The following is a 57671-nucleotide window of genomic DNA, read 5'->3' as shown; positions in this document are numbered from 1 at the left end:
CACCCCAGTGATTTGTCAGTAGACACGTTAAAAATCCGGGTATATGCCAGCGGAAAAATGCAAGCTGATAGACTGCGGGAACAGGGGACGCCGGCCTGTATCCATCCGGATGGCTCTTCTGTCAGGTGAGTGTCAATTTTTCATCGCAAGTTACATTTAACCTCTTTGACATTAATCAAAACTACTATATCGTGCGAAAAATCTGACACATGTATTTGTAATGTAATTACCGCAGTGAAAGATAAACATAATATTAACAACTATCCGGTTTATTCGGGAGAGATAGGATGACTGTCGAGTCAAAAAATATTCCGCTTGCTGACAATATTAATCAGGTTAATGACTGGTTGATTGGGCATTCTGGTTTTTTTATTCAATATGGTGTGAATATTGTTTCTGCCATCATCATTTTGTTTTTGGGCAACATGGTAACGAAAGTAATTTCGAATAACGTTGCTAAAATTTTGCAAAAAAACAAAATTGATGATGCCGTCAGCGCCTTTATTTGCAGCATTATTCGTTACGCTTTGTTTAGCATGGTGCTGGTCGCGGTACTAAGCCGAGTCGGTATTCAGACTGCCTCCATTATTGCTGTTATTTCGGCCGCAGGCCTGGCGGTTGGTCTGGCACTGAAAGGATCGCTGTCTAATTTTGCTTCCGGTGTACTTATTGTTGTTTTCCGTCCTTTTAAATCCGGAGATTTCATTGAAGCGGGTGGTGTTGCTGGCTCGGTTCAATCGATTCAGCTGTTTCAGACAGTACTGAAAACATCGGACAACAAAATGGTAGTGGTGCCAAACACTTCTATCATGCGCGGGCCGATTACCAATGTGTCTAAATACGACACCCGCCGCATCAACTTCGTGTTCCGTGTATCGTACAAAGCGGATCTGCAGAAGGTGAAACAGATTCTGAAAGAAACAGTGGAAAGCGATCCTCGTGTTTTGAAAGATCCTGAGGTGGTGATCGGGGTAACAGAGTTGGCAAATTCGTCAGTGAACCTGGTGGTACGTCCTTGGGTACAGCGCTCTGATTATTGGCCGGTTACCTGGGATTTGAATATGGCGGTTAAGGAAGCACTGGAAGCGAACGGTATCGAGATTCCATATCCACAAATGGATGTTCACTTAAACACTGAGCCTCAACCCCTGACTAAAAACGCCTAATACTGACGTCAGGCTTTAAAAGTTTAAGGTTTACGATCATCGGGCGGCAACGGCAGTTGTCGCCTTTTTTATATCTGCCTTTTTTCAAAATATTAAAAAGCCAGTGTTTTATTTAATCTTTGTTTTATGTCACCGTTGGCACTTTCAAAAGAAACATTCATGTGCGTACCTGAGAGAGAATCACGGCATTAAACGCATAACTCTGGCCGCAGTATTGGCTGAGTCATCTACCCTGAATAACCCTCTCGCTTACCTGAATGACACCACATTTCGATTGAGCATTTCGGGCGCCGGACTGTAGAGCCGGGGCGCAGTATGTTGCGGCAGGTGGATCAGGTTCAGGTGGTTCCTGCGTGCCCATTGTACGGTCAGCGCCGTAGGGGCTGAGAGGGTGACCAGCGTCCCGATACGGGCGCGAACGGCCTTGTGGATCAGCTCCAGGCTGCACCGGCTGGTCATCACAGCAAACCCTTCACGGGGATTAATCCGCTCCGTTGCCATGGCGCCAATGAGTTTATCCAGTGCATTGTGACGGCCGATATCTTCCCGGCACAGCACAATATCACCGCTCCGATCGGCATACAGGGCCGCATGCAAAGCGCCACTTTTACGCGCAACAATTTGGGCTTCGCTGATACGATCCCGCAAACCGGCAAACAACGTTGCATCCGGCGGAGTGACCGGCTGCAAGGGTTCAAGATCCGGCAGGGCTTGCTCCAACGCTTCTACGCCGCAAATACCACACCCGCTGGTACCGGCTAACTGACGACGGTGGCTCTTAAGTGCCCAGAAGGCTCGATTGGAAATCTCAACGGCGGCGTGGTGTGACTCGCAGGCGGCCGATAACTGAATATCGTAAATCTCACTGAAAGAATTAACGATACCGGTGCTTAAACTGAAGCCTTTGACAAAATCTTCGATATTTCCCGGCGTCACCATCATGACGGCCTGATTGATACCGTTGTAGCTGATAGACAGTGCTGATTCACTCGCCAGCGCAAAATGGCCAACGCTGCTTTCATCCCCCAGCGTTTGATAGCTGAACGTATCTGGCGAGGGCGGGGCAGAATTGACGTCCGGAATATCGATGAGGTTTATCGCAGAATCAGTCATGATGATGTTTTCCTTAAGTCCTGGTCGTAACGGGAAACGCCTGAGTGTTACAGCGTGCTGTCAGCGGCAAAAATGGCCTGTGCTTCTGCAAAGCATTTTTCGGCCAACGCTGAGCGAGGCTCAGAACGCCGCATCAGCAAGCCGATGGGCGATTGCACAATGGCACCGTCAATGGGCACGATTCGCAGGTAATCATTCAGATCCTCCAGCCCGCTGTTCAGCGGCATAATGGCGCAGCACATACCCGCGCTAACGGCTTGAATAAGCTGGAATGTAGAATCACCCTCGACAACGATATTGGGGGTTAGCCCTTTACTGCTGAACCGGATATCAATGGAATGGCGGTAATGCATCCCTTTGGTCAGCAAGCCGAGAGGGATTTGGTCAAGACCGTCCCAGGTGAGCTCGGACTCAGGAAACGCAAAATGTCGGACGTCATGCAGCAACCCCATGCTGGTGGCTGAGAGTTTGATGACGTCAAAGTGCGTGGTATCGACCTGATCCAGATAGCAAAGCCCTAAGTCCAGCTGGTTGCGATTCAGTCCATCTATCACTTGTTCTGAAGTCATCGATAACAGTTGAAAACGCAACTCGGGATAGCGTTGGGACAGCGGTTTCAGGAGTTGCATCGGATTCTGGCTTGCCAGCGGAACCATACCCAGGCGAAGGCTACCGACCAACTGACCGCGGCAGTTAGCCGCTTCTGCCTGAAGGCCGTCATGTGCTGTCAGTACGGTACGAGCCCAGGCCAGGATTCTTTCACCGGCCTCGGTAAAACCTTCAAAACGCTGACCGCGTTCGACCAGAACCAGGTTGAGCTCATCTTCCAGATTTCTGATGCGCATCGACAGGGTCGGCTGCGTAATATGGCACAATGCGGCGGCTTGCCCGAAGTGTCGGGTCTTATCGAGCGCGATGAGATACTTAAGCTGTTTAATATCCATGAAACTTCCTATTTTCAGCGTCTTGTTGTGCTTAGGCTCAGGCGCTTTATTTCTTCAATCTTGTGAGAGCTGACTTAAATCACTTCGGATCTTTATTCGTTTTATTATTTCTGTACATGTACATATGACACCTGTGTTCAGGTTCAGGTTCAGGTTCAGGTTCAGGTTCAGCTGAGTACATAGTCCACCGGTTGAAGCGAAGGTGGCAGCTCTGTGGCACCCAGGGCATCAAGAATATCGCGTTCTATCGTGCGCACCATGGCATCCAGCGGCAGATCGTTTTCTTCACGGCCGAACGGATCTTCAAGCTCATCCCCGATAGCGTCCAGACCAAAAAAGGTATAGCTGACGATGGTGGTAAAAATCGGGGCTATCCAGCCAAGTGGCTCTGCCATGGCAAACGGCAGCAAGATACAAAAGATATAGTTGGTGCGATGAAACAACAGCGTATACGGAAACGGCAACGGGGTTGTTTTGATTCGTTCACAGCTTGCCTGGGCTTCCGATAACTTCTGCAGTCGCTCTTCAAGCGTGACATAGCGCCAGTCACTGATAATCTGATCCGTGGCCAGTTTTGAACAGCGCTCGCTGATCACCCGTAAAATGCCGTCACACAGGTTGTGGCCGTATCGTTGCCGGGGTTGCGACAGCCAGTTTCGTGCTGCTTCAAATTCATCATCCCCGCGAAGCTTGGCGCTGAGTGCATGGGTGTAGCCGCACAGCTCTTTGAGTAATGTTTCACGTAATGCCTTGTCTGGAATCACGGCGCTGGCCCGCGAAAAGGAGCGAACTTCGGTGATCACATGACCCCACGCCTGACGTCCTTCCCACCAGCGCCCGTAACAGGCATTGTTGCGAAAACTCATAAAAATAGAGAGTGAGATACCCAATAAGGTGAACGGTGTTGCGTTCACATGGGTAAAAAATGCCGGTAGCAAGCCTTCAACCAGCACAATCAATGCGGCTAATACCGTCACCATAAAACTGCGCAGGGCAATACGTTTCGCAATCGAGCCTTTCAGAGAGAACAGGATATTGAATAAGTTGGGTTTGGAATGAACAATCATATCTGTTTCGTTCTCGGCTGTACTCTTGCTTCAGGCAGTTATTTATTCTTTTAGGTCGTGTCTAAATAATCTAAATAAAAAGTGTTCTGGATAAATTCTGTTTATCACTGTGCACACAGAAAGAAAGTACCAAGTAGGATTATCGAGTATGCTTTTTTGCAGTTTTGCAGTTTTGCAGTTTTGCAGTTTTGCAGTTTTGCAGTTTTGCAGTTTTGCAGCTGGTCGATGTTTTCTTGACCGCGCTGAAATACTTTCTTACACGTCGTTTGTAGAGTCGGTGAAAAACTCGTTGTGTTTTTGATCTAAATCAAGAATAGGGATGGCTATACCCTCGGTCAAATCAGTTGTTTTTATGGTGTGATAGATATCATCTATTAATGTTTAAGTCCGTTGATTTACAGGTCTGACAGGCTGTTTTGCGGGATTTCTCCGCGGCCATCAGTCGCTTGTTCTAGTAAGGCATCAATAATTTTAGATAAGTGATAAGTTATATCGATGATGAAAAGGGGAAACGCGCCTGACGCCATTTTGAGACCTGTTCAAAGCGGGAGCGAAGATGGGGTAAGTCGTTAGCCCGCCCAAGGGGCTGTCTTAGATATATGATTGAAAATAATAAGGTTATTAATCGGTGTGGGTATGGATTTTAAAGGGACTAAAACGCCGTGATAGATGATATCTATGATGGGGTAAATGTTTTCAATTGGACGGTTATTCACAAACTCAATAATCTTTGATGCAGATCAATGTAATTGCATGTCTGCATTTTTGTCGCAATTGCTTGTACCGAACTATCAATGAGCGATTCACAGCTCGTTTGAGAAAAACCCGTTTTCTGATAACCCGTTTTTATTCAAACGCCCGGTGTCTGTACCAGGTTCAGAATACTTGCTGTCTCGTTCATTGTTCTTCCCCACTGAGGAGCAACTTCATGAGTCAAAAAGAACATATCAGGGATTATAACGCACCGGCTGGTGGCTGGGGAGCCCTGAAAAGTGTCACGAAAAGCTGGCTGGGCAGTGAGAACGCATTCCGTAACCTCAGAACCATGTTAAAAACGAACCAGAATGGCGGGTTTGATTGTCCGGGCTGTGCCTGGGGTGAATCGCCTGAAAATGGCATGGTTAACTTCTGTGAAAACGGTGCCAAGGCGGTGAACTGGGAGGCCACCGGCCGTCTGGTGGACCCGGACTTTTTTGCGAAATACAGTGTGTCCGAGCTTGCCAACCAGACCGACTACTGGCTGGAATATCAAGGACGGCTTACTCACCCAATGCGCTACAACGCAGAAACTGATCGCTATGTAGAAACGTCATGGGAAGAGGCTTATGCACTGATCGCTCAGCACTTGAATAATCTTGACTCTCCGGATCAAGCCGAGTTCTATACATCGGGTCGAGCCAGCAATGAAGCCGCCTTTATTTATCAGCTATTCGTCCGTGCGTTCGGCACCAATAACTTCCCTGATTGTTCAAATATGTGCCACGAAGCCAGTGGCCTTGGCATGTCGGAGACTATTGGGGTAGGTAAAGGCACGGTGGTGTTTAAAGACCTCGAAGAGGCCGATGCCATTTTCGTGATTGGCCAGAACCCGGGTACTAACCATCCGCGAATGCTGGATCCGCTGCGTGAAGCGGTAAAACGCGGTGCTCAGGTGATCTGTCTGAACCCGCTGAAAGAGCGTGGCCTGGAGCGATTCCAGCACCCACAACATCCGATTGAAATGCTGCGCAATGGCTCAGAGCCAACCAATACGGCGTATTTCCGTCCGGCGCTTGGCGGCGACATGGCTGTTTTCCGTGGTATGGCGAAATTCCTGCTTAACTGGGATCGGGAAGCGCGGGAAAACGGGGAACCTGCGGTTTTTGATCACGCCTTTATTAACAAGCACACCACAGGGCTGGATGCATACCTGAACGCTGTGGATGCAACCAGTTGGGGCCACATTGTTGAGCAATCAGGCTTAACGATCGAAGAGATTGAGGTACTGGCTCGGATGTACCGCCGGGCGGACAAAGTGGTGATGTGCTGGGCGATGGGACTGACTCAGCACCGTCACTCTGTACCGACTATTCAGGAAGTGGTGAATTTGCAACTGCTGCGCGGTAACGTCGGTAAACCGGGCGCGGGTTTGTCGCCAGTTCGAGGCCACAGTAATGTGCAGGGTGACCGTACCATGGGCATTAATGAGCATCCGCCAAAAGCGTTGCTGGATGCGTTGGAAAAACGTTTCAAATTCAGCGTGCCACGTGAGCATGGCCACAATTCGGTTCAGGCGATTCAGGCTATGGAAGAGCAACGATCCAAGGTCTTTATCGGACTGGGCGGGAACTTTGCACAGGCCACGCCGGATACGACAAGAACGCACCGTGCGCTGCGCAGTTGTGAACTGACGGTCCATATTGCAACCAAGCTGAACCGCTCTCACCTGGTGACCGGGCGCGATGCGCTGATTTTGCCTTGTCTGGGACGGACTGAAATCGACATGCAGGCGGAAGGGCCGCAGGGCGTGACAGTCGAAGATACCTTCAGCATGGTTCATATCTCTTATGGTCAGCTAAAACCGCGTTCGCCGATGCTGCGTTCTGAAACGGCAATTTTAGCCGGTATCGCCAAGGCGACGTTGGGTAACCATCCGATTGACTGGGATTGGGCCATTGCCGATTACAGCCGGATCCGTGATTTGATCGCGGAGACTATCCCCGGTTTTGATAACTTTAATGAAAAATTAAAGCATCCGGGCGGTTTTCACTTGGGTAACGCGGCGGCTAACCGGATCTGGAACACGCCGAGCGGTAAGGCGCAGTTCAGTGCAGCGGCACTGCCAACACAGCTGGTCAACGAAGGTGTACTGAAAAAAGGCGACAAGCCGGATTTGATCCTGCAAACCATGCGCTCGCATGATCAGTACAACACCACACTGTACGGGCTGGATGACCGTTACCGTGGCGTGTTTGGTCTGCGTGAGGTGGTGTTTGTCAATGAAGAGGATATTCGCCGCTTAGGTTTTGAGCCGGGCGAAAAAGTAGATTTGGTTTCGCTGTGGGACGACGGGCGTGAGCGTCGAGTGTCTGATTTTGTGCTGGTGGCTTACGATATCCCGGCAGGGCAGGCGGCGGCCTACTATCCGGAAACGAATCCACTGGTACCACTGGAAAGTTACGGGGATCGTACCTTTACACCTACTTCGAAGTTTATCGCAATCAAGATTGAGAAAGCGAAACCCAGCCAGACCATCTTAACCACGGCTACTTTTGAAACGGCTACCCCGACAAAAGCAGAACCCGGCACAGCAGCGTAAACCCGTTTCTTACTGGAGCCGGTTTGCTTACTACAGCATGCTTTAGCGTAAAAAATGCGCTGGTAAAGCACTTTGTGGTAAAGCAATTTGTGATAAAGCCTCCGTTATCGACTCAGATAACGGAGGCTTTTTGTTTATTAACGGTTACGTTTTAGCTTGGAATCAAACCGTCCGGACTGAGGTTACCGCGTGCTGTTAACTGCGCATGTTTGATCAAGAGCTTTAACCGAGCGTGATTTTTCAAAAGCGATTAACCACTAGCTATTAACTACAAGCGATTTATTCGTCGCGACTAACTAATAACAACCCCAATACTGAGCAATACCATCACCATAGCGGTCAGCATACCAATCAGTGGGCCAATAAAGCGTAGCCAGGAAGAGTAAGCCACCCGCCCGATTGCCAGGCCGCCCATCACGACGCCGGAGGTTGGCGTCACCAGATTCGGTAATCCGGAGGCAGACTGATAAGCCGTTACTACCAGTTCACGCCCGACCCCGACAAAATCGGCCAGTGGGGCCAGTACCGGCATCGACAGTACCGCCAGACCGGAGGATGATGGCACCACTAGACAAAGCACCGCTTCCACCCAGTAAATCGCATTGATGAACGCAATATCATTCAGCCCGCCCAACAGACTTTCGGCATAGTGCAAAATGGTATGGGTGATATTCCCGTTATCCATGACGACCACCAGCCCCCGGGCAATTGCGATGATCAATGCCACACCAAGCAGATCCCTTGCGCCGTTGACGAAATTGTCCGTGATTTCTACTTCTGACATCCGGCCGACAAAGCCGACTACGATACTCGCGCCGATAAACAGCGCCGACAGTTCGGCCATCCACCAACCGGCAACTGAGACACCCCACATCATGACGGCGAACGTCAGGCCGAAAATTGCCAGAATCGCTTTGCGGGTTGTCGTCAGCTCTGGTGTTTGTTGCTGCTTACTGTGCAGGAAGTAACTGAGGTTGTCTTCGCGCTGGTGGGCGACAATAGACTGTTCAGGATCTTGTTTGACTTTTTCGGCATAGCGCATGACATAAATCACACAGACCAGCCAGCCAAGCACGAGGATAAGCGCACGCAGGGCAAAGCCATCCATAAAATTGATTTCAGCGGCATTAGAGGCGATCACCGTCGCAAATGGGTTGATTGTTGAGCCCAGGCAGCCAATACCGGCCCCCACCATGATAATCGCGACCCCAACAATACTGTCGTACCCGGCTGCAATCATGACCGGGATCAGAAGGGCATAAAAAGGAATGGTTTCTTCTGCCATGCCATATACGGTGCCGCCGAGCGCAAACAGCCCCATCAGAATCGGAATCATCCATTTTTCCCGCCCGGCCAGTCGTTTCATGGTGCCTGAGATACCGGCATCAATGGCGCCGGTTTTGGTAACCACCGCCAGAAAGCCGCCGATCACCAGCACAAACAGGGCGACGTCGACGGCCCGTGCCGCATAGCTGCTCGGGTCATAGAAACCCTGAATCGGGGCCATCAGTACTTCGACCATGCCTTGCGGATTCGCATCGACGATCTGGTACGTACCAACCTGCGGCACCATGCGCCCGAGCGTTTCGTTTTTCTCCATCTGATACTGTCCGGCCGGAATGACCCAGGTCAGCACCGCCATCAGGACGGTCAGTATCATCAGAATGGTGTAGGCAGAGGGAAATTTGAGTTTTGTCATAAGGGTGTCCTCTTATCTTTCAATGGGGCCGTAGCCCCATCACGCGGGCGTTGTTCGCCTCTTGTTGTGCAATCTTATCCGTCGCATGTTGTTGATGCGTTTACGCGACGAAATCCATGATTTCCTGTGCAGACAGGTTATCCAGTCCCATTTTTTTCAGCGTTCTGCCTGTCTCGAAATAGTTGGTTTCGTTATAGGCGTTGTCGATGTGCAGGCATGAGGTCACCATGGGGGTATCGATCCCTACCAACTGTCCCAGCTCATAACACGGCACCAGCAAATAAGCCGCATCTTCCGTGATATAGCGGTTGCTGGCGGAATTCGGCGCGCTGTTGAGTTTACCGTGGGTCTCTGACGTGCGGTTCACTTCGTACACACTTTCACACGCCATGTTGTACAGGGCGTTCATGGCATCCAGTTCCGGTTGCAGCGTCAGACCAAGTGCTTTGCCCACGGCCTGCCGTTCAGCTTCCATCACTGCCGCTGCTTTTGCCGTCGAGACGGAGCAGCAGTCCTTATAGTAATTGAACTGGCCGTCAAAGTTCTCCAGCAATCCCATGTTGAGGGTGGTCAACAGGGGGTGTCCGCCAAAGTTAATGTTTTCTAACCCGGCTTCTATCACGTTCCCCAAGGGTTTCAAAGGCAGAGGCATAACAGGTTGCAGCTTGGTTATCGCCGCTTCGGTTTGTGTGGCAGGAAAAGCCGCCACAGGCAGAAATTCTTTCATTCCGAGAATCGCGATGTCAGCAGGGCCGACAATTCGGGTTGCCCACGGAATTGAAATGGCATCGACAAATGTGATGTTGAGGCTGTCATAACCTTGATCCTGTTTAATGCGGTTCAGAACCAGTGAGCCATAGTTGCCCGGCATCAGCATGATAATCTGGCCATCCCTGAGGTGTGGCAGCATCTCAGTGAACAGGGGCTCCTGGGCAAAGGAAGGGACGGGTAAAATCAGCAAATCGCTGAAGGCGATGGTTTCGGCCAGATCGCGGCTGATGGTGTGGATCGGCTGAAAGCCAGCATAGGTCAGTGGCACATCGTTGTAGCGGGACAGCGCACGGATGCCGCCCTGCTGTTCGATGTCCCGTAGCGGCTGATCAAAGCCCGGCGCACCATACAGGCACACATTCGCACCCTGCAGAGAGAAGTGATACGCCGCAGTCAGACCGGCATTACCTGAGCCGATGACGGAGACACGAGGGTTCATAGGTTCATCCTTTTTGTTATCTGGTTTATCCGTGTTCCAGACTAGGGAAGAACCGTATTCAGCCGCCAATGAGCAAGGTGGCGACCACTATGCGAAAAAGTAATACTCTTCGTGTGATATATTCTTAACTGTTTGATTTATTGATAATTTCTTTGAGTGAAGCTGCTATCACCCATAGGCGCGTTAGTGTGAAGTGAAGCGGCCATGGTCTGTTTAAGACCTAGCCGGGGTAGTATTCATCCAGATCGCGCATTGGACCAATTTTCAGGCGAATGTCCATTTGATCAGCCTGCAGCATGAACTGCTCAACAAATTGCTCCGCATGGCGATGGATAGGCTTGAGCGCCGGGTAAAGAATATCGAACTCAAACGGCAGGCTGAAAGCCAGCGGCCGCATCACGACTTGCGGATGCTCATCTTCCATGTAGGCCGTAAAGGGGTCAGTGATGGCAATTCCTACGCCTTCCCGAACCAGTGCCGCCGCCGTGCTGGCCAGCGAGACTTCGATTTGTTCTCTGGTCGCCAAATCGTACCGGCGGAGCAGGGCGTCGATCCGACGCTGGGTAACATCTTTTTCATGGCGGATAAGAATGTGCCCGGCCAGGTCGGTAATGTCGACCACCGCAAGCGAGGCCAGCGGTGAATCGGCAGGTAGCAGGCAAACGCATTCACTTTCCACTCTCTGCGCTTTTACACCAGCAAGAGATTCATCCACAAATGCAAAGCCGATATCGGTCGTCTGGCTTTGTATCCGGCGAATGACTTCCTCTGAGCGGTAAGTTTTAAAGCCAACTTTTAATTGCGGTGCATTGGTCAGGAGTTTCGCCAAGATACGGGGCAGAAACGCGTTTGACAGCAGCGGCATGGCAGCAATATTCAGGCTGCCGAAATGGTGGGAGCGGATGGAATTTGCGGCATGGTCCAGCCCGGATACGGCGTCGAAAACTTTGGCTACTTCCAGGTAAAACGCTTCCCCTTCATCACTGAGTTCAAGCCGGTTACCTTTGCGGATAAACAGCTTGAACCCCAGCCTTTCTTCCAGGGCGGCTAACAATCTGCTGACGGCGGGCTGACTAAGATTAAGACGCGTTGCTGCGGCGGTTACGGTCTGGCATTCCACGACGGCTTTAAACGCATTGAGCTGAGCTAACTTCATACTTTGCCACAAAAGCGGCCGAGCTTTGGCCGCAACACAATAAAGGGTCAGTTATAAGCAGTAACACCGTAAGGGGCAATGGTTTTTAGTGATTGCCTCCCCAATTTGCCTGTGTCATCAACCTCTGAATCGGACAGACTGGGCTGACCCGCACGTATACGCTTGATTTGTGGTGTACTCATGAGCTTCGGTGACTCCTCTTTACCCACTTATCATTACCGCCTTAAGTATTGACATCACTATCGTCATTAGGCTAATTTGCCGCCAATTGTTTTTAAACAGCTCTCTATCATGTTGTACATTCTTTTTAAGAACTTCCTTAGAAGACGTCGCTCCGCGCAGATACACGATGAAGTGTTGCTCGGAGCTTGATAAACCTGAATCTTCATCAGATGTCATGTGCGTATTGGGCGCAGGTGTTATAGCACCTGTCGGTTGCCTGTACGACAACATCTGATTTCAGTAAGAGAAACAGGTAGAGAGAGTCGGCCGGTGATGCTTCATCACCGGCTTTTTTGTATCTGAAATTCGTCAGTGAGCGATTCAGGTACAAGGTTTAATCGAAAGAGTAACCTCGGGGCCGGTGCATTCCATGCATCCGGCCCCTTTTTTATGGTTTAAAAACATGAGCTTATTAACTATTAAAAATCTGACTTATCAGGTGGCAGACAAACTGTTGTATCAGCAGGCAAATTTCTCGCTTCATCCTGGTGAGCACCTTGGTGTAACCGGGAACAATGGGGTAGGAAAAAGTACCTTGCTGAAATTGCTGCAGGCGGAGTATTTACCGGATCAGGGCGACATTAGTTGGCAACCCGGCGTGATCGTCGGGTATCTCGATCAGCATGCGCAGGTTGATCTGACCCTGTCGATTCACGCTTATCTGGCTTCGGCATTTGTAACGTTATTTGAGGCTGAAAAGGCGCTGATGGCCTTATATGCCGATATGGCGACGGATGCTTCGGCATCTTTGCTGAACCGCGCGGCGCAGTTGCAGTCTTTGCTGGAGAAAGAGCATTTCTACAGTCTGGATCACCGCATTGAGCAAGTGGCAAATGGGCTCGGGATCGACTGCTTCGGTCTGAGTACGCTTATGGGAAATTTGAGCGGTGGCCAGCGCCATAAGGTGATGCTGGCGAAACTCTTGCTGCAACAGCCGGATGTGTTGCTGCTGGATGAACCAACCAATTACCTCGATACCGATCACGTCACCTGGCTGGGTGAGTTTCTGAGTCAGTATCGGGGAGCTTTCATGGTGGTGTCGCACGATACGGCGTTTCTCGACAAGATTGCAAATGGCATCTGCGACATCGACTTCAGGCAAATCCGCAAATACAAGGGACATTATGCCAAGGCGATGGCGCAGAAAGCACATGAGCTGAGCAATCAGGCCAAACAGTTTGATGCGCAGCAACGCGAGATCCAAAAACTGGAGCAGTATATTGCCAAAAATGGTGCCGGGGTGAATGCCAAAATGGCTAACGGACGTAAGAAGCAACTGGCGAAAATTGAGCGTCTGGACAGGCCGGAGCACAAACTGACGCCGGTGCTGAACTTTGCCTCTGCGCCGCTCAATGCCCAGCAAGCTATTGTGGCTCGCAACCTGCACATTGGATATCAGCATCCGTTGTTACCCGCTATTAATCTGCATGTTCAGCGTGGTGAGAAGATTGCGATCACCGGCTTCAATGGCCTGGGAAAATCGACATTATTGAAAACCCTGATTGGGGAAGTGACACCGCTGGCGGGACAGGTAGAAACCGCCAAAGGGATCCAGTGGGGCTATTTTGCCCAGGATTTGAATTGGCGTTATCCCGATAGCACACCGCTGCAGGTTGTACGGGCGGCATGTTCGGCACTGAATGATAAAACGGCGCGTCAGAAACTGGCGCAGTTCGGGATTTCTGGCCGCAAAGCACAGCAAGCGTTGGCAACGCTGAGCGGCGGGGAGCAGACCAAAGTCAAACTGTGTTGCCTGGCTGTGACCAACACCAATGTGCTGATTCTTGATGAGCCGACTACACATTTGGATGTGGATGTGAAATCGGCGCTGAAAGAGGCACTGATCCGTTATCAAGGCACTGTGGTTATTGTCTCCCACGAGTCTGAGTTTGTCAGCGGCTGGCCGGACAGGGTGCTGGATATTTCGCGGCTGGGGCATAAGCACCAGATCAGTGAGCATCAGGAGACCACTCATGGTTAATCGTCACCACAACCCAAAAATAATGCCTTTTGTATTGTTTATGGTGGCGTTTCTGGTGGGGGCCGACGAGTTGCTGCTGGGGCCGATTCTGGCACCTGTCGGGGACGACCTCGGCGTGGCACCGGAGCGGATCACCTTGTTCATTACGGCTTACAGCCTGGCCATTGTTTTTGCGGCACCGTTCTTTGGTCGATTGTCAGACAAGATTGGCCGCATACAGGTAATCCTGCCGGCTTGTGCTTTGTTTGGCCTGTCGTCGGTGGCGACCGGATTGACGGATCACTTTGGTCTGGCGCTGGCGACACGGGTGATGACCGGATTAGCCAGTGCAGGCATGCTGCCGATTGCGTTCGCATTGGCCGGGGATCAGCCGGGATCAAAATCAATGAAACAGATCGTGCTGGTACAGGCGGGGCTGACGCTGGGAATGATCACTAGTCCGGGGATCGGCGCATTGCTGACAGCGTTTCATTCCTGGCGATTTGCGTTCATTGCGCTGGGCTGTGCGGCGTGGTTGGTCACGCTGTTACTGTTGTTGGTCAGTCGGAAAGCAACACCGCCCGCATCGGCGTTATCTGCAACGGCTTCTGAGCCTGATTTGTTAGTGCCGGATTCGCCAGTATCTGATCCGTTAATACCCGAGCCGTTAATACACGATCTGTTAGTACCCGATCTGTTAGTGCCTAGGCAAGCCAGCTTCCGCCCTCTGTTGATTCCAGGAGCACTGGGTGCATTGCTGGCCATGGGGTTTGGCCTTGGCGGCGGCATCGGGATCTTTAATCTGGCAGGGCAACACTTGCGGGATACAGAAGGGCTGACTGTCGGATGGACAGGCATGATGTACGCGGGACTTGGGGTCGTCAGTGTGCTGGGGAACATGGGCACATCTCATGCGATGAAGCGGTTAGGGAGCGGTCGTGCTGTGATGCGGAGTGCGCTGATGGTGTGCATGTTCAGCAGTGTTTGCCTGTTTAGTCCGCTCGGGGAACTCAGTAGTGAGCAACAGACGAGTTGGTGGGCTATTACCTTGTTGCTGGTGGCGTGGTCACTGGCTGGAGGCGTTGGCTCTCCGGCCCTGCAAAATCATATTTCGCAGCTTTCAGAATGCCACCGAGGTGCACTGATGGCATTGGGCATGAGTATGATGCACCTTGGCGTTGCCGTGTGGTCGGGCACTGCCGGTTTTGCTTACACGCAAGGGGCCGGATGGGTCGCCGCTTTGTCTGCGGTGCTGTTTTCTGTCGCCATTATTGTATTGAAACCGGCAGAGCGGCCAATGGAGACCTCGGCCACCGAATAAACGACAGCAGAGCGAACCCATAACCCGATAACGTCCAAGGCGGCTTTCTGCAAAGACAGCCGCCTTTTTATTAGGTGCAGGTTTGCCATATGTGCTGAATCGGATTCTTCGCTTAGCTGAAGAGTGTGATCTTTTGTCCTCTGAATTGTAACCATCACAAGAAATGGCAGGCCATTTCTTGTAGCGACTCGAAGGCTGTATAAAAAACAAATTGCGTATGCTTGTCGAAGTTGATGTATGTCTATGGAGTCATATTCTTATTTCACTGTGTGAAATAAATAAGGAAAAAAGATGAACTGGACTGCTTCTGCTATCGCGCTCACCGTTGGGGCTGCGTTGTGCTCTTCCCATGCTTTTGCTTTGACTCAACAGCAAATCAATCAGTTAGGTGACACCGTTGATCTTTCGTATCACGTTCTGGATAACACGCAAGATGAATGGCGTACATTCCGCGGTAAAATCACGCTGAATAATACCGGACAAACCGAACTGCCGGCCTCTGGCTGGTCTATCTGGTTTAGTCATATCCGCCAAATCCCGACTGTGTACAGTGACCAGTTCACTATCAGTCATATTAACGGCGATATCTTCAAACTGTCGCCTACATCAGCATTTAAAGGATTGGCAGTCGGACAATCACTGGATATCGTTTTTGATGGCTCAGACTGGGCAGTAGCAAAAACGGATGTCATGCCAAACTGGTATTTTGCCTCTGAGCATCAGGGGGGACAGGTGACGGCACTGATTAAAAGCACCAGTAACTCGGTAGCCGGTTCGGTACCGGTGAAACCGGATGAAGAATTACCGTTTGTGGCGGATTTTACCAGTGCCAAGCAATGGAAACGTTACGACTCCGCGAGTCTGACTGACCACTATGATCCTTTTACCCCAGCACAACGTTTCGAACGCAACGCAGAACTCACGGCGCTGGTTAACCCGGTAGGCATTGTGCCCGCACCGAACGAGCTGGTGTTGGGAGAAGGACAGGTCAGCCTGGATGACAGCTGGAGCGTTGTTTATGACGCGGGTTATGAAGTGGAAGCGGAATACCTTGCCAAACAATTGGGTCTCAACGCAGTGCCCTGGTCACCACAAACAGCCAAGACCATTAAAGTCGGCTGGGGGCAGGTGTTGCAAGACCATAAACTTCGCTGGCGTGAAGCATATCAGTTGAATGTCAATGCGGCACAAAATCACATTCAGATCCATGCTGTCGATGCCGCCGGTGCCTTTTATGCCGCTCAATCACTGTTGCAGTTGGTTGATAACCGGATCGTTCCGGCCGTGAAAATCAGCGATGCCCCGCGTTTTGATTACCGAGGCTTCTCGATTGATACCTCGCGTAACTTCCGCAGTAAAGACAATATCCTGAGCCTGCTGGATCAAATGGCTCGGTTTAAGCTGAACACGCTTCATTTACGATTGGCCGATGACGAAGGCTGGCGAATTGAGATTGCGGCACTGCCGGAGTTAACGGACATTGGCGCAAAACGCTGTCACGACCCGGATGAGCGTACCTGCCTGATGCCATTCCTTGGCGCAGGGCCGGAAGGCACCCCAGAATCAGACGGTTTCTACACCGCAGCGGACTATCGTGAGATTCTCGCCTACGCCAAAGCGCGCAATATTACCGTGATTCCGGAAATTGATATGCCGGGCCACGCCCACGCCGCAATCAAAGCGATGGAAGCTCGTTATCATCGCCTGATGGCAGAAAATAAACACGCTGAAGCGGCTGAGTTCCTGCTGAGTGATCCGCAGGATACCACGCAGTATTTGTCTGTTCAGATGTTCACCGATAACGCCATCAACGTGTGTCTGGAATCCAGCTTTAACTTTGCCGATGTGGTCGTTAAAGAACTGGTTGCGTTGCATGACGGTATCCAGCCGTTAAAAACGTTCCATTTTGGTGGCGATGAGATTGCCGGAGCATGGAAAAATTCCCCGGCCTGTGCAGATTTCTTTGCCAGCAATGACAAAGGAATCACCAACGCTGATCAGTTAAGCCAGTATTTTGTTGAGCGTATCTCTGCGATTACCGCCGGATACGGCCTCAACTTAGGTGGGTGGGAAGATGGCCTGATGCATGGCGAAGTGTATCCACGCAGCGCGATGGTAAATGCGGAAGTGACCGGAAATGCCTGGCAGAATATCTGGGAATGGGGTGTGGCCGATCGCGCTTACAAGCTGGCGAATAACGGCTTTAACGTAATACTCAACCACGCCACTCACCTGTACTTTGACCATCCATATGAGCCGGATCCGGCGGAACGTGGTTATTACTGGGCACCACGTTTTATCGACACTCGTAAGACATTCGGTTATATGCCTGATGACGTGTATGGCAATGCTGATTTCACCCGCGCTGGTGTCGCGATCAGTAAAGCAGAAGTGCTGGCATCGGCCTCGGATGATGCGAAAAAGCTGGTTCATCCGGAAAATGTCGTAGGAATCCAAAGCTCACTGTGGGCTGAAACCGTGCGCACAGAATCTCAGTATGAAGGTATGGTCTTCCCGCGCCTAATTGCGATGGCCGAGCGTGCCTGGCACGAAGCCGGTTGGGAAGCGGATGATCGTGCAGGCAAGGCGACAGATGTAACTTATCGTGACCAGGACTATAACCGCTTTGCGAACCTGCTGGGCCAACGTCTGTTCCCGATGCTTGAGCAAGACGGTATTGCTTTTAACCTGCCGGTGCCGGGAGCGAAGTTAGAGCAGGGCGTGCTATTGGCCAACTCCCCATTCCCGGGGCTGGCGATCCAGTACTCCACGGATCAGGGAGCAAGCTGGCAAGCCTACAGCAGCCAGAATCCACCGTCAGTCACTGGCCGTGTATGGCTTCGCACTGTATCTGGTGAACGCAGCAGCCGCATTGCGAAACTGCACTGAGGTTCGTTTGATTAGTTGAAACGAAATAGCCCGGACATATGTTCGGGCTTTTTACTATGGAAATACTGACTGCTTATCACTCATAGTTAAAAATCAACAGATACTCCTGCAGATAAATAAGAATATGGATGTCCAAAGAATGAGGCCGTTTGTTGGTTATAAGTTCCAGGATAAATACCGAGAGTATAATTAGAGGCCGCGTGCCAACTAGCAAAGATTGATGTGTTGTTTGTTAAACTATACATCAGTCTTGCATCAACGGTGGCGTTAAATTTCTCCTTGTAGCCTTGCTCATAATTTGATTCAGTTACGTAATATCCGCTTAAGGCAGTAATCCCTTTCAATTTTTCATTAAATGACAAAAGATAGATAAGCTTTACATCAAAAATATGCTCATACCACTTATCATTTTGCGGGGACTTTCTTTTCAAAGTACTTATATGATCTCGAATAGCAGATCCATTTACTTCCATATCAAGAAAATTTTCATCTTTGATATGGAACAGTCGAGAGTCAACCTCTGGTGTAATTTCAGACAATCGGTATCCAATAGAAAAATGTAATGGCTTGTGTGGTGTAAGCTTTGTTAAATAGTGAAATGAAGTGCCTATCTCTTTGTTTTCTATTTCGAGTAAAGGCAATGGTTTCAGAGTTGTCGGATCGTATAACACAATATCCTCACCAAAAATTACATTTCCAATTTGGTACTTATGAAATTTTTTATTTGGGAACTTACTGTGATAAAATCCAAATTCAAAGCCGTTAGAGTTATCTTCATCCATAAGTTGTAGTTTTATGGCAAGTCCATATTGATCAACTTCTAAGCTTTTAGGCTCAACCGTTCTATCAACTGATAACGTTCGGTAGAATATGCTACCCCGAGAAATTATTGTATAATCACTTAATTTATAATTAGTATTATAATTAAAACCTAAATTCACAGAAAGCTCATTATCAAATTTAGTTGTGCTTGATACTTTTTCTGAATAATTAAAAGCATCAAATTTCTCAGTTGAATATGAAGTGTTTACCCAAAACTCATTGATTTTTGATGCATCAATAGGTAAATCAAGTATAGAGGGGTAGGCACCCCTCGATACTAGAAGCAAAATGAAAATAGCAAACCGCATAACTGGCTATTTCCTATAGTGTAGAGTTTTGGTTAGTGTTGCTGATGCACCACCAACAACATCTTTAACAGTTATTCTTAATGAATAAGTTCCTTCGGCGATATTTTGCATGTCAATGTTCGTATCAAAGCTCTTACCAGTAGTGTCTAACACATTAATACTTCCTAGTGTGACAGTGATTCTAACTGGATTATTGGTTGTGCCTATGTTCCCGAGAACACGAAGTGTATTGCCTTTAACGTCGCTGTTTGATGGAGACAATAGATCAATAGATATTGGCACATTTAGTTTTGAGTGGATCTCTCTTTTCTCCCCTCTGTTAGACTCAGCAAGAATTGTATAGAAGTGGGAACCAGGCAGCAGATTGTTTAATGGCCAAGTATATGCGTTCTTGTCTTTACAATTATTAGGGTAAACTTTGCAGTAGTTTTGTGAACGATACCATGTTGAGTTAGGTGCAGTGAGTCGAATTGGAGCCATGTCGTCCATTTGCAACTCTAGGTAACTGATCCCTGTATCATCAGAAGCCGATACTTGGATTTCATAATCTCCGATATCCGGCGTAGTTGTGCTACTAGATCCAGTATGGATATGTTGGCTGATTTTTGGGCTAACAATCTGAGCTGGGTTGTTACTTGAAAAGCTGGATTCAACATCAATATAAGATGATTGTTGCAGCATGGCCCGAACTATTACTGAATGGATTCCATCGGCCATTCGTGTTGTGTCTATCCGACAAGATGGCTCTGTCCCAGTGCATTTATGTGATAAGTCAACATACCATGTGATGTTTGATATTAATGTGGATGGATCACTAATCGTTGCATTCAGTAATCCCACAACAGGGGATGACTGGTCGTAAACTACAGTTGGATGATAGTCAGCATTTGCAACTACAACTCCTGGTTTAAGCAGCGCGTCGCCATCAGGTAGCATTGCAAACACTCGGTAGTAGGTGCGTTCACTGACATTTCGTTTCCATGACAATGGTAACCCGCTTTCTGGTGAGTAAGCTAAAAGTTCAGCTGTTTCCCAGCAGTCACAGCTTTCCCTATACTTTTCAACTTTAAATCCTATTTCGTTCTGCCATTTGTCTAGCCAGGTTAATTCCAGCAAAGATGTCTTAGTGTTATAAATTGCTTTAAGTGATGCAGTTTCTGTTGCGGTGTCATCAGTAATGTTTAGTCTAACCTTAGAAACATTTGAATCGAGGAAACTGTCATTAACTTTATAACTAAAGGCATCATCAACCAAAAGGTCAGGGCTTAATGGAGCATAAACTACCATTCCTTCATTGGGATCGGTTAATGTTGCAGTTCCAGTAATAGCTGGATTAACTTTTGAAAATACGAGAGGGCCGGTACCGCCATATCCAGTTAATTTCACTGACTGTTGAATTAGCTGCCCCTGCCTTACCAATAGAGTTTTATTGACATTTTGAGTTAATGGCACTGGCTTATCAGTGACATTAAAACCACCACTAAAAGAGGTGAAGTTTTCACCATAGGAGTCTACTGCTGGGAAGTTTGAAAAGTTCACTTTGTATGAGTAATAACCATTCCTCATACCTGTATTGCTCAAAGCTACACCTAATTGCTCATCATCGAAAAGCGAAGCAACATTAAATAACAGTGAATTATTTGCATCTACACTGAATATTGATGAATCGTTTTCAAGCTTCAGTCTTACGGCTAACTCTCCGTCTTTTGTGTAGTAGGTGGCTGTAGCGGTACCATTTTGGGTTGGATTGATTTCTAAGGTTGTACCATCAGAAATCCAATCGTACACATAAGAGAATGTTACTTGACGTTCACCGATTGAACGAACCACATCAGAGCCATCAACCAATGTCACTTCGATTGTCGTTGTTCCTTTTGCTTTTGGTAATTGAGCAACATTTAAGCTTACTGAAGGAGCAATGGCGCCATCTTCCTTATCCGCTAATGCCTTGAGGTTGAGTGCACTAATCGCAGCTGGTGAAGCAAGGTCAGCAACAATATTGGCTTCAATATTTTTTCCGCTAATAGAAAAAGTGCGGGAGGTAATACCGTCTGGGTAATCTATAAATTGAATATTATTTGTATTGATAAGAAAATGGCCTTTAGGAGGGGCTATATCTGAAATGTTAAATCGAATTTCACCTTCCGTAGACTGATTTTTACCATCATCAGCAACATAGTAGAAGGTATCAACCCCAGAATAATCATTGTTAGGTTGGTAAGTGAATTCACCAGTGAGTGAGTTGAATGTAATAATCTGTCCATTGGTAGGGTTTTGAGTTACTGCATAGGTTATACGATCATTTTCAATATCTGAGGCAGAAAGTACACTGGTTAATGAAGTATTGATGGCAGTATTATGTATAGTTAATGCAGGAACAGTTGGTGGAACGTTCTCTCCTGGTGATTGGTTATAACAGGTATAATGCTGGGTTATCACTTCATCATTGTCCAGTACACCATTGCGATTGTTATCCGAACCAACTAATACTACACTACCGCCAAAATCACAGCTTTCGCCGGGACCTTCGCCACGGATACGTACTAAGAAAATGTAGTCATCATTTCCATTGTGGCCACTGCTGTTACACATAAATGATGTTTCTATAATCTCACTTTCTGAGAGTTTGCTATCGCCATTAACATCCATTCCAATTGTAAACTCACTGCCACCGTTAGCGCAGTGAGCACCAGAAGGAATTGATTTAATATCAATTAATGACGCATTTCCAATGCTTCCATTACAGATGGTTTGGTAACCAGTAATTTCATTTGGTTCAAGAGAGCCATTGCCATTTAAGTCTGTTCCCATTGCTATTTCTAGTCCGCCACTGGTACATTGCTCAGAAGCAGGGATAATTGATGACTTAACTAGAGTTCGGCTTCCTAATTTAGTTTCTGGATCATCACTGTTTCCGCCACCACAACCAAATAGCGTAAAAGCAGTCAAAACTGCCATACTTCCTAATATGCGCATTTTTTTCCTCAAAATTTAGATAAAATACTTTTTAAGTCCACGTAAATTTCTTAACTTAAAAAAGCATTACTTAGTAAATTAATAATAACCACCGTTTACTGCATTGAAATTTATTCATCGATGGCTAGGTTATATTTTGTTATGTGCATGTGTCAAAGAGCTATGGATAAAAAAGTGTACGTCTCTCACATATATGAATCACTTTAACGATAAAATGATAGGTGCAATATATGACTGAATAATTACGAGTTTCCTATAATCATAACAATATCTTTAATGATGATTTTAGTTATAATTAAAATTGTAATTTAAGGTGATATTGGGATTTATTATTATTTTTAGTATTATTGTTTTTAATGTTTTGGTGTGTATGAAATTAAATTGAAAAAATCAAATAAATTTAATTTATGAAAAGTGTTTTTAGCTCAACAAGGCAAAAAAATTCTTAGAACGTTCTCAATGTTTCATCTACTACCATCAAATTACCCAATCTTCACAACAAAAAAAATTTGATTTCATTGCCCTAATTTTTTATTGCACCAGTAACTTTATGACCTTACTATCGCGCTGCTTCTTGATGATAGCCAATCCGAGTACATCACATCACGTTTTGTGGCAAGGCGATAGAGCAACTATCCAAGAGTGACTTTGACTGCGCAACTGCGCTTTTTTTGACGCTCCACTTTTCATCACTATGTAAATGAAAAGTGCTTATGTACTGGAGACTTGCAATGGCTCACGCTCATTCTGTTCTGGATTTCCAATCTTTTTCTTCTCAGGCGCTTTCTGCTGACGAAACACAATTAATTACATCGTCGGTAGAGCAATTTGGTGCACCGTTACTTCTGCTTGATTGCGACGTGATTCGCCAGCAGTACCGTGCGCTGCACAATGCGTTGCCGGGAGTGACTCTTCACTTTGCGTTAAAACCTCTGCCGCATCCGGCAGTAGTCAGGACGCTATTGGATGAAGGCGCAAGCTTTGATTTGGCAACCAGTGGTGAAGTTGAGTTGGTCGCGCAGGAAGGTGTACCTGCCGAACGCACAATTCACACACATCCTATTAAGCGTGATGCTGATATTCGTGATGCGCTGGCTTATGGCTGCAATGTGTTTGTTGTCGATAACCTTAATGAACTGGCGAAGTTCAAAGCGTATCAAAATGACGTTGAGTTGTTGGTACGCCTGAGCTTCCGTAACTCAGAATCGTTTGCTGATTTGTCGAAAAAGTTTGGCTGTTCACCAGAACAGGCGCTGACCATTATCGAAATGGCGAAAGAATGGAATATTCGCATTAAAGGCCTGTCATTCCATGTCGGGTCACAAACCACGAATCCACAAAAATATGTTGAAGCCATTCGCACCTGTAAAACGGTGATGGAGCAAGTGGTTGCACGTGGTCTGCCAGCACTGAGTACGCTGGATATCGGTGGCGGTTTCCCTGTTTCTTACTCTAAGCAGGTGATGCCTATTGATCAGTTCTGCGTGCCAATCAACGAAGCGCTGAACGAGTTGCCTGAGACTGTTCAGGTGCTGGCTGAACCAGGACGTTTTATTGTGGCGCAGTCTGTCACCAGTGTGGCGTCCGTTATGGGACAGGCCGAGCGTGAAGGTCAGATGTGGTACTACCTGGATGACGGTATTTACGGCTCGTTCAGCGGACTGATGTTTGATGATGCTCAGTACCCGCTGGTGGTGCTGAAACAGGAAGGCGAGTATGTACCAAGCGTGCTGGCCGGACCAACCTGCGACAGCATTGATGTGATTGCTGAAAATATCATGCTGCCGAAACTGGATAATGGTGATTTGGTGGTTGGTCGTATGATGGGGGCTTACACCAGTGCGACAGCAACCGATTTTAATTTCTTCAAACGAGCGCAGACAGTACTGCTGAACGAGCATGCTGAGAACAGCGAACGTATGATTGGCTGAGTCAATCAATAACTGATTGCAACGGATTATTGCTCAGCCTGATTACAGAGCTGTGACTGATTAATCGGCTAACGAATCCAGAGAAGCTCTCACCTTGGTGAGGGCTTTTTTATTGGTGATTGATTTTGCGCTTAGCTGACCCGTTTTCATGCTGAACTTGTCCCGGCCTTTATGCACAGCGTTTAAGCATAGCATTTATGTACTGCCTTCATGCGCTAAATTCCGATGTTGTTTTCAGATAACAGATGACGATAAGTCTAAAGTCATTCTTTCCAGAGACTCTTTATCCAGCAAAGGATGGGGATAGACGCCGGATACCAGCGCAATGTCCACCGCAGGAAGAGGGGGCATGTTGTCGAGAATGCGCAAATCGTCAGTGACGCTGAGCCTGCCCATGGCTCCAATGGCCAGTCCTTCCCTGACAATCGCCCGTTGGGCGGATGCGGTGTTGCAGCAGGCAAGCAACAAATAGGACGTGCCCCGCTTGGTTAAGCCGTCGATTGCGGCGGCGTGATACTTACAGTCTGTCTGGAACAAGGCCAGAGGCACAGGCTGGGAGTCATCCAATGCATACTCTTTGCTTGCAATCCAGACCCCCTGATCGTGCATCAGCCAATGGCCTTCTTCGCTACCGGGTGCTCGTGTGAGAATCGCGGCGTCGATTTTGCCTTCATCGAGCCATTCTCTCAGCGTCACACTCGGCTGGCTGTAAACCTGAATAGAGCAGGTGGGTTCGGCTTGCTTAAGCACACGAATCACTTTAGGCAGGATAATATCGTTGTAGTCTTCCGGACAACCGAGCCGAAGCGAGCGTTTGTTCTCGTAGCGTTTTACTTGCTTGAGGGTTTTATTGTGCAATGCGACTAACTGCTCGGCATGGGTACGTAGCGCCAAACCCGCTTCGCTTAAGACGAGGTTTCGGCCTTCTTTCACAAACAGGCTGACGCTCAGCTCATCTTCCAGTTTTCGCATTTGTGCACTGAATGCAGATTGGGTGCGGTGAATCTGCTTCGCTGCGCGAGTAAAACTGCCGGTTTCAACAAAAGCAAGAAAGCTTCTTAGTGCATCAATGTCCATTCAGGCGGCAATCCATCGTTTTTATTAATATGTGCTATTAAAACTATCCGTTAGTGCTTATGAAAACAATCCCTTACTCTGCAAACACTCAGACAACACGCAGGGAGCTCAGATGCAACTTTTTATTGGAAACCAAAATTACTCAACCTGGTCGTTACGTGCCTGGCTTATTTTTGCACAGAATGATCTAAACGTAGAGGTGGTGAAGCTCAAACTGTTCAGTGAGGGGTTTTATCAATCACTGGCCGAGGTTACGCCAACCGCTAAAGTCCCTGCCTTGATCGACGTTGAGGTGGTGGTATGGGATTCACTCGCCATTTTGGAATACGTTAATGAAGCCTACCTGGAGGGCAAAGCCTGGCCACGTTCACCCAAAGACAGAGCCAAGGCGCGTGCTGTTTCAGCAGAAATGCATTCAGGCTTTTTCAGTCTGCGTAATGAATTACCGATGAACTGCCGGGCAAGCCGAAAAGTTGAACTGAGCCAAGAGGCACTCAATGACATCGCTCGCATTGATGCGATCTGGTCAGAGCAAATGGCGCTCTATCCTGATGGTTGGCTGTTTGGTGAGTGGTCTATCGCAGATGCGATGTATGCCCCTGTTGCATTGCGCATGCAAACGTACGGTATTCCGTTGTCTGCTCAGGCCAAAGCGTATCAGCAAAGGGTACTCAACAGTCAGGCGATACAGCGCTGGTTAGCGGAAGCCAGCCTGGAGACGGATATTGTCGTTGAGGATGAAGCCGGCGAGCCGGTATAAAACCAGAGGGCCAGTATAAGGCTTCAACTGGTATTACCGCGAACGGCTCAGTGATGAGCCGTTCATCTTTATGGCCTGCCATTGATGCGGTTGTCGTTGTGGTTGGGGTTTCGGCTGTGGTGATGGCATGAAGCGTCATTGGTTCGCTGAAGGAGTCTTTAAAATGTTCCACAGCTGCTGGATTGCTTGATTCTTGTCTGGCTGGGAGGTGACTTTCTCCGTCATCAGATAATACTCGTTGCCCGTGAGAAGTGTCTCGGGTGAATAAATCACTAAGCGCTGGCTTTCCAGCTCCTCTTGTATCAGCCGACAATCGCATAACCCAATCCCGAATCCTTTCAACGCGGCCTGCGTGACTTGTTCTAATGTCGAGAAGTAGGTATTTGCGCCGGTTATGCCATCACCATATTTTTTCTGCCAACGCGCCCAGTCATCCTTTTTACTGTGGGCGTGCAGGAATACACGGGGAGCCGGAGACGGTTTGGACATGGCGGCTAAATACACGGGACTTACGACCGGAATCAGGCACTCTTCAAATAGACATTGATAGTCATAGAGTTCTGATGATAACGCTTTGCCGAAAACAATTTTGGCGTCAAAGTCATCTAAGCTTTTACTGTCGTCATGTTGATAGCTAGACGTCAGATTCACGCAGATATCAGCATGTTCGGTATTAAACGTACCAATTTTTGACAGAACCCAGGACGTAGTACACCCCGGCGCGCACAGGTTGATGTGGTTGATGGTCGTTGATGGAGGTTCCACGAATGCCGTGAGCGTTTTAATTACCTCTTGTGCGATGGGTAACAGTTCATGTCCTGCCGCCGTAAGCCTAAGCCCACGCGCCTCCCTGTGAAATAACGGTTTATCGAGCTGTGTTTCCAGATTTTTGATCTGTTTGCTGACGGCTCCTTGCGTGAGAAACAATGTTTTAGACGCCGCCGAAATATTGAGGCTTTGTGCCACAACGACAAAAGTTTGCAGTGCTGAGGTGGAGGGGAGTTGAGGTTTCATTGTGTCAGCCTATTCCGGTCTGGAATACCGACTATATCTTTTTTTCGATTTTCATGACAGGTGTCCCGTGTTGTTATTGTCGCTACGTAATGAGTTGTTTTTATATAAATTAATTAAGGTGGCGAGATGATTACAGCAATCGTAAAAGCGCGAGTTATTGAAGAAAAAATGGGTGACATTCGGCGTGTTGCGGCTATTTTGCAATATGAATACGCACCTGATGAACCCGGTTGTTTACAGTATGAGTCTTATATAGACGGTGAACAGTTTGTCACGATTGAGCGCTGGCTTGATCAAGCGCACCTAAACCAGCACTTGGCAGCAGAACACGTCAAAGAGTATGTCCCTCAACTGAGAGCTTGTGTTGTCGGCGGCATCTTTGACGTGCTGTTTATTGACTCCGAAGGTTGTCGGCACGTGACGATCTAACTCTCTCTTCATGTTTCCATCTCACCGTGCAGATTCACACTAATTGGCCATAGAGGTAAGCCAGCTCGGCGACGGTTTTGGCGGAGAACTTTTTCAGCAAACTGGCGCGATGGACTTCCACGGTTCTGACCGCAATACACAGTTCATCGGCAATTCGCTGATTGCGCTTGCCCTCAATGATCAGCCGCAGGATATCTTTTTCGCGTTCAGTCAGGGAATGATAGGCCGATTTTGCGTCGGTCATATCCTGACTGGTTTGCGAAACGTTAAAGCCGTGCCGTATTGCCTGTGCCAGTTCACTGCCTTTGACCGGTTTCTGGAAAAAGTGAATCGCGCCAGCCTGCATGGCATCTACGGCCATTGGCACATCACCGTGACCGGTCAGGTAGATCACCGCCAAAGGGCTGTTTTTCTCACGTAGCAGCTGGTGGACCTGCTGGCCTTTGAGCTTAGGCATGCGGCTGTCGAGGATCACGCAGCCTGGCAGAGCGAGGTTAACGCGATCCAGAAATGCCTGACCGTCTTTGAAGGTCGTGACCTTGAACTCGTGTTCTTCCAGCATGAAAGCCAGCGAATCCCGAACTGACTCATCGTCATCGACAACGTACACGGGCAAAACGGAGGATGTTGTGGTCATGAAACACTCCTTGTTTGTGAGGTGGAATGGGTGGCAGCCATAGCAATTCCGTCATAGGGTAGGGTGATCGTGGCGATACAGCCTTGAGGCGCCTGATCTGTTTGAGGTGCCCTTTCTGCTTGAAACGTCGAGGGGGCTTGATGCTCGCGGTTAGCCAGTGTCAGTTCGCCACCGTGTGCTTCAATAATGTCACGACAAATAGCCAGTCCCAGCCCCAGTCCGTCTGGCTTGCTGCTGTTAAAGGCGCGACTAATGTTCTCTTGACTTCCTGCCCGTAACCCTGTGCCGTTGTCGATGATTTGAATGCGTAGTGCGGTAGGCATATAGTTAGTGCATACTTCGATTTGGGCTCTGTAATACAGAGCATCGCCTGATTGGACGCCCTCAGTGATGACAGAAAGCACTGCGCCGTTATTTGTGCCTTTTTTCGTGTCATTTTTCTTATCAATGACTGCATCGATATATGGTTCAATATTGGTGTTAATGTTTGTATAGGTGACGGTATCGCTTGTCATCATTGTTTCTGTCGTCGCTTCTTCACAGGCATCCATCGCATTGTTGAGTAGGTTAACCAGCACCTGCTGAATGCCTACCGCATCGATGAGCAGCGCGTGTGGAGCACCCTGACAGGTGCGTGACACGGTCACCCCTTGTTTTTTCAACCGGAATGCCAGCAGGGCAACCGTGTCGTGGATCAGCGATTCCATATCACAGGACGTTTTATCGACGCTGCGTTTTTGGATCAACGTACGCAGGCGGCGAATGATGGCATCGGCGCGATCTACCTGCTCCTGAATTTTCTCCATCACCGGAATAATTTCTTCATGTGGCTTGTGTTTTTGCAGCCTCAGCATTCCCCCTTCGCTGTAATTGCGAATAGCGGCCAGCGGCTGGTTGATCTCGTGGGCCAAACTGCTACCCAACTCGCCGACAATCGCGACCCGCTGGGCATGTTCCAGCAGATCACTTTTTTCTTTCAGACGAAGCTGGGCGGCTTCCAGCGACTTCTGACTGCGGCTGAAGCGGTATTCCAGCCAGAAATGGTAGGCGTTCAGGAACACGATCAACATGATCAGCCCCCATCCCCATTCCTGATGTGCTTTTAGCCAGCGCAGGGCTTCCTGCCACCAGGGCTGCTGAAGTGGGTGAATATCCAGCTCTTGATAGAGCTTGTCGATAGCCAGCAGGCTGACGGGGGACGTCCACCCGGAAGCGCCGGCCGCAATCGCCGCGTGGCTGTCTGCAGGCATCGCCAAGAGAGCACGGGAAACTTGTTTTGCCAGACTGGCAGAAGTGCGCTCTGTTTTGGCAAAAGACCAGTTGGGGTAAAGTGCCGTTGAAACCTCGCAGGGGAAGCCATCGGGCGCGCGATTGTTGATCACCCGAAAAGCATCAGGCTCAAGTAACCCTTCTTTTACCATGTTTTCCAGCAGGCAAGCAGGTACCACTGCGGCCTCGACCGTGTGATCACGAAGCTGGTAAAGGTTGGCATCAATGGGAAATCCAAGGAAATGTACGTCGGCAAAGAACTCATCCGGATTACCGCCAGACAGAGTGATTTGGTAACGCAGGGTCAGATACCCGCCAAAAGCATTCTCAGCAACGGCCGCAACAGGGTGACCTGCAATGTCTTCCCAACGTTGATAGGGGGAGTCATTGCGTACCACCAGTGTAGAGCCGATACCGTGGTTCTGGCTCACCGGTGCCGTGCTGGATAAGGTCGCCAGCCACGACAGGGCATATTGTCGGCCCAGTCGGACGGCTTGTCCCGGGTTGGTCAGTACCAGGTCGATGTGCTGGCTTTCAACGGCCGCAGCCATTTGCGGCAGATCCAGAGGGCGTAGCACAAACCGGGTGTCAGGAATCTGCGATTCCAGCCAGTCGAGTGTTGGTTGCCAGCGCTGCTCGGCGTAGAGGTGTCCGCGAATTGCCAGCACGCCGACTTCGATTATCCGCTTTAACTCAGCTGTTGACTCATATTCTGGCTTTGATGAGCTAATGGCAGAAACATCGGAGGTATCCGCAACGGCTAAAAGCGAACAGAAAGAACTGAATAAAAAGACCGACACAAACGACAGCGAAGCAAGAATGTGCCTGGCTGAAAAGCGCGTAGCCGGTTGTTGATGCGGGCTTTTGGCAGAGAAACCATTTGCCCTCCAGACTGTCATCCATCACTCCATGATCTTGAGCTGCAATCGCTTTTTAAACAGGTAACCTGTTATTGCATCCCACTTTTTCGGGATGTTTTGGGCTTAGCGTTAGGATACCAGCAGTACCGTGAAAACCTCATTTGTTTTGGATCAACTTTGCTTCGGGTATGTGGAAAACCACAATATCAGCCCAGTGATGGAAGGCCGACAATACCCCTGAACTCTCTACGTATTTTCAGGCAGGTGATGTATGGATTCCACCAAACGACGCTTTCTCAGTGCTCTGACTGCGGGGGCGGCACTGATACCGGTCTCTGGGGCCTCGGCGGCCACCACTGTTATTCGCAATAACAACCAGCCCGATCGTAAAGGCATGGTCGGGAAACGCTACGCAATGGTGGTTGATCTACGTAAATGTGTCGGCTGTCAGGCTTGTACGGTGGCGTGCAGTATTGAAAATCAGGCACCCATTGGCCAGTTCCGGACCACAGTCAAACAGTATGAGGTGACGCTGGATGATGGCTCTACCATCACCCAAAACGTGAAGTCGTTCATGCTGCCTCGTCTTTGCAACCATTGTGACAATCCCCCTTGTGTCGCGGTGTGTCCGGTGCAGGCCACGTTTCAGCGAGAGGACGGCATTGTGATGGTCGATAACCAGCGCTGTGTAGCCTGTGCGTATTGTGTTCAGGCTTGCCCTTACGATGCCCGTTTTATCAATGAAGAGACCCTGACTGCGGACAAATGCACGTTCTGTGCTCATCGTCTGGAAAAAGGGCTGTTACCCGCCTGTGTGGAAACGTGTGTAGGTGGTGCACGGATCATCGGAGATATGAACGACCCCAACAGTACCGTCAGCCGCCTGCTTTCTTCCCATAAAGATGATCTTAAGGTGCTCAAGCCAGAAGAAAACACCAAGCCGCATGTGTTCTATCTCGGGATGAATGAGCGCTTTACCAGTCACATCCATGGCAGGGCGGCGATTTATGAGCCTCGGGTTTATGACAATGCGCCTGCGAAAGAACACGCAGCGCAAGAACAAGCACAAGGAGATCAGGTATGAATATCACCGAAATCTTGGTGCCACCACAGGCCATTGCCTGGTTGCCGTGGGCGGTGCAGTATTTTTTCTATATCGGCTCGGCGTATGCTGCCGCCATCATGTTTTTGATTGCACTGGCCTTTGAGAATCATACCAGTCACCGTCTGCGCGCCGCACTGGCACTGACGATGGCTATCGGGGCGATTGTTGGTCCCCTTGCGTTAACCGGCGATTTGCACCAGCCGGGGCGAGCCTGGCATTTCTACCCCCATTTTACCCCTTGGTCGTGGATGTCGTTGGGAGCGGTACTACTTCCACTGTTTACCGGACTGGCCATTGTCACCACCTGGCTATATCTGCGACCGGATTTGATCGCCCTTCAACGCAACTCGAATAAGGTTCTGGCTCAGTGTGGCAAGTTAGCTTTGGGACAGTGGCAGACTTCCCGCTCAGTCATGCTGTTCAGTGCTGGCGGTACAGTGTTGTCAGGGGTGTCTATTGCCTTGTATACCGGCGCTGAAATTGCCGTGGTGACCAGTCGGCCGTTATGGCACCAACCGGCGTCACCGGTACTGTGGTTTGTGACGGCATTTTTGGGGGCGGTCGGTTTTTCGCTGATTATCTGGCTGCTGTTTCCCTCCGCCGGACGAGATGAACTGACCCGTACAGATCTGCGTCTTTACCGCCAGACAATGATGCTAAGTGGCCTGCTGGCGTTGTTACTGGTGCCTATTTGGGCATCGAACAATCCCGCCTTTTCGCTCTATTCAGACCCGCACTGGCTCACCAGCCTGATTGTGCTGGCTGCCGCATTGTTTGCTTGTGTGATTCTGGCGCTGGGTGTGTTACGAACAGGTGCTTCAGCAACAAGCTCGGCAACAAGTCAGGTAATGGAAGGGTGTCGACAACCCCGTCGTTTTCCAGGAAAAAGCCGTCTATGGCTGGTCGCTGTGGTGTGTTTGCTGGCCGGGTGGTTCACCCGCTGGGTAACCATGATGCAGGTGCAGACGATCCCAAAAGCCGATGTGGGCCCTTATCCCTACCATTTACCGCTGGACGGGAATGGCCTGTTGGGGATTGCCGGTATGTTCGGGCTGTGGCTGGCCCTGGCTTTACTGGCTTCTGAATTGCTTCAGCCACGTCAACCCGTGTCCGTCTCCCCGGATCAGAAGTAAGAGGATGTGATTATGGATAACAAACGTCGTCAGTTATTGAAATCGGGCCTGGCGGTCGGTGGGCTAGGCACTTTTGCTGCCGGTTACGCAACCACGGCCAAACACATGGTGGAAGGGGCGATTGAAGGTACGGCAGGGCAGAAAACCCATCATGACCATCACGGTAACTCACTGGAGCCGGAATACCACACCACGAAAGAAGGCAATCTGATCGCGAACCCTAACCAGCGAGTGGCACCGTCAATGTGTTTTGGCTGCTGGACGCTATGTGGGTTGCGGGTCAGGATCGATAACCACACGGATGAGATTTTGCGTATTGGTGGGAACCCGTATCACCCGCTTTCGCATCATCAGCAGATTCCGTTTGAGACACCGGTTAAAGACGCCTATCTCGGACTGGCAGGAGAAGCCGGGCTGGAAGGCCGTTCTACTGCCTGCGCCCGGGGTAACGGGATGATCGAAATCCGCAACAGTCCTTATCGGATCACTCAGCCGCTGAAACGTGCCGGGAAACGGGGCGAGGGAAAATGGGTGCCGATCAGCTACGAGCAGTTGATCACTGAAATTGTTGAGGGTGGGGATTTATTTGGGGAAGGGCACGTAGACGGCCTGCGGGCCATTCGCGACCTCGACACGCCAGTGGATGCGGATAACCCGGAATACGGTCCTAAGGCGAACCAGTTGCTGGTGACCAATGCCGGCAACGAAGGACGTGACGATATCCTGAAACGTTTTGCGTTTAACAGCTATGGCACCCGAAATTTTGGTCATCATGGCTCGTACTGTGGCTACGCCTTTCGCGCTGGTTCAGGGGCGTTTATGAACGATCTCGACAAGTTTTCCCACCTGAAACCGGATTTGGAGCATGCGGAATATGTGATGTTTATTGGCATGTCCCCGGCGCAGGCCGGGAACCCGTTCAAACGGCAGGCACGTCAGCTGACGCAGGCGCGCACCAGCGGTAAGTTCGAATACACGGTGATCACGCCAAGCTTGCCTGCCGGATCATCGAGTTTGGCGGCCGAGGACAATAACCACTGGATTCCGATCAAACCCGGCACGGATTCGGCGCTGGTGCTGGGGATGATGCAGTGGATCATTGCCAACAACCGATACAACCATCAGTTTCTGGCGCAGCCGGGGGAAAATGCCATGCAGCGGGCCGGTACCGCACATTGGTGTAATGCAACTCACCTGGTGATCAGCGATGAGTCTCATCCTCGGCATGGCAATTTCCTGCGCGTATCTGATCTGGCTACGTTGCCTGACCTGAAGATTTCGCCCGCGCTGAGCCTACCGTTTGACGGCGAGCCTCGTTCGGAGGCCGATCCGTTTGTGGTGGTTGATGCACACTCTGGTGCGTTGTCTGCTCATACCCAACACGGAGAAGCGGCACTGTTTGTCGATCAGACAGTCATGACAACCAAGGGCGAAGTCCGGGTGAAGTCGTCGTTGCAGCGTTTAAAAGAAGAGGCATTTAAATACGATCTGGATTTTTATAGTGAGCAATGTGGCATTCCCAAAGCACAAATTATCGAGCTGGCAGAACGGTTCACCAGTCATGGCACGAAGGCCGTCGTCGATACTCATGGCGGGAACATGCACACCAACGGGTTTTACAATGCCTTCACCATCGTCATGCTCAACGCGCTGATCGGTAACATTAATTGCAAAGGCGGGGCGATGGCCAAAGCCGGTGGCTATCCGACTTCCGCGGCGGGGCCGCGTTATGATTTCACCCGCTTTGACGGCAAAGTCGCGCCTAAAGGGGTGTTTTTGTCCCGCAGTAAATTTCCGTATCACAAAACCAGCGAGTACAAGCGTCGGGTCGCGGCAGGGGAGTCCCCTTATCCCACGCGTGCGCCCTGGTACCCGATCTCAGCGCCGTTGCTGACCGAACATTTATCGGCGGCTATCGACGGGTATCCGTATCGAGCCAAGGCGTGGATCAACCATATGGCGAACCCGATTTATGGGGTGCCCGGTTTGAAAACCTTGCTGGAGGCGAAGCTCAAAGATCCGCAGCAGCTTGGCCTGATTGTTTCTGTCGATGCGTTTATTAATGAAACCACTGCATTATCGGATTACATCGTGCCGGATACGGTGACTTACGAAAGCTGGGGGATGACTGTGCCTTGGCATGGTGTACCGACCAAAGCCGTCACGGCCCGCTGGCCGATTGTTGATGCGAAAACGGACAAAACACCAGATGGCCGCCCTATCAATCTGGAAAACTTCATCATTGATGTGGCGAAAAAAATGGCTTTGGGTGGGTTTGGTGACAAGGCGATTGTGGATGCACGGGGTGAGTGGCATGACATTCACAATGCGGAAGATTTTTATTTGCGCTCCGCGGCCAATCTGGCGTATGTGAAGGGCGGGGTGCCGGATGTCAGCGCGGAAGATGTGCTCTGGTCAGGGCTGCAGCGCCTGCTGCCGGCAATGCAGAACACGCTCAAACCGGAGGAGCTGAAAAAAGTGGCCTTTGTGCTGTCACGCGGTGGGCGATTTGAAAATGCCGATCAAGCCTACAATGAATCACTCATGAAGCACAAATGGCAGAATCCGGTTGCGATCTGGAACGAAAAAGTCGGTACATCGCGTAATACCCTCACTGGAGAGTTCTATAGTGGTTGCCCGGCCTGGTATCCGCAAAAGCTCAGCGACGGCACGCCAATGGAGGCGCAATACCCGACCTCTGAATGGCCGTTCAGGCTGACGAACTTTAAATCGAACATTCACAGTGCGGTGTCAAACCTGTCGCCACGCCTGAATTCAATCAAAGGTGTTAATCCGGTTTACCTGCATCCGACAGATGCTGAGCAGGCCGGTATTCAGACCGGAGATACCTTCGTGATTGAAACACCGGGAGCCAGCACGACAGCGTTAGCGATGGTAGTGGATGGGATTGGCCGGGGAACGCTGGGGTTTGAGCATGGTTTTGGTCATACCGAGCTGGGCCAACGGGCGCACTGGATCGGGGATAAGCAGCAACCGGTGAAAATGAAAAGTGCGGACGGCGTGAATATCAACGATATAGGGTTGATCGATCCCACCCGAGAAGGGCCGGGTGTCTTGCTTGACTGGGTGGTTGGTGCAGCCGCCCGACAAGCGCTGCCGGCACGAATCCGCAGAGCTTGACGCTTTAGTCGGCGGTCAGAAAGCCGATGCCATAAAATTGCTGCCATAAAGCGATGGCTATAAAGTTCGAATGCGGTCATAGGGCAGAAAAAAGCACTGAAGTGGTTTGCTTCAGTGCTTTTATTGTTTCACGACGCGTCCGCTATATTTTGCTATATCCAGCTATAGATTAAACATTAAAGCAGGACACGGCATGCCCGCTGGTGTTTTTGACCAGCACCGGCGCTTCCTGAGAACACTGCGCAGTGGCATTCGGGCAGCGCGGGTGGAATGCGCACCCTGACGGCGGATTTAACGGGTTGGGCACTTCACCAGTGACAGGTGTTCGCTCTTTGTTGATTTCATCCATCGACGGGATCGCATCCATCAGCATCTTGGTATACGGATGTTTGGGCTGCTCGAAAATCTCGTCGACGTTGCCGACCTCAACCAGCTGTCCCAGATACATGATCCCAACACGGTCAGAAAAATGGGAGACAACCGACATGTCGTGGCTGATGAATAAATAGGTCAGCCCCAGTTTTTCCTGTAACTCTTTCATGATGTTCAGGACTTGAGCCTGGACAGACACGTCGAGAGCGGAAGTCGGCTCGTCGCAGATCAAAAACTCTGGTTCACTCGCCAAAGCGCGTGCAATGGAGATCCGCTGGCGCTGGCCACCTGAAAATTCATGTGGAAACTTAGTCATGTCATTTTCGCTCAGCCCCACCTGGCGCAGCAGTTCGCCAACCCGTTGTTTGCGTTCCTGCTTGTCCGGTAAGAGCCCAAACAGCTCTAAGGGCTCGCCAATAATGCGTTCAACTTTCCAGCGAGGATTCAAGCTGGCGAACGGGTCCTGAAAGATCATTTGAAAGCTTTTTCTCAGCTCCTTCATTGTCCGTTTGTCCACTTTTGCCATGTCATGGCCCTTGAAGTGGATCCGGCCGCCGGATGGCTCATACAACCCCGACAATAACCGTGCGACGGTGGATTTACCACAGCCGGACTCACCCACCAGACTGAAGGTTTCGCCCGGGTTGATTTCGAAATCAATGCCGCGCACCGCGTGTACGTATGTTTTCTTTTTCTTCTGCAACAGGCGAGTAAGAAGAGGCGCTGAAATATCGAATTTGATTTGCAGATCTTGTACTTCAATCAAAGCATTTCTCATATCATGCGGCCTCATGCTGGTTTTGTGGAAACAGGCAGGCAACAGCCGACGCGCCAGTGAGGTTTAACTCAGGCTCACTGGACAGGCATCCAGCCTGACAATGCGTACAACGCGGATGGAACTTGCATCCGTCAGGTAAGGCATTCAAACGTGGCATTGCGCCGGGAATCTGTTCCAGCCAGCGTTTTTTCTCACCAATTCGAGGAATAGAATTCATCAACCCGATGGTGTAGGGATGCTGAGGCCGTTTTAACACATCCCGTACTGAACCTAACTCAACCAGTTTTCCGGCATACATTACCGCCACTCGATCGCACACTTCCGCGATCACGCCCATGTCATGGGTGACCAGCATGACAGTCGCACCGTGTTGCTTACACAGACGTTTGAGCAGTTGCAGTACTTGCGACTGAACCGAAACATCCAGCGCGGTGGTCGGCTCATCGGCAATGATGATTTGAGGATCGACGCATAAGGCAAGGGCAATAACGATCCGTTGACGCATCCCTCCGGAAAACTGATGCGGGTATTGGTCAATCCGCTGCTCGGCAGCAGGAATACCAACTTCTTTCATCAGGTTGACGGCTTTTTCTCTGGCTTCGTTTTCACTCAGCGGAAGGTGAGTCTGTATCGTTTCTATCAGCTGCTCGCCAATGGTCAGCACCGGATTCAGGCTGGTGAGCGGATCCTGAAAAATCGCGGCGATTTCTTTTCCCCGCATCTGACGGCGGGCTTCTTCATCAAGGTTATCAATGCGTCGCCCGTTGGCATGGATAGAGCCGGATTTAATCCGGCCTGGGTGCTCCAGAAGACCGGTAATCGCCGAACCGGTAAGCGATTTACCGGCACCGGACTCGCCGACTACCCCTAAAATTTCCCCCTGGTACATATCAAAGGACACATCGCGAATGGCCTGCAAATTTCCTTTTCGGTGCACAAACTCGATACTTAAATTCCGGATCGATAAAATGGTTTGTCTGTCTTCCATAACGCTTACCTCAATTTTGGGTTTAGTGCATCGCGCAACCAGTCGCCGACTAAGTTTACGGACAAGGCAATCAGCACCAGAGTGAGGGAAGGAAACGCGACAACCCACCATTGGCCGGAGAAGAGATATTGATTGCCCTCATTGATCAATGTGCCCAGAGAAGGCTGGTTCGGCGGCATACCAACCCCAAGAAATGACAATGTGGCTTCGGTCAGGACCGCAAGTGCCAGATGCAGTGTCGCAATAACCAGAACCGGGCTGACCACATTCGGCAGGATGTGCTGAAACATGATGCGGGCGGTGCTGCTGCCCATCACTTTCGCAGCCTGTACATACTCTTTGTTGCCTTCGAGCAGGGTTGAACCCCGAACGGTACGGGCGTATTGCATCCAGCCCGTCAGAGTGATGGAGAAAATAATGATATAAACCGCAATGTCGCCATGCATGTCCTGAGGAAAAATACCGCGTGCCGCACCACTGACCAGCAGGGCAAACATAATGGTCGGAAAGCTCAGCATGGCATCGGCTACCCGCATAATGAGGGCATCGGTTTTTCCGCCGACGTAACCACTGATAACCCCCAGGCTGACGCCCAGCAGCATGGAACAAAAGACGCTGATCACACCCACAATCAGGGACACTCTCAGCCCATAAAGGATCAGGGATAACACATCACGCCCCTGAATATCCGTGCCCAGAGTGAAGCGCGGATCGCCTTCGCTTTCCCAGGCTGGCGGCAGCTCAGAATCCAGCAGATCAAACGCTGTCGTATCAAACGGATTGTAAGGTGACAATTGTGTCGCAAAGCTCCCGGCCAGCAGTAGCACTAACAGCAATGCGGCGGCAAACATCGTGAGTTTGGATTGGGTGAAGCTGTACACAAAATCACTGTCCATAAAGGTGTGACATTGTGTTTTGAACCGGCTGAACCAATGCGGTGAGCGTTGCTCTGCAGCCGCGGTACCAGAGTGAATCTTTTCCATGATAACGCTCCCTTACTTCGCTCTCATTCGCGGGTCAACAAACTGATAAATAATGTCGACAACGGTGTTGATCGTGACAAAAATCAGCGAGATAAAAACCAGATAGGCGGAGATCACCGGAATGTCGACATAGTTGACCGCCTGGATAAACAACAGCCCCATTCCCGGCCACTGAAAGATGGTTTCTGTCACCACGGCAAAGGCAATGAGACCGCCAATCTGCAGTCCGACAACAGTAATGACGGGCAGCAGAGAATTTTTCAGAACATGCTTGTAACGGATGCTGCGTTGTTTAATGCCGCGGGCTTTGGCAAATTTGATGTAATCGGCGCGGAGGGTTTCCTGCATTTCACTTTTCAGCAGGCGCATCACCATGGTTATCATAAACAGAGCCAGTGACATTGCCGGCAGGATGATGGATTGCCAGCCGGTGACCGTCAGAAGTCCGGTAGACCAACCGCCAATCTCGGTAATTTCCCCGCGGCCATGTGATGGGAACCAGCCCAGCCAGACAGAAAAGACAATGATTAGCAGGATCCCAACGACAAAGCTGGGTAATGAAACACCCACCAGTGATAAGGTTTGCACCAGCGAAGTCATCACGCGATTTTTCGAGAAAGTGACCCACACGCCCAAGGGGATACCTATAGCCAGTGACATCACCACAGCGACAAACACCAGTTCCAGTGTGGCGGGCAGCCGCTCGGCAATCAGTGAAAACACATCACTCTGGTTGTAGTAGGAAATCCCGAAGTTACCCTGGGCGATATTTCCGACAAATCGGGTGTACTGAGTGAGCACCGAGTCATTTAGCCCCAGCTTGTTTCTCAGTTCGTCCCTTTCAATCTGGGTGGCGTTTTCCGGCAGCATGCCGTCTACCGGATCGCCCACAAACTGGAACATCACGAAAGCAATCAGTGCCACGGACATCATTAGTCCGCAGGCCTGTAAAAAACGCTGGATCAGGAAAGCAATCATAAGCAATTACCCTATCTAGATTATTGGATCTGTGCTTTCCACAGGCGAACAACGTTGTCCGACTGCTGCGTAATGGACAGTTTCTTCGACGTTACCCAGGCAACCGGTTCAAAATGCAGTGGCATATAAGGCAAATCGTTTTGTGCTTGTTTCAGCGCCGCAGCCATCAGGGCTACACGTTTGTCTTTGTCCAGCTCGGTAGAGGCTTGCTCGATGTAGGTATCGACTACGTCGTTACGGTAAGTCGGAATGTTGAAAGCGCCATAGATGCCGTTGTCTTTTGAATGCAGGAGTTGCTGGTTGATACTGTACGCATCAATTAACGGAAGGTTGGCCCATCCCAGCACGGCAATGTCCGTTTTACCCTGGTCGCGGATGGTGGAGTAGGTGCTGCGCGGGTGCATGTTCAGGCTGGCATTGATGCCCACTTTTGCCCAATAGCGCTGCACGGCCTGACACCATTGCTCAGCATTAATATACGCCCCCTGAACACAATCGAAGGCAATATTGAAGCCATCCTGGTATCCCGCTTCTTTTAATAGTTGCTTCGCTTTGTTCGGATCGTAGGGTAATTCAAGCTGAGAAGAGGCATCGTAGCCGGCAATCCCGGGGGCGACATAGGTGTTGGCGACTTCTGTCATATCTCGCATGATTTTCTTCACGATCACATCGCGATTAACCGCCTGAACCAACGCCTGTCTGACGCGAATGTCTTTCAGTGGATTTGCGTCAAAGTCATTTTTTGCATTGAGTGAATCTGCCATGTTGAAACTCAGGTAATCCACCCGCAAAGACGGCTTAATTTTCACGGTCAGCTTCGGATCTTTTTCCAGCCGAGGAAGATCCTGTAGAGGGACATCGGTGGTGATATCGAACTCGCCAGACATTAATCCGGCCAGGCGGGTGGCATCCGAAGAGACGGGTTTGAACACCACCTTATCGATGTTGTGCTGCTTCTGAGCGTTGTTCCACCATTTTTCGTTCACTTTCAACACCATCTGAGCATCGCGGCGACGGCTTTCCAGAATGAACGGCCCGGTACCATTGGCGTTGTTGGTTGCGAAACTCTCAGTGCCGAGGCTCATGCTGCTTGGCATCAGTGCGTTATTGGCGGTCAGCCACTCTTTGTCCATGATGAGCACGCCGGTGAGTTCATTGAGCACAATCGGTGATGAAGGCGTGGTTTTGATTTCCACTTCGTAGTCGCTAAGTTTTCGGGCGCTGACGACAGATGAGGCATTCCCGCGGATCCCGGAATCAGGGTGGGTGACGCGTTCAATCGACGCGACGACATCATCAGCATTAAACGGGTTGCCGTTATGGAACGTGACGCCCTTGCGCAGGGTAAAGCGAATTGTCTCGTTATCCACCTGTGTCCAGGCTGTTGCCAGTGCCGGGGCAATGTTGAAGTTGTCATCCCACTGCACTAGCCCTTCATAGATGTGGTTTTGAAATGCTAAGGCTGACGTAGACGCGAATGCGTAGGGATCCAGGGTCGGGATATCAATGGACTGGGTCCAGACCAGTGAATTTTCTGCCATTGCGGCCTGACTGAAAAGTGCAGTAAGGCCAAGAGTAAGCATCGTTTTTTTCATCGCAATATCCTTATAGCGCTGGTTAGCTGAGAGTTCCCTTACCTCTGAGCGGGATGTTTTGTAGCAAGCTCAACACGAAATGTTTTTTGCTTGTAATAATATTGTTAGCAATGGATGCTGTAACAATCAACAATAAATAATGATTTTTTATATCAATAAGAGATGTCGGATTCTTTTTGGGTATCTGGTTTTTATTTAATTAATTGATTTGTATTGTTTTTGTATTCTTTGGTTTAATGTCTTCTAAGATGCAATGGATTTCCTGATTGTTAACAATGCGTTTTATTTTGTTGTTTTGTTTGATTGACTATCTAGGATTGTTGGCAATATGATGATTAAAAGTTAACAATTAAGAAGGGAAGGATCTCGATGGCTACTTTACTACTCAAACAAGCACAACTAGGGACGGCCAAGCACAAAAGTGATGTGCTGGTGAAAGACGGCAGCATTGCTGAGATAGCATCACTGATCAATGTCGAAGCAGACACTGTGCTGGATGCCGATGGGCTGGTTATGCTGCCGGGCTTGATTGACGGGCATGCACATATTGATAAAACGCTGTGGGGAATGGAGTGGTATGAAAACGATGTTCCTCGAGATCTTCAGGCAATTGTAGAAAATGAACGGCGGTTCAGAGCAGAAACGCCCTTTGACTCGCAGCAACAGTCGGAGCGCATTGCAAAAGAATACCTGCGTTTGGGAACAACCCATATCCGCACCCACATTGACGTGGACACGGAAATGGGGTGCCGGCATGTAGAAGGCGTGCTGGCCACCAAAAAAAAGCTGCGTGGTTTAGTTGAGATAGAAACCGTGTGCTTTCCTCAAAGCGGGATGTTAGGTCGACCAGGCACTTATGATGTGATGGACCAAGCCATGATGATGGGGTGCGATTTGGTAGGCGGGATTGATCCTTCCTCTTTTGAACGCGATCCGGTTCGCCATATTGATTGTTTATTTGAGTTAGCCCAGAAGCATGGCAAAGGTATCGACTTACACCTTCATGAAGCGGGTGAGCTAGGTGCCTTTTCTGTGGAGCTGGTGGTAGAACGTGTTCAGGCGACGGGAATGCAGGGCATGGTCACGATCAGCCATGCTTTCTGCCTTGGCGAGGTTGATGACGGTTATCAGCGAAAACTTGCTGCGTTGCTGGGGCAAAACGATATTCGTATTGCCACCACTGCACCATCGAATCGAACAGTCCCGCCATTTGAGCTGCTGCGCGAGCATGGGGTTATTATCAGTGCGGGCAATGATGGCATTCGAGATACCTGGAGCCCGTATGGCAATGCCGACTTATTACAACGGGCAATGTTTCTGGGGCTGAAATACCGCTGGCGAAAAGATAAGGAGCTGGAGCAGGCATTGTACGCCATCACTGAGGGTGGTGCTCAATTAATGGGTCTGGAAAATTACGGTCTGCGCCCAGGGGCTGATGCCGATTTTGTCTTGGTTAAAGGTCAGAACTTTGTCGAAGCAATTGTTTCCCAGCCAGCACAGCGAACCGTCTTCAGAAAAGGACGCTGTGTTGTCAATAATGGCGAGTGGGTAGGAGGGGCACTATGATCACCCGGCTGAGTGCGAAATGGATTGTCGGTTATCAGAACGGTGCCCATTGTCTCTACGAAGATGCTCAGATTGTCTATGAGCAGGGCGGCAAAGTTCTGTTCGTGGGTCATGACTATCCGGGCGTCGTGGATGACTCTATCGATTTGGGCAATGTCTTGATTGGCCCCGGGTTTATCGATCTGGATGCCATTGTCGACCTTGACTCCACGGTGCTGGCTTTTGACCACCAACCCGGCTGGAAGAAGGGACGTTTGCCTTCGTCTGCCTGGCAGCGGCGCGAAACCTACAGTAATGCGCAGCTGGATTTTAATAAGCGGTACGCGTTCAACATGTTGCTGCTCAACGGCATTACGACCGTAATGCCGATCACTTCGATTTTGTACCGGGAATGGGCAGAGACGTATGACGAGTTTGTGCGTACGGCGGATATTGCCGTTGAGGCCGGCATCCGTGCCTTTCTCGGCCCAGCGTATATGTCCGGTTATGGGGTGGTCAACCCGGACGAAAGCGTCAGCATGGTGTTTGACGAAGCGAAGGGGCTCTCCGGCCTGCGTCAGGCAATTCACTATATCGAGCGTCTGCGTGCCGATTACCCGGAGACAATTGAGGGGGTGTTAGCGCCGGATAGAATTGAAGGCTGTACGCCTGCGCTTTTGCAGGAAACGGCCCGTGCCATGCGAGATTTACAGTGCCCGGTGCGGTTACATAGCTGTCAGGGCGAGTTCGAACTGAAAATGATTGATCGTCTCCATCAGGGGAAATCATCCATTGAATATATGGCAGAAGCGGGCTTGCTCAGCAGGCATCTTTTATTGCCTCACCTGCAATTTCTGGGGGGGCTGACACCGACAGACGCAAGGGTCAATGATGAGCTGGCGCTGATTGGTGAAAGTGGTGCCAGTGCAGTGATTTGTCCGCTGGTTGCAGGGCGTCATGGTAAATACTTTTCAGGTGTTTCCCGCTTTAAGCAACACGGCATTAATTTATCGCTCGGAACGGACACTTTCCCGGTCGATATGATCCAGAACATGCACATTGGCTGTATTCTCAGCCGGGTTAATGAGAGCAACATTACTGAGGCTTCGGCCCTCGATTATTACAATATGGCCACCTTGGGCGGAGCGAAGGCGCTGGGGCGGGATGATCTGGGACGGCTCTGTGAAGGGAGTGCCGCCGACATGATTATCTTTGACTTCAATAACATATATACTGGTCAAAATTTTGACCCAATCACAACCATGGTGATCAACGGGAATGGGCGAGATATTAAGGGAGTCATAGTCAACGGTGTGCGCCGAGTGTGGGATGGCAAATTAACCCATCAGGAATGGGACATGGCCTTACTGCACCAGCAAGCTCAGCATCAGTTTGATTACTTTAAATCGACCTACCCGGAACGGGCATTTGGCTCTAAGTCATTGGATGAAATTTTTCCTCCTTCACTGCCCGTTCATCGCCGCCAATAAAAGCAATCATGGACATTACCATGCGAGGAGTTAACGTGCGCCAGACAGACGAAAAGCAACGTGTATATTCTGACATTTATACCGCCATTGTTACTTTAAAACTGCCTCCATCAACTCGAATGGTAGAAACCCGTCTGGCTCAGGCTTTATCAACCAGCCGTGCAACGGTTCGTGATGTGCTACGTGAGTTGTCTCTGGTCGGGCTCGTTGAAATACAGCCCAATAAGGGGGCCGTGGTTGCTTCGCCAACCCGTGATGAAGCGCGCGACATAATGGATATGCGATTTATTCTTGAGCAAGAATCAACCAGCCAGGCGGCACAGAAAATAACGGCGGAAGATATTGCAGAGCTTGAGAAGTACATCGCTGATGAACAGGCAGCAATTGATAATGATGAATATGCGAAGTCACTGGATTGCTCGTTAAATTTCCACCTTAAATTAGCCAAAGTCTGCGGGAATCAGTTTTTGGTGAAATCTTTACAAGAAATGCTGGGGCGTTCCTCGCTGGTATTTAACATGTACAGTATCAAGCGTGAAGGCAGCTGCCATTGTAAAGAGCACACCGATATTTTAAACCTTTTAAGAAAAAAGGATCATCAGGGCGCGAGAGAGTCAATGCGGCTTCATCTTGAGTCTCTTAACAGCAATCTTGATCTTAAAGAGTTTGATGCCGAAAACGTGGATTTTGAATCTATATTCTCGAAAAGGATAAGTTCCGATGTTGATTGATGATCCGCTTTTTTATCTGATCTCAATACCTGCCGTCATATTGTACGGCATTGGTAAAGGGGGATTAGGTGGCGCGTTAGGAGATATCGTGGTGCCTATGATGGCACTGACGATATCAACCAGCTTAGCCGCAGCGATATTACTGCCAATTCTGATGGTGATGGATGCTTCTGCGATTCGCTATCATTTTCACAATGCCAGCTGGCCACATCTGAGAAAGATGTTGGTTGGGGGTATCGCTGGTGTCTTTATGGCGGCACTTTTGCTCTCCAGTTTATCCAGTGCGGGGCTACAGCTTCTGGTTGGTGCCATTTCTATTGTATTTGTTTTGTTGTATGTCTTTAAAAAGGAACAGAGTAAACCGGGTGGTACCGTATCCGCTTTTCTCTGGAGTTCAGTCGGCGGCTTTTCTAGTACAGCAATCCATGCTGGTGGTGGCCCGGTCAGTATTTATCTGTTACCACAGACATTAGACAAAAAGAAACTGATAGGCACCATTGTCTGGTTTTTTGCAATCCTTAACTACTTTAAGCTTACGGCCTATGTCAGCCTTGGGTTAATTAATATGCAGAATATTATGTCGTCGCTAGTATTAGTGCCTTTTGCATTATTAGGCGTCAAACTTGGCGTGATGTTACTGGATAAAATTAATCAGGAAGTGCTGTATAAAACGTGTTATTTCTTCCTGTTCTTTTCAGGATTAAAACTGATTTATAATGGCCTGTTTTAATTATTCATTTATTGTTAGCGCCTTTCTCCGACACTAAGTTTTTATTTGATTTTTATCTCCTCTGATTGCCAGGCCTGTGGCTGGGATAGCTGTGTGCATGGGCTAACTGTGTGCGTGGAATAGCTATGTGTAGAGGAAATGTCATTATTTGTTTAGGTGAAGCTCTGACGAGAAACTCTTTTACGGCAGAGGTTTCCTGTGGTGTCGGAATGTTTTACAGCATCACTGTCTGGATAAATTGACGTTTGGTCTTGCTGCTGGCACCGTTTCTTCCGCATGAGACAAGCGTTTCAGGACGGAGACCTTACATAACTCATGGATTTAAAAAGGAAAGAAAAGAGAGATCGTATTGTATGTAAAGTTTACATACTACACTGCCTGAAAATTAATACATAATGATTTCAGTGGGTTGCATATTGGTACGCATAATGCTTTTAAGACTTACCAAAACGCAAAAACAATATAAATACCAATAAAGGAGCAACACCATGAACTCATATATTAAATCTGGTCTTTTCACTCTTGCACTTGCCGGTACTTCAATGAACGCATCGGCTACGTATTTGGATTTCACGGATGGCTCTTACGCAAGTCTGAATGGGCAACAGTCAGCGACTGTCGGTGATATTACTTTTTCATCCTACCGTTATTTCATTGATGGTGTGGGGAACATTGCTAACCATTCCTTCATCACGGGCGATCAGTCATTAGTACAGCTTTCTTCCGGCAATCGGGGAATTGGGGTAGATACCATTCCGACAAATATTGTAGAGAGTGTCTTTGATGATAACGATAAAGTCGATGGCTGGGAGTTTTTAGTATTGAGCTTCAACCACCCGTCAACGGTGAATGGTCTGTATATCAATAATCTTAATCTTCTGTTTGAAGCGGCAACGGCCTTTATCATTGATGACCGACATCCGGAATTTGAATTGAATGTGAATACGGATCTGCTTCATCTGGATACGTTACTGGATAAGCTGACTCCGGATGCGTTTAACTTCGATAACCAGTACTGGGATTTTGAGGGCGAAGACTACGTCAAACATATTGTACTGTCCGGGGTAGGGTTGTCTGACTTCCGTCTCGCAGGGCTGGACTACTCGTACGGCGGCTACCCTAATCCTGTCCCAGAACCAGCGAGTCTGCTGCTGATGGCATCGGGTCTGGGCTTTATTGGCTGGCGCCGCACCCGTCGCCAGCACGGGAAAGCGAATCAAGCGCTTCTCGCCTGAGTGTTTTGGTTCAATTTTCCAGCAAATAAGTGCTGCTGGCCTGTCTACACTGATATGCCCACTCTGGTCTGAATAGGCAGTTAACAGGCAAGCAGCGCTGTATGAAAAGTTGTAAGTCATGACAAGTTGCAAGTAATGAACAGCCAATCAATCGCGCTACAAGCCAAAAAAAGCCGGTGCAACTCGCACCGGCTTTGTGTTTTTACAATGATCGTATCTGTTGCCCTGATCGGATTAGATTCACTGTCTGCCTGCAGACTGAATCAACGTCTTCCGTTAACGGCGTAGAAAATCCAGTAACCAACGGGTGACCTGCTGGCTGTCGACCGGTTTTTCCAGTGAAGTTAATCCATTATCTAACACCGGCTTGGGCAAAATGTTTTCCCGATAGAGCATCAAATCCCGGGAATACGCTTTGCTGAATTCCGGATGACCCTGTACACCTAAAAAGTGGGTGCCAACCTGAATCATGTAATTGGGGCAGAACGTACTGCCTGCCAGCACTTCACTGTTTTCTGGTAACCCGACGACCTGATCCTGATGACTGACAACCAGTGACAGGGTTTCAGGAAGGCATTGCTCTTCATCCAGCCAGTCTGGCGACTGCAGCAGGCTGTGGGTAGCTACCCCGACTCCCCAGCCCTGAGGCGCCTGGATTACATCGCCGCCCAGCGCCTTGGCGATAAGCTGGTGACCAAAGCAGATCCCGACCAGCTTTTTTTCCTGATCATGTAAACGCCGTACGAAGTCGAGCAAATTGGCTATCCAGGGAAACGGGTCATTCACGCTGTGGCGACTGCCGGTCGTCATGTACGCATCGCACTCATCAATGTCTGACGGCAGTTCCCCGTCGAGCGCACGGTAAAAAATTAACTCCAGTGAATCATCCTGTTCATGCAATAAAGCTTCAAACATTGCCGGATAATTGCCATGTAGCTGTTGTAACTCAGGAGTGACATCATCGCATTGCAGTATTCCGATCTTCATTACGTTTCCTTTTATTGGCTTGAACTAGGACTCACTCAGTCGGCCGATGACCGCATCGGTAAAAATCCGGCTGTAAACGTCTGCGGAAAAGGCGATGGGGTTGCCTCCGGCGGAAGGGTCGGCCACGGCCATTTCACCGACCCGCTGGGCATCTTCCAGCGTGATATCAATGTCTGCCAGAGTATGCGGAATATTCATCGCCTGACGGAAATCCAGTATCCAGGTCATAAAGGCATCGAAACCCGGTTCAGGCAGATCCAGATAGCGGGCGAGGTTTGTGATTTTATCTTCAATAGCGACCCGGTTAGCCTGAAGGACATAAGGCATCAGAATGGCATTGAGCAGGCCGTGGTGTTTGTCATACAGCGCCCCAAGGGTGTGCGCAATAGCGTGCATGCCTCCCAGACCTCGCTGGAACGCTGTTGCCCCCATGCTGGAGGCAACCAGCATCTGGGTGCGTGCTTCAATGTTCCCGCCGTTTACAACGGCTTCAGGCAGGTAGTGCTTGATCAGGCGGATCCCTTCCAGAGCAATTCCTTCCGCCATCGGGTGGTAGCTGGTGGCGCAAAAGGCTTCCAGATTGTGTGAAAGGGCGTCCATCCCCGTTGCTGCGGTAATATGCGGCGGCAGGCCGACAGTAACGGCAGGATCCAACAGGACTTTTACCGGCAGCATTTTCGGGTGGAAGATGATTTTTTTGACGTGATGTTGGGTATCGGTAATCACCGAGGCCCGCCCGACTTCAGAGCCGGTGCCGGCGGTAGTCGGAATCGCGATCACGGGCGCAATCGCCGAAGCATCGGCCTGAAGCCAGTTATCACCAATATCTTCAAACGCCCAGAGCGGCAGCGTCTGGCCTGCCATAAGGGCAATGGCTTTTGCAGCATCCAGGCTGGAACCGCCGCCAAAGGCAATCACACCATTAAACCGCCCCAGCCGATACACTTGCAGACCATCTTCGACATTCTCGCCGGTCGGGTTCCCCTGAATACGGCTGAAAATATCACACTCGATCCCCGCTTGGCGGCAGTAATCGAGTGTGGCGGCGACCATCGGAAGGTCGGCCAGGCCGGGGTCGGTCACAAGCAGTGCTTTAGTAATGCCAGCCTGCTGGCAGGCTTGCCCCACTTGAGCCAGGCATCCTTCACCGACTGTAATCGAAGTGGGATAGTTCCAGTTTCCTTGTAGTTGCATGGTGCTCTCCTTGTCGCCGCCTTCCGTCCGGAAAGCGGCTGTCGACTTGTAACTGAAAGTGATAACGTTAGCGAATTGCCGGTGTTATCAGGCATGTTTGATATGGAAGGATTTAGGTCGCGTCAGCGCGTCAAAACCCAGTTCAGACAGCGTACAGCCGCGGCCGGAATGCTTGACGCCGGTCCAGGCCAGAGCCGGATCGAGATAATCACAGCGATTGATAAAAAATGTGCCGGTGTCCAGTTGCTCGCCAAGGGCAATACCGGTAGGAATATCGCGGGTGAAAATGCTGGCGGTCAGGCCGAACTGGCTATCATTCATCAGCGCGATAGCTTCCTCGTCGCTGTTGACTTTCATGACTCCGACCACCGGACCGAATGACTCCTCATTCATCACCCGCATTGAATGGTCAACCTGCGTGAGCAGTTGCGGCGCCAGATAAGGAGTGCCCGTTTGACTGGCCGGGAACAGGGCTTCGTCAATGTGGGCAATGGCACCCTGCGCGACCGCGTCCTGAATCTGGCTGCGTACGAAATCCGCCGCGCTGGTGCGTACCAGTGGCCCCAGAGTGGTGTCCGGCTCATCTGAACGTCCCAGCTGGTAGCTTTTGACCAGTGCAACCGCCTTCCGGACGAATTCATCGTATTGGCTGTGATGGACATAAATGCGTTCTATCCCGCAGCAGGACTGACCGGAGTTGAAAAAGGCGCCGTCAATGGTCGTTTCGACCGCCTGATCGAGGTCGGCATCTTCCCGGATATAGGCCGGATCTTTGCCGCCCAGTTCAAGCCCGACACCGATAAAGTGGCCTGCCGCAGCCTGCTCAACCTGTGCGCCACCTTGTACCGAACCGGTAAAGGCGATGTGGTTGATGCGATTGGACTGAATGATCGATTGGGTGTCCTGATGGCTCAAGTGCAGGTACTGAAAAACGCCGTCGGGCAGTCCGGCCGCCTGAAACGCCTCGACCAGACGTTCCGCGCACAGAGGGGTTTGGGCGGAATGCTTCAGGATAACGCAGTTTCCGGCCAGCAGTGCCGGTACAATGCTGTTAATGGCGGTCAGGTACGGGTAATTCCACGGGGCTATCACAAAAACAACGCCAACCGGTTCGCGGGTAATATAGCGGGTGAAACCGGTTTTTTCCGGAAGTGTCAGCGGCGCCAGCGCGTTTTCACTGACTTCAATCATGTAGCGGGCACGCTCTGCCAGACCATTTACTTCCCCCTGTGCGTAACGAACCGGGCGTCCCATCTGCCAGCAAATTTCATCGCTAATGACTGGCTTGTGCTGCTCAAGCCAGTCAATGGCTTTACTGCAAATAGCCTGTCGTTCTTTGAGTGCCGTCTGTGCCCAGTGGGGGCGGGCATCGCTTGCTTGTTTCAGGCTGGTTTCAATATCGGCCTGAGTGGCCAGCGGGCGACTGACATAAACACTGCCGTCAATCGGTGAAATCGTGTGTTGCATCGTAGTCATGGTGTCTTCCCTAGATGATTTCAAAGTAGCGATCCATTTCCCAGTCGGTCACGTGTTTTCTGAATTCACGCTCTTCCCATTCGCGGCTGGCAGCGAAGTGATCGACAAACTCATCACCGAACATGGTGCGGGCGGCTTCCGATTGCTTGAAGCGCTGGGCGGCATCCCACAGGGTGCGGGGAAGCTCAAGCTCCGGTGCATGCTGCTGATCATAAGCGTTGCCTTTTACTTGCTCATACGGTTCCCACTCCTGCATGATGCCGTATAAACCGGAAGCGACAGCCGCGGCCAGCGACAGGTAAGGATTGGCATCGGCGGCGCCCAGGCGGTGCTCGATGCGTTGTGATTTCTCAGATCCAGGGATCACGCGTAGCGCTGTGGTGCGGTTTTCCACCCCCCAGGTGGCGTGGGTGGGGGCCCAGAACCCGGGAATCATTCGAGTATAGCTGTTAATTGTCGGGGCAATGAGGCAGAGAAACTCTGGCATCAGGCGTTGCTGACCGGCCAGAAAATGACGCTGAATTTTGCTCATGGAGTGGGTCTGGCTGCTGTCAAAAAACGCAGATGAGCCATCTTTATTTTTCAGCGAGACATGGATGTGACCGCTTTGTCCCGGGTAGTCGCCCGACCATTTGGCCATAAACGTTGCCAGCAGGTCGCGCTTTTGTGCCAGCACTTTCATAAAGGTTTTGAACAGGGCTGCTTTATCTGCGGCGGCTTCCGCCGCATCCACCGCCATCGCGGCTTCCAGCACGCCCGGTCCGGTTTCAGAGTGGATGCCCTCAATTGGGAAATCCATCTGCTCACTCATCTGCAAGATGTCCTGATACAACCCGGAGTGTACCGAATTGCGGATCATCGAATAGCCGAACCAGTCTGGAGTAATGGTTTCCAGGTTTCTAAATCCTTTCTCTCGGGCGGAATGTGGGGTTTCGTTGAACATAAAGAATTCGTATTCCAGAGCCGCAAACACATCGAACCCCATTGCGTCGGCTTTTTGCAGTGTTCGGCGCAACGCCCCACGCGGGCAGACTTTTTCTGCTTCACCGTCAAACTCGGCAATAAACAGCAGCATTCCCTCTTCGCCATGCACTTCCCGGCAGGTGTGGGGCAGGATGCGCACTGGGGCATCGGGATAGCCGGTGTGCCAACCGGTGTAGCGAGTGTTGTCGTACAGCTGATCTTTGGAATCCCAACCTAGTACGACGTCACAAAAAGCAAATCCGTTTTCAAGGGAGGAAAAGAATTTCGATTTCGACATGTATTTGCCGCGCATGATGCCGTCATTATCAAACAGCCCAACCTTAATGTGCGTCAGCGAACGCTCTTCCACGATAGCCATTGCATCAGCGATTGTTTTAACATTTCTTGGTTCCATGTATACCTCTCATCCGGAGGGCTCTTTCCTGAGCCTGTAGGTTATGTTGTGTTTGCAAGGACGGCAGCACGGTGTGTTTTGTGATATCCGTCCTTATCAGTTTGATTGTTATAAGAAAAGTATTAGCTGAGTTCAGACTCTGCGCTTGAAATCAGGGCAAATTCTTCTTCAGGGGCATTGGCAACAATGCGGTGTCGGCTGTAAAGCAGGAAGTACGTGAGCATCACGACGTAGAACAGGGCTGACCACAAGGCGGCTTGGGTACTGACCACGAACGTCGATGCCAGTGCGACCAGAGACAGTACCAGCGCAATGCCGGAAGTCAGGGTGCCGCCTGGTGTTTTGTAAGGGCGCTCCAATTGCGGTTCTTTTTGGCGCAGGATGATGTGAGACAAGCTCATCAGGGCGTAGGAAACCGTAGCGCCAAAAACCGCCATGGTGATCATCAGATCCCCTTCGCCGGATAATGACAGCAGGAAACCCAGCACGCCCGGTACTATCAGAGCGTAAACCGGTACTTTTCGTTCACCGGACAAGGACAGGAAGCGGGGCAGGTAGCCAGCGCGAGACAAGGCAAACACCTGGCGGGAATAGGCGTAAATAATGGAGAAGAAACTGGCAATTAAACCAAACAGGCCGACGATGTTGACGAACTTGGCGGCCAGTGAATCGGTGCCGTGAACAGCCAGCAGAGCCCCAACCAAAGGTGCGCTGTGTGATTTCATGGCTTCAGCACCGGCACCACCCGGTACCAGGAACAAGACCAGCGCAGCGAACACCAGCAGTACCAGCATGGAGGCGATAATACCGCGTGGCATGTCTTTCGCCGGGTTGGTCGCTTCTTCTGCGGCAAGGGGAACCCCTTCGACCGCCAGGAATAGCCACATGGCAAATGGCAATGCCGCCCAGATGCCGACATAGCCTTCCGGCAGGAAGCTGCTCGCCCCTGCTGCTTCCGGGTTTGCTGCGATAGTGAAAAGGTTATTAACATCAAAATGAGGCAGCATACCCACAGCAAAAACAATCACTGCAACGACAGCAAGCGCGGTGATCACCATCATAATGCGCAAGGCTTCTCCGGCTCCCCAGAGGTGGATGCCGACGAACACGCAGTAGAAAGCGGCATAAACGACAGGGCCGTCGATACCAATTAGCTCGTTAACGTACCCACCGATGAAAATCGCGATAGCCGCAGGGGCGATGGCATATTCCAGCAAGATCGCGGTGCCGGTCAGAAAGCCGCCCAGCGGACCTAAAGCGCGGCGGGCGAAGCTGTAACCACCACCGGCCGTCGGAATGGAGGAGGACAGTTCGGCCAGGCTCAGTACCAGGCAGATGTACATCAGGCCCATGATCAGGGTCGCAATGAACATGCCCCCGAAGCCGGCTTGTTCAAGGCCAAAGTTCCACCCGGCGAAGTCTCCGGAGATCACATATGACACGCCCAGGCTGGCTAATAAAATCCAGCCTGCGACCCCTTTCTTCAGTTGACGCTTACTCAGGTAATCGTCAGAAACGGCATTACTCTTGACTGCTTGATGGTTGCTGTCAGACATAACATTTCCTTATGAACGGGTTGATAAAGTCATTCGTACTTTTTGTTACATGTTGTTAACATAGTGGCGATTTTTATCAGTCCGCAACAAGAATCAGTTCCGCTAACAGTAGAGTATAAGTTTCTCTAATAGTACGGCGTGGACGGCTTCTCCCACGCAAACTTGTTGGGTTTAGCCGACGTGTAAGTCTTTTTCGAGCCAGGGCAGTTCACGCAGCACATTCGGCAGGAATTTGTCATGCATAACTTGGCGACTGTCAGCGGCCAGAATCTGTGGCAGATTACCCAGCTCGTTATGACGGCTGACCAGAGTCAGATTTCGTTGTAAGGGTTCATCTGAGGGCAAAGGCAGGCAGGTGAGTTGATCGCGGAATAAGCCGCTCTGAAACAGGCAGAGCGGGGTAGTGATAGTCCAGCCCAGACCGGCAGCGACACTAGAAAGGAGTGCGAAGGTATTGTCCAGCTGCATGCGGATTGGTGCCGACACGCCTTGCCTGCGCAGGTACCGTTCGATGGTTGTTCCAATCAGGGAATCACTGGTGTAACGGACAAAGTCGAGTTCACGGATCAGTTGCTGGAAAGAGGCAAACCGGCGGGTTTCTCGGCGGGGGATAACCAGAATAAAGGGTTCCCGTAAAATCCGGTGGCGGCTGAGAAATTCGTTATCCTCCAGCGCATCATCAGAAATAATGATATCGACATTCCGGGACAATAAGGCCTGAGCGTGCATGTGAGAGCGTCCGGTGCTGATTGTCCAGCTTTCGGTGTGGCGCTTAATCACATCCACCAACGGGGCGCCCAGCGAGGTGGCCAGCGAATCGACCATAGCGATCCGAAGCAGATGCAATTTCTGAAAGTCACCTTTGGACATTACATGGTGGGTTTTTTCTGCCTGAGAGAGTAAATGGCAGGATTGATCATAAAAGTAGCGACCGGCTACGGTTAGCTCAATCGGGCGCACGGTGCGATCCAGCAATTCGACATTCAGGTTGCTCTCTAAAGTCGAGATAGTTTGTGATACGGAAGACTGAGTCAGCCGTAGCTGGTTGGCAGCCAGGGTCATGTTGCCGGTCTGGGCGGTGGTGACAAAAACCTCAAGGGCGCGAAGATCAAATCCGAATATTTTCAATGTTTCCTTCCTGTGGATGTAACGGTTCATTCCCTGAACCTGACTTAACGAGTGTGCTCACTGCCTTGCATCCTGCAAACAACCGGCACATATCAAAAATAAGAGTAATGCCAATATCTCCGGGCTGCAATTGATGATCTATTCAATAAACTCTTTCCGTTCATAGGGTTAGTTTCTGGCATCTTGCCTGACTGAATAACTGGACGTTATAAATCGTCGAATTGTTATTTCCTCCTGATAAAAAACCAGTTCTCTCTGTTTATTCAGTCATATCTGCGTGCTCAAGTCTTAGGAATATGAATGCCCAGTTTCGCTACACTCTTTGATAAGGTGTCGAAATAGGCATGTTCTTATGAAGAGAATCATTATTGTACTGGCTTGTCTGTTAGCCGCGATCATTGTTGTTGGGCAAATGTCCGGACAAGACAACCTGATTGCCCGGCAGGTGAAAGCCATCGCTACGCCGGAAAAAAGCTATCTGCTTGATGTGAAACACCATATCAGTGAAACGCCAAGACCGGCCGAAACCTATCCATTCCCTATTAAAATCGGTGAGGTTGGCCCTGTTACGTCGCTGTATTCCGGGCCCAATCAGTACCCCTTTTTCTGCATGACGCTGGACTCCGGGATGGGACAGCCGCTGGTGGATAATCAGAAAGGGCTGGGTGTCCCGGTGTATGACAGTCAGGATGGCACTAAGCTGGTGGGCTACTCGAAAGATTGTGCGGCCAAAACTCAGCTGCTTTACTTTCTGGTTGATGCGGATAACGACATTCAACCCATGACGGAAGAAGAGCTCAGACAAGCGCCGATCGCCGATGATGCGTTGTTGGTACGGGTAGAGCAGGGCACTATCAATCGCTATGTCTACGCAATTGCAATGCCGATTTCACCGGAAGAAATTGGTGTGCAGAATGGTGCGTCATTGTGGAATAACCGGCTGATTTATCACTTCGAAGGGGGCTCGGGAATCGGTTTCCGGCAGGGGCGAATTAAGTTTCACCGTCTGGTGAACAAAGAGCTGGAGCAATTAAGAAAAGGGTACGCGGTTGTCAGCTCAAGCGGTAATAAAACCAGTTATGGCTATAACATGCTGCTGGCAGAAGATACGGCCAGACGGGTTAAAACCCAGTTCGTCACTCTGTTTGGCGAGCCATTGTATACCGTCGGTATTGGTGGGTCGGGAGGCGGACTGGCGCAGTACCTCATCGGGCAGAACAGCCAGGGTATTCTTGACGGTCTGATTCCGCTGTATTCGTACCCGGATATGGTCAGCGTTTCAATTTATGCGCTGGATTGCGATCTGCTGAATAACTATTTCACGTTCCGATCCTATAACAAAGATCACTGGCAGGACTGGCATCAGCGCCAGAATATTGAGGGGCTGCGGGCTATCAGCGGAGCCGAGCAGAAATATGGCTGGCTGTTGCCGGTCAATCAGCTGGCGCGCGGGGAATTACCAGAGTTTCCGAAAGGGAACAATGAGTGTATTAACGGTTATCTCGGGTTGAGCAGCTATATTCACAATCCGCGACAAGGTTTTATCAAGCCTTTCTTTCACCACTCTGTGGTCGGCAAGGTCAACTGGAGCTACTGGCAGGACATGGTGAACGTGTATGGCCAGGATGAGCACGGTTTCGGGCAAACCACCTGGGATAACGTTGGCGTGCAGTACGGGCTACAGGCGCTGCTCAGTCACCAGATTTCGCTGGATGATTTTATTGATCTCAACAAGCGGATCGGAGCCTGGAAAGCGCCTTCCCAGATGGAGCCGGAGCGCATGCTCAGCCTTGGCTCCAGTATTCCGCCTCTCTGGCTGTCAATCTGGGGAAACCAGAACATCACGAAGCTTGACGGGGCGCTGGCTAAACGTCAGGCGGGGTCTTTGGTCGCTATGAACAAAGCGTATGAATATGGTCAGGTATTTATTGGCCGCATTAATCTGCCGATTCTGGATGTCCGGCATTATCTGGAAGATGAACTCAATATGCATCATACATCCGCTTCGTTTGTCAGCCGGCTGCGTATACTCAACGACCAGAAAACCTATCGTAATCATGTGATCTGGATTGCCGATAAACATTACAACCCGACAGAAAAAGCGTATGAGGTGATGGATCAATGGCTGACGAATATGCATAAGTTGCCGGAGAATCTGCCTTATGAAGACAGGGTCAGTATCGCCCGGCCCAATGTTGCCCAGGATACCTGTTTTGATCAGGAGGGGAACATCATGGCTGCCGGAAACGGCGTCTTTGATGGGGAATGGAATCAGAAGGAAAAAGGAAGCTGCACACAACATTATCCTATGTACAGCAACAGCCGGATAAAGGCCGGTGCGCCGTGGGAAGGAAGCATTTTTAAGTGTTATACCATTCCGGTTGACGTTGCGGCAGCGCAGGGGATGTACGGCGACTGGGATGTTTCGGCAAAAATGGATGAACTGCAACAAATCTTCCCAGACGGCGTGTGTGATTACCGACTTGGCGACATGGGCAGGCCAAAGGCGTTGTAACCGGCCAGTCATGCAGTCATGGCGTTATGCAGTCACGCAGTCATGCAAGGGAAGCGGGAAAATTGACCAGGAAATGGTTGCAGTGAGATTGTTGCCTATACTTGGAACCAGTTATCCCCGTTGGTTTATTCGATCAAGGAGTGTGAAGCATGTCATTGGATAAAGTTCTGTACACCGCACAAGCGTCAGTCACTGGTGGCCGTGATGGCCATGCGACGTCCGCTGATAACAAGATTGATCTGCATTTATCCACCCCGAAGGAGTTGGGGGGCGCGGGTGGTGAGGGCACCAATCCTGAGCAGTTATTTGCGGCAGGTTACGCCGCCTGTTTTACCGGTGCGCTGAAGCTGGTAGCGGCTAATCAGAAAGTCAGTCTGCCAGCATCCACCTCCATTGAAGGGTTAGTGGGAATCGGCCCGATCCCTCAGGGGTTCTGTATTGAGGTGGAATTACGGGTCAATGTCCCCGGTATGGATAAAGCGTTGGTGCGGGAGTTGGTCGATAA

41 protein-coding genes (1 of these 41 only partly in view) are annotated in these 57671 nt (G+C 50.1%); 18 read left to right on the top strand and 23 right to left on the bottom strand.

Going from position 1 to position 57671, the window contains the following annotated elements; genetic code table 11:
• Nucleotides 1–287 precede the first annotated feature (287 nt).
• Nucleotides 288–1166: a mechanosensitive ion channel domain-containing protein gene (locus C9I92_RS16935; protein WP_047886153.1), complete on the top strand. Its 879-nt coding sequence runs from the start codon at nucleotides 288–290 to the stop codon at nucleotides 1164–1166.
• A gap of 249 nt (nucleotides 1167–1415) precedes the next feature.
• Here the strand turns inward: C9I92_RS16935 and fdhD are convergent, their stop codons facing one another.
• The 3 genes from fdhD to C9I92_RS16920 form a co-directional block, all read right to left on the bottom strand.
• Nucleotides 1416–2279: a formate dehydrogenase accessory sulfurtransferase FdhD gene (gene fdhD, locus C9I92_RS16930; protein WP_047886152.1), complete on the bottom strand. Its 864-nt coding sequence runs from the start codon at nucleotides 2277–2279 to the stop codon at nucleotides 1416–1418.
• A gap of 47 nt (nucleotides 2280–2326) precedes the next feature.
• Nucleotides 2327–3223, bottom strand: coding sequence for a LysR family transcriptional regulator (locus tag C9I92_RS16925; protein WP_047886151.1), 897 nt, complete (start codon nucleotides 3221–3223; stop codon nucleotides 2327–2329).
• 167 nt (nucleotides 3224–3390) lie between these two features.
• Nucleotides 3391–4290 (bottom strand): bestrophin family protein, encoded by a 900-nt coding sequence (locus C9I92_RS16920; RefSeq protein WP_047886150.1) that lies wholly within the window; start codon nucleotides 4288–4290, stop codon nucleotides 3391–3393.
• 928 nt (nucleotides 4291–5218) lie between these two features.
• Between C9I92_RS16920 and C9I92_RS16915 the strand changes: the two genes are divergently transcribed.
• On the top strand, nucleotides 5219–7588 hold the full coding sequence (locus C9I92_RS16915; RefSeq protein WP_047886149.1) for an FdhF/YdeP family oxidoreductase: 2370 nt from the start codon (nucleotides 5219–5221) through the stop codon (nucleotides 7586–7588).
• 292 nt (nucleotides 7589–7880) lie between these two features.
• Here C9I92_RS16915 and C9I92_RS16910 read toward each other — a convergent pair whose 3' ends face one another.
• From C9I92_RS16910 to C9I92_RS16900, 3 genes are all read right to left on the bottom strand, one after another.
• A complete protein-coding gene (locus C9I92_RS16910) occupies nucleotides 7881–9287 on the bottom strand; it encodes a YfcC family protein (RefSeq protein WP_047886148.1) in 1407 nt (468 codons plus the stop codon).
• Between the two features lie 100 nt (nucleotides 9288–9387).
• Nucleotides 9388–10497, bottom strand: a complete 1110-nt coding sequence (locus C9I92_RS16905) for an NAD/NADP-dependent octopine/nopaline dehydrogenase family protein (protein ID WP_047886147.1) — start codon at nucleotides 10495–10497, stop codon at nucleotides 9388–9390.
• A gap of 220 nt (nucleotides 10498–10717) precedes the next feature.
• Nucleotides 10718–11653 (bottom strand): LysR family transcriptional regulator, encoded by a 936-nt coding sequence (locus tag C9I92_RS16900; protein ID WP_047886146.1) that lies wholly within the window; start codon nucleotides 11651–11653, stop codon nucleotides 10718–10720.
• A gap of 625 nt (nucleotides 11654–12278) precedes the next feature.
• Between C9I92_RS16900 and C9I92_RS16890 the strand changes: the two genes are divergently transcribed.
• From C9I92_RS16890 to C9I92_RS16880, 3 genes are all read left to right on the top strand, one after another.
• Nucleotides 12279–13856, top strand: a complete 1578-nt coding sequence (locus tag C9I92_RS16890; protein WP_047886390.1) for an ABC-F family ATP-binding cassette domain-containing protein — start codon at nucleotides 12279–12281, stop codon at nucleotides 13854–13856.
• Nucleotides 13849–15156, top strand: coding sequence for an MFS transporter (locus tag C9I92_RS16885; protein ID WP_047886144.1), 1308 nt, complete (start codon nucleotides 13849–13851; stop codon nucleotides 15154–15156). The genes C9I92_RS16890 and C9I92_RS16885 overlap by 8 nt, the downstream gene beginning before the upstream one ends.
• A gap of 291 nt (nucleotides 15157–15447) precedes the next feature.
• Nucleotides 15448–18045, top strand: a complete 2598-nt coding sequence (locus tag C9I92_RS16880) for a family 20 glycosylhydrolase (RefSeq protein WP_047886143.1) — start codon at nucleotides 15448–15450, stop codon at nucleotides 18043–18045.
• A gap of 86 nt (nucleotides 18046–18131) precedes the next feature.
• Here the strand turns inward: C9I92_RS16880 and C9I92_RS16875 are convergent, their stop codons facing one another.
• Entirely contained in the window at nucleotides 18132–19175 is a 1044-nt protein-coding gene (locus tag C9I92_RS16875) for a hypothetical protein (protein ID WP_047886142.1), read from the bottom strand.
• A gap of 6 nt (nucleotides 19176–19181) precedes the next feature.
• Entirely contained in the window at nucleotides 19182–22151 is a 2970-nt protein-coding gene (locus C9I92_RS16870; protein ID WP_047886141.1) for an Ig-like domain-containing protein, read from the bottom strand.
• A 731-nt stretch (nucleotides 22152–22882) separates the two neighbouring features.
• Here C9I92_RS16870 and C9I92_RS16865 point away from each other — a divergent pair.
• Nucleotides 22883–24082: a type III PLP-dependent enzyme gene (locus C9I92_RS16865; protein WP_047886140.1), complete on the top strand. Its 1200-nt coding sequence runs from the start codon at nucleotides 22883–22885 to the stop codon at nucleotides 24080–24082.
• 234 nt (nucleotides 24083–24316) lie between these two features.
• On the opposite strand, the gene C9I92_RS16860 is transcribed toward C9I92_RS16865, so the two are convergent.
• The gene (locus C9I92_RS16860; RefSeq protein WP_047886139.1) at nucleotides 24317–25159 is read right to left on the bottom strand and encodes a LysR family transcriptional regulator; all 843 of its coding nucleotides are present in this window, start codon (nucleotides 25157–25159) and stop codon (nucleotides 24317–24319) included.
• A gap of 112 nt (nucleotides 25160–25271) precedes the next feature.
• Between C9I92_RS16860 and C9I92_RS16855 the strand changes: the two genes are divergently transcribed.
• A complete protein-coding gene (locus C9I92_RS16855; RefSeq protein ID WP_047886138.1) occupies nucleotides 25272–25919 on the top strand; it encodes a glutathione S-transferase family protein in 648 nt (215 codons plus the stop codon).
• 135 nt (nucleotides 25920–26054) lie between these two features.
• On the opposite strand, the gene C9I92_RS16850 is transcribed toward C9I92_RS16855, so the two are convergent.
• Entirely contained in the window at nucleotides 26055–26933 is an 879-nt protein-coding gene (locus tag C9I92_RS16850) for a LysR family transcriptional regulator (protein WP_053061889.1), read from the bottom strand.
• Between the two features lie 126 nt (nucleotides 26934–27059).
• On the opposite strand from C9I92_RS16850, the gene C9I92_RS16845 reads away from it, so the two are divergent.
• Complete coding sequence (locus C9I92_RS16845; RefSeq protein WP_047886137.1) at nucleotides 27060–27362, top strand: putative quinol monooxygenase; 303 nt, start codon at nucleotides 27060–27062, stop codon at nucleotides 27360–27362.
• A gap of 34 nt (nucleotides 27363–27396) precedes the next feature.
• On the opposite strand, the gene C9I92_RS16840 is transcribed toward C9I92_RS16845, so the two are convergent.
• Nucleotides 27397–27999 (bottom strand): response regulator transcription factor, encoded by a 603-nt coding sequence (locus C9I92_RS16840; protein ID WP_047886136.1) that lies wholly within the window; start codon nucleotides 27997–27999, stop codon nucleotides 27397–27399.
• A complete protein-coding gene (locus C9I92_RS16835) occupies nucleotides 27996–30167 on the bottom strand; it encodes a sensor histidine kinase (protein WP_084712624.1) in 2172 nt (723 codons plus the stop codon). The genes C9I92_RS16840 and C9I92_RS16835 overlap by 4 nt, the downstream gene beginning before the upstream one ends.
• A gap of 232 nt (nucleotides 30168–30399) precedes the next feature.
• On the opposite strand from C9I92_RS16835, the gene dsrO reads away from it, so the two are divergent.
• Genes dsrO through C9I92_RS16820 form a run of 3 tightly spaced genes read left to right on the top strand, consistent with a single transcriptional unit; the run spans nucleotide 30400 to nucleotide 35507 of the window.
• Nucleotides 30400–31212 (top strand): sulfate reduction electron transfer complex DsrMKJOP subunit DsrO, encoded by an 813-nt coding sequence (gene dsrO, locus C9I92_RS16830; protein WP_047886135.1) that lies wholly within the window; start codon nucleotides 30400–30402, stop codon nucleotides 31210–31212.
• Nucleotides 31209–32366 carry an NrfD/PsrC family molybdoenzyme membrane anchor subunit gene (gene nrfD / locus C9I92_RS16825; protein ID WP_047886134.1) on the top strand — a complete coding sequence of 386 codons (1158 nt, stop codon included), beginning with the start codon at nucleotides 31209–31211 and terminating at the stop codon, nucleotides 32364–32366. Before dsrO ends, nrfD begins: the two co-directional genes overlap by 4 nt.
• Before the next feature lie 12 nt (nucleotides 32367–32378).
• The gene (locus C9I92_RS16820) at nucleotides 32379–35507 is read left to right on the top strand and encodes a tetrathionate reductase subunit A (RefSeq protein WP_047886133.1); all 3129 of its coding nucleotides are present in this window, start codon (nucleotides 32379–32381) and stop codon (nucleotides 35505–35507) included.
• A 169-nt stretch (nucleotides 35508–35676) separates the two neighbouring features.
• On the opposite strand, the gene C9I92_RS16815 is transcribed toward C9I92_RS16820, so the two are convergent.
• From C9I92_RS16815 to C9I92_RS16795, 5 genes are all read right to left on the bottom strand, one after another.
• Complete coding sequence (locus C9I92_RS16815; protein ID WP_107193888.1) at nucleotides 35677–36657, bottom strand: ABC transporter ATP-binding protein; 981 nt, start codon at nucleotides 36655–36657, stop codon at nucleotides 35677–35679.
• 1 nt (nucleotide 36658) lies between these two features.
• Complete coding sequence (locus tag C9I92_RS16810) at nucleotides 36659–37645, bottom strand: ABC transporter ATP-binding protein (protein ID WP_047886131.1); 987 nt, start codon at nucleotides 37643–37645, stop codon at nucleotides 36659–36661.
• Between the two features lie 5 nt (nucleotides 37646–37650).
• Entirely contained in the window at nucleotides 37651–38541 is an 891-nt protein-coding gene (locus tag C9I92_RS16805; protein ID WP_047886387.1) for an ABC transporter permease, read from the bottom strand.
• A gap of 99 nt (nucleotides 38542–38640) precedes the next feature.
• A complete protein-coding gene (locus C9I92_RS16800; RefSeq protein ID WP_047886130.1) occupies nucleotides 38641–39606 on the bottom strand; it encodes an ABC transporter permease in 966 nt (321 codons plus the stop codon).
• 20 nt (nucleotides 39607–39626) lie between these two features.
• Nucleotides 39627–41201 carry an ABC transporter substrate-binding protein gene (locus C9I92_RS16795; RefSeq protein WP_047886129.1) on the bottom strand — a complete coding sequence of 525 codons (1575 nt, stop codon included), beginning with the start codon at nucleotides 41199–41201 and terminating at the stop codon, nucleotides 39627–39629.
• A gap of 369 nt (nucleotides 41202–41570) precedes the next feature.
• Here C9I92_RS16795 and C9I92_RS16790 point away from each other — a divergent pair, with 369 nt between their 5' ends.
• The 5 genes from C9I92_RS16790 to C9I92_RS16770 all read left to right on the top strand — a co-directional run bounded on the left by C9I92_RS16790 (nucleotide 41571) and on the right by C9I92_RS16770 (nucleotide 46932).
• The gene (locus tag C9I92_RS16790) at nucleotides 41571–42767 is read left to right on the top strand and encodes an amidohydrolase (protein WP_047886128.1); all 1197 of its coding nucleotides are present in this window, start codon (nucleotides 41571–41573) and stop codon (nucleotides 42765–42767) included.
• Nucleotides 42764–44236 (top strand): chlorohydrolase family protein, encoded by a 1473-nt coding sequence (locus C9I92_RS16785; RefSeq protein WP_047886127.1) that lies wholly within the window; start codon nucleotides 42764–42766, stop codon nucleotides 44234–44236. The genes C9I92_RS16790 and C9I92_RS16785 overlap by 4 nt, the downstream gene beginning before the upstream one ends.
• A 35-nt stretch (nucleotides 44237–44271) precedes the next feature.
• Entirely contained in the window at nucleotides 44272–44967 is a 696-nt protein-coding gene (locus C9I92_RS16780; RefSeq protein WP_047886126.1) for a GntR family transcriptional regulator, read from the top strand.
• The gene (locus tag C9I92_RS16775) at nucleotides 44957–45697 is read left to right on the top strand and encodes a sulfite exporter TauE/SafE family protein (RefSeq protein WP_047886125.1); all 741 of its coding nucleotides are present in this window, start codon (nucleotides 44957–44959) and stop codon (nucleotides 45695–45697) included. Before C9I92_RS16780 ends, C9I92_RS16775 begins: the two co-directional genes overlap by 11 nt.
• A 488-nt stretch (nucleotides 45698–46185) precedes the next feature.
• Complete coding sequence (locus C9I92_RS16770) at nucleotides 46186–46932, top strand: PEP-CTERM sorting domain-containing protein (protein WP_047886124.1); 747 nt, start codon at nucleotides 46186–46188, stop codon at nucleotides 46930–46932.
• 276 nt (nucleotides 46933–47208) lie between these two features.
• Here C9I92_RS16770 and C9I92_RS16765 read toward each other — a convergent pair whose 3' ends face one another.
• The 6 genes from C9I92_RS16765 to C9I92_RS16740 all read right to left on the bottom strand — a co-directional run bounded on the left by C9I92_RS16765 (nucleotide 47209) and on the right by C9I92_RS16740 (nucleotide 54651).
• Entirely contained in the window at nucleotides 47209–47919 is a 711-nt protein-coding gene (locus tag C9I92_RS16765) for a glutamine amidotransferase-related protein (RefSeq protein WP_047886123.1), read from the bottom strand.
• 24 nt (nucleotides 47920–47943) lie between these two features.
• Nucleotides 47944–49113, bottom strand: a complete 1170-nt coding sequence (locus C9I92_RS16760) for an iron-containing alcohol dehydrogenase (protein WP_047886122.1) — start codon at nucleotides 49111–49113, stop codon at nucleotides 47944–47946.
• 87 nt (nucleotides 49114–49200) lie between these two features.
• Nucleotides 49201–50589, bottom strand: a complete 1389-nt coding sequence (locus C9I92_RS16755) for an aldehyde dehydrogenase family protein (protein WP_047886121.1) — start codon at nucleotides 50587–50589, stop codon at nucleotides 49201–49203.
• A 10-nt stretch (nucleotides 50590–50599) separates the two neighbouring features.
• On the bottom strand, nucleotides 50600–51967 hold the full coding sequence (locus C9I92_RS16750; RefSeq protein ID WP_047886120.1) for a glutamine synthetase family protein: 1368 nt from the start codon (nucleotides 51965–51967) through the stop codon (nucleotides 50600–50602).
• 122 nt (nucleotides 51968–52089) lie between these two features.
• Nucleotides 52090–53523 (bottom strand): ethanolamine permease, encoded by a 1434-nt coding sequence (gene eat, locus C9I92_RS16745; protein WP_047886119.1) that lies wholly within the window; start codon nucleotides 53521–53523, stop codon nucleotides 52090–52092.
• A gap of 171 nt (nucleotides 53524–53694) precedes the next feature.
• Nucleotides 53695–54651, bottom strand: coding sequence for a LysR family transcriptional regulator (locus C9I92_RS16740; RefSeq protein WP_047886386.1), 957 nt, complete (start codon nucleotides 54649–54651; stop codon nucleotides 53695–53697).
• 352 nt (nucleotides 54652–55003) lie between these two features.
• On the opposite strand from C9I92_RS16740, the gene C9I92_RS16735 reads away from it, so the two are divergent.
• Together C9I92_RS16735 and C9I92_RS16730 are read left to right on the top strand one after the other, a co-directional pair.
• Entirely contained in the window at nucleotides 55004–57166 is a 2163-nt protein-coding gene (locus C9I92_RS16735; RefSeq protein WP_047886118.1) for a DUF6351 family protein, read from the top strand.
• 149 nt (nucleotides 57167–57315) lie between these two features.
• Nucleotides 57316–57671: the 5' portion of an organic hydroperoxide resistance protein gene (locus C9I92_RS16730; RefSeq protein ID WP_047886117.1), read on the top strand. The gene runs 70 nt beyond the window's last position; the window shows 356 of its 426 coding nt (coding positions 1–356); its start codon is at nucleotides 57316–57318; the stop codon falls past the right edge of the window.

The organism is Photobacterium ganghwense (assembly GCF_003025595.1).
GTDB lineage: Bacteria > Pseudomonadota > Gammaproteobacteria > Enterobacterales > Vibrionaceae > Photobacterium > Photobacterium ganghwense.
Note: the sequence above shows the minus strand (reverse complement) of the source record. Positions and strands in the feature narration are given on the sequence as shown.

Excerpts from the sequence above, each read along its gene's own strand:
- C9I92_RS16915 (WP_047886149.1), top strand. The coding sequence starts at position 5,219 with ATGAGTCAAAAAGAACATATCAGGGATTATAACGCACCGGCTGGTGGC.
- C9I92_RS16790 (WP_047886128.1), top strand. The coding sequence starts at position 41,571 with ATGGCTACTTTACTACTCAAACAAGCACAACTAGGGACGGCCAAGCAC.
- C9I92_RS16935 (WP_047886153.1), top strand. The coding sequence starts at position 288 with ATGACTGTCGAGTCAAAAAATATTCCGCTTGCTGACAATATTAATCAG.
- C9I92_RS16810 (WP_047886131.1), bottom strand. The coding sequence starts at position 37,645 with ATGGAAGACAGACAAACCATTTTATCGATCCGGAATTTAAGTATCGAG.
- C9I92_RS16775 (WP_047886125.1), top strand. The coding sequence starts at position 44,957 with ATGTTGATTGATGATCCGCTTTTTTATCTGATCTCAATACCTGCCGTC.
- dsrO (WP_047886135.1), top strand. The coding sequence starts at position 30,400 with ATGGATTCCACCAAACGACGCTTTCTCAGTGCTCTGACTGCGGGGGCG.
- C9I92_RS16925 (WP_047886151.1), bottom strand. The coding sequence starts at position 3,223 with ATGGATATTAAACAGCTTAAGTATCTCATCGCGCTCGATAAGACCCGA.
- C9I92_RS16840 (WP_047886136.1), bottom strand. The coding sequence starts at position 27,999 with ATGACCACAACATCCTCCGTTTTGCCCGTGTACGTTGTCGATGACGAT.
- C9I92_RS16850 (WP_053061889.1), bottom strand. The coding sequence starts at position 26,933 with ATGAAACCTCAACTCCCCTCCACCTCAGCACTGCAAACTTTTGTCGTT.
- C9I92_RS16815 (WP_107193888.1), bottom strand. The coding sequence starts at position 36,657 with ATGAGAAATGCTTTGATTGAAGTACAAGATCTGCAAATCAAATTCGAT.
- eat (WP_047886119.1), bottom strand. The coding sequence starts at position 53,523 with ATGTCTGACAGCAACCATCAAGCAGTCAAGAGTAATGCCGTTTCTGAC.
- C9I92_RS16900 (WP_047886146.1), bottom strand. The coding sequence starts at position 11,653 with ATGAAGTTAGCTCAGCTCAATGCGTTTAAAGCCGTCGTGGAATGCCAG.
- C9I92_RS16835 (WP_084712624.1), bottom strand. The coding sequence starts at position 30,167 with ATGACAGTCTGGAGGGCAAATGGTTTCTCTGCCAAAAGCCCGCATCAA.
- C9I92_RS16805 (WP_047886387.1), bottom strand. The coding sequence starts at position 38,541 with ATGGACAGTGATTTTGTGTACAGCTTCACCCAATCCAAACTCACGATG.
- C9I92_RS16785 (WP_047886127.1), top strand. The coding sequence starts at position 42,764 with ATGATCACCCGGCTGAGTGCGAAATGGATTGTCGGTTATCAGAACGGT.
- C9I92_RS16865 (WP_047886140.1), top strand. The coding sequence starts at position 22,883 with ATGGCTCACGCTCATTCTGTTCTGGATTTCCAATCTTTTTCTTCTCAG.
- C9I92_RS16770 (WP_047886124.1), top strand. The coding sequence starts at position 46,186 with ATGAACTCATATATTAAATCTGGTCTTTTCACTCTTGCACTTGCCGGT.
- C9I92_RS16800 (WP_047886130.1), bottom strand. The coding sequence starts at position 39,606 with ATGATTGCTTTCCTGATCCAGCGTTTTTTACAGGCCTGCGGACTAATG.
- C9I92_RS16860 (WP_047886139.1), bottom strand. The coding sequence starts at position 25,159 with ATGGACATTGATGCACTAAGAAGCTTTCTTGCTTTTGTTGAAACCGGC.
- C9I92_RS16760 (WP_047886122.1), bottom strand. The coding sequence starts at position 49,113 with ATGCAACTACAAGGAAACTGGAACTATCCCACTTCGATTACAGTCGGT.
- C9I92_RS16795 (WP_047886129.1), bottom strand. The coding sequence starts at position 41,201 with ATGAAAAAAACGATGCTTACTCTTGGCCTTACTGCACTTTTCAGTCAG.
- C9I92_RS16885 (WP_047886144.1), top strand. The coding sequence starts at position 13,849 with ATGGTTAATCGTCACCACAACCCAAAAATAATGCCTTTTGTATTGTTT.
- C9I92_RS16755 (WP_047886121.1), bottom strand. The coding sequence starts at position 50,589 with ATGACTACGATGCAACACACGATTTCACCGATTGACGGCAGTGTTTAT.
- C9I92_RS16735 (WP_047886118.1), top strand. The coding sequence starts at position 55,004 with ATGAAGAGAATCATTATTGTACTGGCTTGTCTGTTAGCCGCGATCATT.
- C9I92_RS16920 (WP_047886150.1), bottom strand. The coding sequence starts at position 4,290 with ATGATTGTTCATTCCAAACCCAACTTATTCAATATCCTGTTCTCTCTG.
- C9I92_RS16905 (WP_047886147.1), bottom strand. The coding sequence starts at position 10,497 with ATGAACCCTCGTGTCTCCGTCATCGGCTCAGGTAATGCCGGTCTGACT.
- C9I92_RS16890 (WP_047886390.1), top strand. The coding sequence starts at position 12,279 with ATGAGCTTATTAACTATTAAAAATCTGACTTATCAGGTGGCAGACAAA.
- C9I92_RS16765 (WP_047886123.1), bottom strand. The coding sequence starts at position 47,919 with ATGAAGATCGGAATACTGCAATGCGATGATGTCACTCCTGAGTTACAA.
- nrfD (WP_047886134.1), top strand. The coding sequence starts at position 31,209 with ATGAATATCACCGAAATCTTGGTGCCACCACAGGCCATTGCCTGGTTG.
- C9I92_RS16820 (WP_047886133.1), top strand. The coding sequence starts at position 32,379 with ATGGATAACAAACGTCGTCAGTTATTGAAATCGGGCCTGGCGGTCGGT.
- C9I92_RS16845 (WP_047886137.1), top strand. The coding sequence starts at position 27,060 with ATGATTACAGCAATCGTAAAAGCGCGAGTTATTGAAGAAAAAATGGGT.
- C9I92_RS16910 (WP_047886148.1), bottom strand. The coding sequence starts at position 9,287 with ATGACAAAACTCAAATTTCCCTCTGCCTACACCATTCTGATGATACTG.
- C9I92_RS16855 (WP_047886138.1), top strand. The coding sequence starts at position 25,272 with ATGCAACTTTTTATTGGAAACCAAAATTACTCAACCTGGTCGTTACGT.
- fdhD (WP_047886152.1), bottom strand. The coding sequence starts at position 2,279 with ATGACTGATTCTGCGATAAACCTCATCGATATTCCGGACGTCAATTCT.
- C9I92_RS16870 (WP_047886141.1), bottom strand. The coding sequence starts at position 22,151 with ATGCGCATATTAGGAAGTATGGCAGTTTTGACTGCTTTTACGCTATTT.
- C9I92_RS16750 (WP_047886120.1), bottom strand. The coding sequence starts at position 51,967 with ATGGAACCAAGAAATGTTAAAACAATCGCTGATGCAATGGCTATCGTG.
- C9I92_RS16875 (WP_047886142.1), bottom strand. The coding sequence starts at position 19,175 with ATGCGGTTTGCTATTTTCATTTTGCTTCTAGTATCGAGGGGTGCCTAC.
- C9I92_RS16880 (WP_047886143.1), top strand. The coding sequence starts at position 15,448 with ATGAACTGGACTGCTTCTGCTATCGCGCTCACCGTTGGGGCTGCGTTG.